This window comes from Ectobacillus funiculus (assembly GCF_004138295.1).
Taxonomy (GTDB): Bacteria; Bacillota; Bacilli; order Bacillales; family Bacillaceae_G; genus Ectobacillus; species Ectobacillus funiculus.
In genome coordinates, this window is the sequence record NZ_SCFM01000030.1 from 1 (window position 1) to 55,796 (window position 55,796).

At 41.5% G+C, this 55,796-nt stretch carries 63 protein-coding genes (1 of these 63 running past the window's edge); 21 read left to right on the top strand and 42 right to left on the bottom strand.

All coding sequences use genetic code 11. The features are described 5' to 3' along the window. Nucleotides 1–278 precede the first annotated feature (278 nt). Nucleotides 279–959: an MgtC/SapB family protein gene (locus EP737_RS17595; RefSeq protein ID WP_129729354.1), complete on the top strand. Its 681-nt coding sequence runs from the start codon at nucleotides 279–281 to the stop codon at nucleotides 957–959. A 92-nt stretch (nucleotides 960–1,051) separates the two neighbouring features. Further along, complete coding sequence (locus EP737_RS17600) at nucleotides 1,052–2,044, top strand: potassium channel family protein (RefSeq protein WP_129729356.1); 993 nt, start codon at nucleotides 1,052–1,054, stop codon at nucleotides 2,042–2,044. On the opposite strand, the gene EP737_RS17605 is transcribed toward EP737_RS17600, so the two are convergent. The 3 genes from EP737_RS17605 to EP737_RS17615 form a co-directional block, all read right to left on the bottom strand. Further along, entirely contained in the window at nucleotides 2,034–2,444 is a 411-nt protein-coding gene (locus EP737_RS17605; protein ID WP_129729533.1) for a YugN-like family protein, read from the bottom strand. The two genes, EP737_RS17600 and EP737_RS17605, sit on opposite strands and share 11 nt — an antisense overlap. A 366-nt stretch (nucleotides 2,445–2,810) precedes the next feature. Next, a complete protein-coding gene (locus tag EP737_RS17610) occupies nucleotides 2,811–4,160 on the bottom strand; it encodes a glucose-6-phosphate isomerase (protein ID WP_129729358.1) in 1,350 nt (449 codons plus the stop codon). Between the two features lie 248 nt (nucleotides 4,161–4,408). Further along, nucleotides 4,409–5,572: an iron-containing alcohol dehydrogenase gene (locus tag EP737_RS17615; protein WP_129729360.1), complete on the bottom strand. Its 1,164-nt coding sequence runs from the start codon at nucleotides 5,570–5,572 to the stop codon at nucleotides 4,409–4,411. Between the two features lie 376 nt (nucleotides 5,573–5,948). Here EP737_RS17615 and EP737_RS17620 point away from each other — a divergent pair, with 376 nt between their 5' ends. Then, a complete protein-coding gene (locus EP737_RS17620) occupies nucleotides 5,949–6,182 on the top strand; it encodes a DUF378 domain-containing protein (RefSeq protein WP_129729362.1) in 234 nt (77 codons plus the stop codon). A 111-nt stretch (nucleotides 6,183–6,293) separates the two neighbouring features. Here the strand turns inward: EP737_RS17620 and yugI are convergent, their stop codons facing one another. The 3 genes from yugI to EP737_RS17635 form a co-directional block, all read right to left on the bottom strand. Beyond that, nucleotides 6,294–6,662: a S1 domain-containing post-transcriptional regulator GSP13 gene (yugI, locus tag EP737_RS17625; RefSeq protein WP_129729364.1), complete on the bottom strand. Its 369-nt coding sequence runs from the start codon at nucleotides 6,660–6,662 to the stop codon at nucleotides 6,294–6,296. Nucleotides 6,663–6,803: 141 nt separating this feature from the next. Continuing rightward, on the bottom strand, nucleotides 6,804–8,006 hold the full coding sequence (locus tag EP737_RS17630) for an aminotransferase (RefSeq protein WP_129729366.1): 1,203 nt from the start codon (nucleotides 8,004–8,006) through the stop codon (nucleotides 6,804–6,806). Then, nucleotides 8,003–8,500: an Lrp/AsnC family transcriptional regulator gene (locus EP737_RS17635; protein WP_129729368.1), complete on the bottom strand. Its 498-nt coding sequence runs from the start codon at nucleotides 8,498–8,500 to the stop codon at nucleotides 8,003–8,005. The genes EP737_RS17630 and EP737_RS17635 overlap by 4 nt, the downstream gene beginning before the upstream one ends. A gap of 526 nt (nucleotides 8,501–9,026) precedes the next feature. Here EP737_RS17635 and EP737_RS17640 point away from each other — a divergent pair. Then, nucleotides 9,027–9,878, top strand: a complete 852-nt coding sequence (locus tag EP737_RS17640) for an alpha/beta fold hydrolase (protein WP_129729370.1) — start codon at nucleotides 9,027–9,029, stop codon at nucleotides 9,876–9,878. Nucleotides 9,879–10,089: 211 nt separating this feature from the next. Here the strand turns inward: EP737_RS17640 and EP737_RS17645 are convergent, their stop codons facing one another. Next, nucleotides 10,090–10,341: a DUF1871 family protein gene (locus EP737_RS17645; protein WP_246040299.1), complete on the bottom strand. Its 252-nt coding sequence runs from the start codon at nucleotides 10,339–10,341 to the stop codon at nucleotides 10,090–10,092. 99 nt (nucleotides 10,342–10,440) lie between these two features. Here EP737_RS17645 and EP737_RS17650 point away from each other — a divergent pair, with 99 nt between their 5' ends. After that, nucleotides 10,441–11,610, top strand: coding sequence for a MalY/PatB family protein (locus tag EP737_RS17650; RefSeq protein ID WP_129729371.1), 1,170 nt, complete (start codon nucleotides 10,441–10,443; stop codon nucleotides 11,608–11,610). A 28-nt stretch (nucleotides 11,611–11,638) separates the two neighbouring features. On the opposite strand, the gene EP737_RS17655 is transcribed toward EP737_RS17650, so the two are convergent. Both EP737_RS17655 and EP737_RS17660 read right to left on the bottom strand, forming a co-directional pair. Continuing rightward, nucleotides 11,639–12,175 (bottom strand): superoxide dismutase family protein, encoded by a 537-nt coding sequence (locus tag EP737_RS17655; RefSeq protein WP_129729373.1) that lies wholly within the window; start codon nucleotides 12,173–12,175, stop codon nucleotides 11,639–11,641. Between the two features lie 208 nt (nucleotides 12,176–12,383). After that, nucleotides 12,384–12,584, bottom strand: a complete 201-nt coding sequence (locus EP737_RS17660; protein ID WP_129729375.1) for a hypothetical protein — start codon at nucleotides 12,582–12,584, stop codon at nucleotides 12,384–12,386. A 135-nt stretch (nucleotides 12,585–12,719) separates the two neighbouring features. Here EP737_RS17660 and kapB point away from each other — a divergent pair, with 135 nt between their 5' ends. After that, nucleotides 12,720–13,103, top strand: coding sequence for a kinase-associated lipoprotein KapB (gene kapB / locus EP737_RS17665; protein ID WP_129729377.1), 384 nt, complete (start codon nucleotides 12,720–12,722; stop codon nucleotides 13,101–13,103). Nucleotides 13,104–13,293: 190 nt separating this feature from the next. Here kapB and kapD read toward each other — a convergent pair whose 3' ends face one another. Beyond that, nucleotides 13,294–13,917: a 3'-5' exonuclease KapD gene (gene kapD, locus EP737_RS17670; protein WP_129729379.1), complete on the bottom strand. Its 624-nt coding sequence runs from the start codon at nucleotides 13,915–13,917 to the stop codon at nucleotides 13,294–13,296. A 331-nt stretch (nucleotides 13,918–14,248) separates the two neighbouring features. Then, complete coding sequence (locus EP737_RS17675; RefSeq protein WP_129729381.1) at nucleotides 14,249–14,710, bottom strand: hypothetical protein; 462 nt, start codon at nucleotides 14,708–14,710, stop codon at nucleotides 14,249–14,251. Nucleotides 14,711–14,836: 126 nt separating this feature from the next. Between EP737_RS17675 and EP737_RS17680 the strand changes: the two genes are divergently transcribed. The 4 genes from EP737_RS17680 (at nucleotide 14,837) to EP737_RS17690 (ending at nucleotide 18,873) form a co-directional block, all read left to right on the top strand. After that, on the top strand, nucleotides 14,837–15,526 hold the full coding sequence (locus tag EP737_RS17680; RefSeq protein ID WP_129729383.1) for a DNA alkylation repair protein: 690 nt from the start codon (nucleotides 14,837–14,839) through the stop codon (nucleotides 15,524–15,526). A 437-nt stretch (nucleotides 15,527–15,963) separates the two neighbouring features. Then, a complete protein-coding gene (locus tag EP737_RS17685) occupies nucleotides 15,964–17,340 on the top strand; it encodes a glycine--tRNA ligase (RefSeq protein ID WP_129729385.1) in 1,377 nt (458 codons plus the stop codon). A gap of 116 nt (nucleotides 17,341–17,456) precedes the next feature. Next, nucleotides 17,457–17,615, top strand: coding sequence for a hypothetical protein (locus tag EP737_RS25710; protein ID WP_165350848.1), 159 nt, complete (start codon nucleotides 17,457–17,459; stop codon nucleotides 17,613–17,615). Nucleotides 17,616–17,874: 259 nt separating this feature from the next. Next, nucleotides 17,875–18,873, top strand: a complete 999-nt coding sequence (locus tag EP737_RS17690) for a ketoacyl-ACP synthase III (RefSeq protein ID WP_129729387.1) — start codon at nucleotides 17,875–17,877, stop codon at nucleotides 18,871–18,873. 103 nt (nucleotides 18,874–18,976) lie between these two features. Here EP737_RS17690 and EP737_RS17695 read toward each other — a convergent pair whose 3' ends face one another. Both EP737_RS17695 and EP737_RS17700 read right to left on the bottom strand, forming a co-directional pair. Continuing rightward, the gene (locus EP737_RS17695; protein ID WP_129729389.1) at nucleotides 18,977–19,273 is read right to left on the bottom strand and encodes a hypothetical protein; all 297 of its coding nucleotides are present in this window, start codon (nucleotides 19,271–19,273) and stop codon (nucleotides 18,977–18,979) included. 267 nt (nucleotides 19,274–19,540) lie between these two features. Continuing rightward, nucleotides 19,541–19,921, bottom strand: a complete 381-nt coding sequence (locus tag EP737_RS17700) for a hotdog fold thioesterase (RefSeq protein ID WP_129729391.1) — start codon at nucleotides 19,919–19,921, stop codon at nucleotides 19,541–19,543. Nucleotides 19,922–20,031: 110 nt separating this feature from the next. Here EP737_RS17700 and EP737_RS17705 point away from each other — a divergent pair, with 110 nt between their 5' ends. Next, entirely contained in the window at nucleotides 20,032–20,784 is a 753-nt protein-coding gene (locus tag EP737_RS17705; protein WP_129729394.1) for a DUF3298 and DUF4163 domain-containing protein, read from the top strand. 54 nt (nucleotides 20,785–20,838) lie between these two features. Continuing rightward, entirely contained in the window at nucleotides 20,839–21,417 is a 579-nt protein-coding gene (locus EP737_RS17710; protein WP_129729396.1) for a biotin transporter BioY, read from the top strand. Nucleotides 21,418–21,604: 187 nt separating this feature from the next. Here the strand turns inward: EP737_RS17710 and EP737_RS17715 are convergent, their stop codons facing one another. Together EP737_RS17715 and EP737_RS17720 are read right to left on the bottom strand one after the other, a co-directional pair. Then, nucleotides 21,605–23,095, bottom strand: a complete 1,491-nt coding sequence (locus EP737_RS17715) for a leucyl aminopeptidase (protein ID WP_129729398.1) — start codon at nucleotides 23,093–23,095, stop codon at nucleotides 21,605–21,607. A 68-nt stretch (nucleotides 23,096–23,163) separates the two neighbouring features. After that, nucleotides 23,164–23,544: a DUF309 domain-containing protein gene (locus EP737_RS17720; protein ID WP_129729400.1), complete on the bottom strand. Its 381-nt coding sequence runs from the start codon at nucleotides 23,542–23,544 to the stop codon at nucleotides 23,164–23,166. A 210-nt stretch (nucleotides 23,545–23,754) separates the two neighbouring features. Here EP737_RS17720 and EP737_RS17725 point away from each other — a divergent pair, with 210 nt between their 5' ends. Further along, nucleotides 23,755–23,943, top strand: a complete 189-nt coding sequence (locus EP737_RS17725; RefSeq protein WP_129729402.1) for an aspartyl-phosphate phosphatase Spo0E family protein — start codon at nucleotides 23,755–23,757, stop codon at nucleotides 23,941–23,943. Nucleotides 23,944–24,132: 189 nt separating this feature from the next. On the opposite strand, the gene EP737_RS17730 is transcribed toward EP737_RS17725, so the two are convergent. The 3 genes from EP737_RS17730 to EP737_RS17740 form a co-directional block, all read right to left on the bottom strand. Next, nucleotides 24,133–24,816 (bottom strand): 3D domain-containing protein, encoded by a 684-nt coding sequence (locus EP737_RS17730; protein WP_425455929.1) that lies wholly within the window; start codon nucleotides 24,814–24,816, stop codon nucleotides 24,133–24,135. Between the two features lie 250 nt (nucleotides 24,817–25,066). Next, nucleotides 25,067–25,384 carry a YuiB family protein gene (locus EP737_RS17735; protein ID WP_129729404.1) on the bottom strand — a complete coding sequence of 106 codons (318 nt, stop codon included), beginning with the start codon at nucleotides 25,382–25,384 and terminating at the stop codon, nucleotides 25,067–25,069. A 123-nt stretch (nucleotides 25,385–25,507) separates the two neighbouring features. Beyond that, on the bottom strand, nucleotides 25,508–26,716 hold the full coding sequence (locus EP737_RS17740; protein ID WP_129729406.1) for an NAD(P)/FAD-dependent oxidoreductase: 1,209 nt from the start codon (nucleotides 26,714–26,716) through the stop codon (nucleotides 25,508–25,510). Between the two features lie 423 nt (nucleotides 26,717–27,139). Between EP737_RS17740 and EP737_RS17745 the strand changes: the two genes are divergently transcribed. Further along, a complete protein-coding gene (locus EP737_RS17745; RefSeq protein WP_129729408.1) occupies nucleotides 27,140–28,129 on the top strand; it encodes an NAD(P)/FAD-dependent oxidoreductase in 990 nt (329 codons plus the stop codon). 290 nt (nucleotides 28,130–28,419) lie between these two features. Continuing rightward, complete coding sequence (locus EP737_RS17750; RefSeq protein ID WP_129729410.1) at nucleotides 28,420–29,673, top strand: MFS transporter; 1,254 nt, start codon at nucleotides 28,420–28,422, stop codon at nucleotides 29,671–29,673. A gap of 92 nt (nucleotides 29,674–29,765) precedes the next feature. On the opposite strand, the gene EP737_RS17755 is transcribed toward EP737_RS17750, so the two are convergent. From EP737_RS17755 to EP737_RS17780, 6 genes are all read right to left on the bottom strand, one after another. Continuing rightward, nucleotides 29,766–30,140: a hypothetical protein gene (locus tag EP737_RS17755; RefSeq protein ID WP_129729411.1), complete on the bottom strand. Its 375-nt coding sequence runs from the start codon at nucleotides 30,138–30,140 to the stop codon at nucleotides 29,766–29,768. A gap of 312 nt (nucleotides 30,141–30,452) precedes the next feature. Next, a complete protein-coding gene (locus tag EP737_RS17760; RefSeq protein ID WP_129729413.1) occupies nucleotides 30,453–30,656 on the bottom strand; it encodes a YjcZ family sporulation protein in 204 nt (67 codons plus the stop codon). 378 nt (nucleotides 30,657–31,034) lie between these two features. Further along, nucleotides 31,035–31,262, bottom strand: a complete 228-nt coding sequence (locus EP737_RS17765) for a helix-turn-helix domain-containing protein (protein WP_205650969.1) — start codon at nucleotides 31,260–31,262, stop codon at nucleotides 31,035–31,037. Between the two features lie 1,149 nt (nucleotides 31,263–32,411). Next, nucleotides 32,412–32,765 (bottom strand): HesB/IscA family protein, encoded by a 354-nt coding sequence (locus EP737_RS17770; RefSeq protein WP_129729417.1) that lies wholly within the window; start codon nucleotides 32,763–32,765, stop codon nucleotides 32,412–32,414. An 85-nt stretch (nucleotides 32,766–32,850) separates the two neighbouring features. Continuing rightward, nucleotides 32,851–33,705 carry a diaminopimelate epimerase gene (gene dapF, locus EP737_RS17775; RefSeq protein ID WP_129729419.1) on the bottom strand — a complete coding sequence of 285 codons (855 nt, stop codon included), beginning with the start codon at nucleotides 33,703–33,705 and terminating at the stop codon, nucleotides 32,851–32,853. 251 nt (nucleotides 33,706–33,956) lie between these two features. Further along, the gene (locus EP737_RS17780; RefSeq protein WP_129729421.1) at nucleotides 33,957–34,196 is read right to left on the bottom strand and encodes a YuzB family protein; all 240 of its coding nucleotides are present in this window, start codon (nucleotides 34,194–34,196) and stop codon (nucleotides 33,957–33,959) included. 198 nt (nucleotides 34,197–34,394) lie between these two features. Between EP737_RS17780 and EP737_RS17785 the strand changes: the two genes are divergently transcribed. Further along, nucleotides 34,395–35,462, top strand: a complete 1,068-nt coding sequence (locus EP737_RS17785) for an NAD(P)/FAD-dependent oxidoreductase (RefSeq protein ID WP_129729423.1) — start codon at nucleotides 34,395–34,397, stop codon at nucleotides 35,460–35,462. A gap of 79 nt (nucleotides 35,463–35,541) precedes the next feature. Here EP737_RS17785 and EP737_RS17790 read toward each other — a convergent pair whose 3' ends face one another. Beyond that, nucleotides 35,542–35,844: a YuzD family protein gene (locus tag EP737_RS17790; RefSeq protein WP_129729425.1), complete on the bottom strand. Its 303-nt coding sequence runs from the start codon at nucleotides 35,842–35,844 to the stop codon at nucleotides 35,542–35,544. Between the two features lie 150 nt (nucleotides 35,845–35,994). Here EP737_RS17790 and EP737_RS17795 point away from each other — a divergent pair, with 150 nt between their 5' ends. After that, nucleotides 35,995–36,231, top strand: a complete 237-nt coding sequence (locus tag EP737_RS17795; protein ID WP_129729427.1) for a NifU family protein — start codon at nucleotides 35,995–35,997, stop codon at nucleotides 36,229–36,231. A 497-nt stretch (nucleotides 36,232–36,728) separates the two neighbouring features. Here the strand turns inward: EP737_RS17795 and yutH are convergent, their stop codons facing one another. Continuing rightward, nucleotides 36,729–37,739: a spore coat putative kinase YutH gene (gene yutH, locus EP737_RS17800; protein ID WP_129729429.1), complete on the bottom strand. Its 1,011-nt coding sequence runs from the start codon at nucleotides 37,737–37,739 to the stop codon at nucleotides 36,729–36,731. A gap of 133 nt (nucleotides 37,740–37,872) precedes the next feature. Between yutH and EP737_RS17805 the strand changes: the two genes are divergently transcribed. After that, nucleotides 37,873–38,364: a phosphatidylglycerophosphatase A family protein gene (locus EP737_RS17805; protein ID WP_129729431.1), complete on the top strand. Its 492-nt coding sequence runs from the start codon at nucleotides 37,873–37,875 to the stop codon at nucleotides 38,362–38,364. A 267-nt stretch (nucleotides 38,365–38,631) separates the two neighbouring features. Here the strand turns inward: EP737_RS17805 and EP737_RS17810 are convergent, their stop codons facing one another. The 3 genes from EP737_RS17810 to EP737_RS17820 all read right to left on the bottom strand — a co-directional run bounded on the left by EP737_RS17810 (nucleotide 38,632) and on the right by EP737_RS17820 (nucleotide 40,914). Continuing rightward, complete coding sequence (locus tag EP737_RS17810) at nucleotides 38,632–39,411, bottom strand: Cof-type HAD-IIB family hydrolase (RefSeq protein ID WP_129729433.1); 780 nt, start codon at nucleotides 39,409–39,411, stop codon at nucleotides 38,632–38,634. 118 nt (nucleotides 39,412–39,529) lie between these two features. Further along, nucleotides 39,530–40,300, bottom strand: a complete 771-nt coding sequence (locus tag EP737_RS17815) for a TIGR01457 family HAD-type hydrolase (RefSeq protein ID WP_129729435.1) — start codon at nucleotides 40,298–40,300, stop codon at nucleotides 39,530–39,532. A 173-nt stretch (nucleotides 40,301–40,473) separates the two neighbouring features. Further along, nucleotides 40,474–40,914: a DUF86 domain-containing protein gene (locus EP737_RS17820; protein WP_129729437.1), complete on the bottom strand. Its 441-nt coding sequence runs from the start codon at nucleotides 40,912–40,914 to the stop codon at nucleotides 40,474–40,476. 382 nt (nucleotides 40,915–41,296) lie between these two features. On the opposite strand from EP737_RS17820, the gene EP737_RS17825 reads away from it, so the two are divergent. Next, nucleotides 41,297–41,566 (top strand): DUF3055 domain-containing protein, encoded by a 270-nt coding sequence (locus EP737_RS17825; protein ID WP_129729439.1) that lies wholly within the window; start codon nucleotides 41,297–41,299, stop codon nucleotides 41,564–41,566. Nucleotides 41,567–41,878: 312 nt separating this feature from the next. Here the strand turns inward: EP737_RS17825 and EP737_RS17830 are convergent, their stop codons facing one another. Continuing rightward, nucleotides 41,879–42,181, bottom strand: a complete 303-nt coding sequence (locus EP737_RS17830; protein ID WP_129729441.1) for a YutD family protein — start codon at nucleotides 42,179–42,181, stop codon at nucleotides 41,879–41,881. 120 nt (nucleotides 42,182–42,301) lie between these two features. Between EP737_RS17830 and EP737_RS17835 the strand changes: the two genes are divergently transcribed. Next, nucleotides 42,302–42,928 carry a YhcN/YlaJ family sporulation lipoprotein gene (locus EP737_RS17835; RefSeq protein WP_129729443.1) on the top strand — a complete coding sequence of 209 codons (627 nt, stop codon included), beginning with the start codon at nucleotides 42,302–42,304 and terminating at the stop codon, nucleotides 42,926–42,928. A 51-nt stretch (nucleotides 42,929–42,979) separates the two neighbouring features. Here the strand turns inward: EP737_RS17835 and lipA are convergent, their stop codons facing one another. Beyond that, on the bottom strand, nucleotides 42,980–43,876 hold the full coding sequence (gene lipA / locus EP737_RS17840) for a lipoyl synthase (RefSeq protein WP_129729445.1): 897 nt from the start codon (nucleotides 43,874–43,876) through the stop codon (nucleotides 42,980–42,982). 190 nt (nucleotides 43,877–44,066) lie between these two features. Between lipA and EP737_RS17845 the strand changes: the two genes are divergently transcribed. Then, the gene (locus EP737_RS17845) at nucleotides 44,067–45,041 is read left to right on the top strand and encodes a M23 family metallopeptidase (protein WP_425455930.1); all 975 of its coding nucleotides are present in this window, start codon (nucleotides 44,067–44,069) and stop codon (nucleotides 45,039–45,041) included. Nucleotides 45,042–45,130: 89 nt separating this feature from the next. Here EP737_RS17845 and yunB read toward each other — a convergent pair whose 3' ends face one another. The 11 genes from yunB to EP737_RS17900 form a co-directional block, all read right to left on the bottom strand. After that, nucleotides 45,131–45,907, bottom strand: coding sequence for a sporulation protein YunB (gene yunB / locus EP737_RS17850; protein WP_129729449.1), 777 nt, complete (start codon nucleotides 45,905–45,907; stop codon nucleotides 45,131–45,133). A 54-nt stretch (nucleotides 45,908–45,961) separates the two neighbouring features. Further along, entirely contained in the window at nucleotides 45,962–46,264 is a 303-nt protein-coding gene (locus EP737_RS17855) for a YunC family protein (RefSeq protein WP_129729451.1), read from the bottom strand. 50 nt (nucleotides 46,265–46,314) lie between these two features. After that, the gene (locus EP737_RS17860; RefSeq protein ID WP_129729453.1) at nucleotides 46,315–47,742 is read right to left on the bottom strand and encodes a bifunctional metallophosphatase/5'-nucleotidase; all 1,428 of its coding nucleotides are present in this window, start codon (nucleotides 47,740–47,742) and stop codon (nucleotides 46,315–46,317) included. 332 nt (nucleotides 47,743–48,074) lie between these two features. Continuing rightward, nucleotides 48,075–49,472, bottom strand: coding sequence for a Fe-S cluster assembly protein SufB (gene sufB / locus EP737_RS17865; RefSeq protein WP_129729455.1), 1,398 nt, complete (start codon nucleotides 49,470–49,472; stop codon nucleotides 48,075–48,077). 30 nt (nucleotides 49,473–49,502) lie between these two features. Beyond that, nucleotides 49,503–49,937 (bottom strand): Fe-S cluster assembly sulfur transfer protein SufU, encoded by a 435-nt coding sequence (gene sufU / locus EP737_RS17870; protein ID WP_129729457.1) that lies wholly within the window; start codon nucleotides 49,935–49,937, stop codon nucleotides 49,503–49,505. Further along, nucleotides 49,927–51,147, bottom strand: a complete 1,221-nt coding sequence (locus tag EP737_RS17875) for a cysteine desulfurase (protein WP_129729459.1) — start codon at nucleotides 51,145–51,147, stop codon at nucleotides 49,927–49,929. Before EP737_RS17875 ends, sufU begins: the two co-directional genes overlap by 11 nt. Further along, nucleotides 51,147–52,439, bottom strand: coding sequence for a Fe-S cluster assembly protein SufD (sufD, locus tag EP737_RS17880; RefSeq protein WP_129729461.1), 1,293 nt, complete (start codon nucleotides 52,437–52,439; stop codon nucleotides 51,147–51,149). The genes EP737_RS17875 and sufD overlap by 1 nt, the downstream gene beginning before the upstream one ends. A gap of 18 nt (nucleotides 52,440–52,457) precedes the next feature. Continuing rightward, nucleotides 52,458–53,240 (bottom strand): Fe-S cluster assembly ATPase SufC, encoded by a 783-nt coding sequence (gene sufC / locus EP737_RS17885; RefSeq protein WP_129729463.1) that lies wholly within the window; start codon nucleotides 53,238–53,240, stop codon nucleotides 52,458–52,460. A gap of 646 nt (nucleotides 53,241–53,886) precedes the next feature. Next, a complete protein-coding gene (locus EP737_RS17890) occupies nucleotides 53,887–54,714 on the bottom strand; it encodes a MetQ/NlpA family ABC transporter substrate-binding protein (RefSeq protein WP_129729465.1) in 828 nt (275 codons plus the stop codon). Nucleotides 54,715–54,731: 17 nt separating this feature from the next. Then, on the bottom strand, nucleotides 54,732–55,400 hold the full coding sequence (locus EP737_RS17895; RefSeq protein ID WP_129729467.1) for a methionine ABC transporter permease: 669 nt from the start codon (nucleotides 55,398–55,400) through the stop codon (nucleotides 54,732–54,734). After that, nucleotides 55,390–55,796, bottom strand: the 3' portion of a protein-coding gene (locus tag EP737_RS17900; RefSeq protein WP_129729469.1) for a methionine ABC transporter ATP-binding protein. 622 nt of this gene lie beyond the right edge of the window; 407 of the gene's 1,029 nt are visible here — the last part of the coding sequence; its start codon lies beyond the right edge, outside the window; the stop codon is at nucleotides 55,390–55,392. The genes EP737_RS17895 and EP737_RS17900 overlap by 11 nt, the downstream gene beginning before the upstream one ends.

Below are 55,796 nucleotides of genomic sequence, written 5' to 3' on the forward strand. Positions count from 1 at the left end.
TTTTGTGTTTTGTTCAGTTTTCAAAGAACTTGTCCGTCGCTCAAAGGCGACTTTCTTATATTAACATCACCGAATTTAGATGTCAACATTTTTTAATGATGTCCGCTTTATATTTTTTCGTATCAGCGACGTTTATTAATATACCATTGGCTTTAATGAAATACAATACCTTTTTTATTATTTTTACATCATAAAGTGAACTTCTCTTCCTTTCCCCATATAAATTAAAATACAAACACTTTTGGCATACTACCTATTAGGATAGAGGGGGAAAAAAAATGGATTATGCTGATGCTCTTCTAAAGCTTGGACTTTCGGCTTTTCTCGGCTTTATTATCGGATTGGAGCGGGAGTTAAGAAGAAAGCCCCTTGGCTTAAAAACGTGTCTTGTCATTTCAATCATTAGTTGTCTCCTTACAATCGTTTCCATTCAAGTAGCCTATCGGCTGCCCAGTCCCGACCACATTCGAATGGATCCGTTGCGCCTCGCAGCACAAATCATTTCCGGTATCGGCTTTTTAGGAGGCGGCGTAATTCTCCGAAGAGAGAATGACAGCATTGCCGGCCTTACAACAGCGGCAATGATTTGGGGCGCGGCCGGTATTGGCATTACAGTTGGTGCAGGTTTTTATATCGAATCTATCGCTGGAATGCTGTTTCTTATTATAAGTGTGGAATTCATTCCTTTAATGATGAACACATTCGGACCTCGACCGCTTCGTCAACGTGAAATTGGTCTAAAAGTAATAGTGAACGATTTGCAAAACGTCCCAACAGTTATGGAAGAAATTCAAGGTATGGGTATTAAAGTAAACAATATGAAGCTAAAAGCACTGGACACAGGGGAGCATTTTCTACAATTAAAGCTGTCAGTTGACCAAAAACTCCGTACGCCAGACCTTTATTTCGCTATCCAAAACATTACAAATGTGCGTGGCACGGAGGTTGAGAGCCTCTAAACCTGCCTCTTCGAGTTGGCTTCCAGCTAGAAATTTATACTTTCTTACAGTGTAGCGTATCCGGCTTCTCAATTCTTAGGAGGGAACAACTTTTGAGTTCAAATGATTCAATTGTACAAACATCTCGATTGTCCATTCTTTGGCGCCTAGTTGTTATTATGGGTAGTCTGATTTTATCATTCGGTATTATCGCTCATTTCCTGGAGCCCCAAACCTTCCACACCTTCTTTGACGGAGTTTGGTGGGCTATTGTAACAACCTTTACCATAGGCTATGGAGACTTTGTTCCCCAAACATATGCAGGGCGCACAGTTGCTATCATTTTAATTTTGCTCGGAACAGCATTTGGTTCCTACTACATGGTATCATTTGCAACAGAAATGCTGAGCAGACAATATCTGAGACAAAAAGGGAAGTCTACTGTCTCATTTCAAAACCACATTATCATCGTAGGCTGGAACGAACGTGTAAAGCAGCTTTTACAGCAATTCGAAACACTTTACCCTAAAACACATCTTGTACTCATTGATGAAACATTACCTATATTGCCCAAAAAATTTGCCCATTTATTTTTTGTGAAAGGATGTCCCTATCACGATGACACCTTAAAACGAGCAAATATCATAGGTGCCCGAACGATTGTAATTACTGCCGACCAGGAAAAGGATGAGAGCAGCGCTGATACTCTGTCCGTGTTAACGATCCTCGCAGCAAAAGGATTGAATCCGTCTCTGTATTGTATCGTTGAAATATTGACAGCGCAGCAGGTAGATAATGCAAATCGCGCAGGAGCAAATGAAGTCTTGCAAACAAATAAGCTAATAGGTCATATTCTGACCTCTTCGCTCTTATTCCCAAGCGTCTCGCAAACATTCATTTCCTTCTGCAACCATTCGTCAGAAGCAGGCATTCGCCTCATTCCCCATAATAGCGAAGCAGAGGAGACGTTTCGATCCTGCAGCATACATTTCCTAGAAAAAGATACTCTGCTGCTCGGAGTGAAACGGGACGGCAAGGATTATATTAATCCTCTCCATCCCTTTCCACTTTACCCAGATGATCTGTTGATTGTACTTATGAGGTAAGAATCTTTTCCTCTGCCTCTCTCACAAGGGCCTCCCCAGTATCTACATATTTTTGATCAACTGGACCGTCTGGATTTTTCGGTTCAGAAAACTGATCGAGTGATGTTAACGCTGAGGTAAAGGTGTTCACACGATCGTCAAGTTCTTCCTCGTACACATGAGATAGCAAATAAGGAGTACCAATTCTGACAACCACCCCTCTGGCATCAAGCTCACCATTTACAGCCTCAAATGGAATACGTAAAAATTGATAGCCGTTGTTATCCGCAAGCTTATAATCAAAAGAACCTCTTTCGTACTCCCAGCCGCCGCCTATTACATAGCCGAGCGGCTTTAAAAGCTGCTCAAGCTTGTATAACTGAAATACTTGTCCTTCCAGTTTAGATGAAATAGGGATCATATCCTTCTTCCTTTCCATAACATATTCTGCATATAGCTTGCCCAAACACGCTCTCTTCCATTTACAACCAATGAATTAAGAAAAGCGGACAAGGCCCGCCTTTTATGGCAGCGTAGGTTCAGCCCGAAGTCTGCCATTTTGAGCCTTGGGAGCTAGACATCACTCCGAAAAGTTATACTTTCTGATCTTGCAAAAGAAAACTCGCTGATTGGCGAGCCGCTATGCGAAGACAGAAGCGTAGTTGCACTTATACTGCATCCCTAAAATTTCTAAATACGCCAAATCCACTTCCAGCTGGAAATTTATACGTTCCTACAGTGTAAAAAATAAAAAGGACCTTAGCAAAAGCTAAAGTCCTTTTTTGTCTTATTTCAAACGTTGTTCTAATTGCGCTTTTAATTCTTCAAATCCAGGTTTGCCAAGAAGCGCAAACATATTCTTCTTATACGCTTCTACTCCTGGTTGATCAAATGGATTTACTCCTAGAAGATAACCGCTCATTGCGCAAGCTTTTTCAAAGAAGTAAACAAGGTAACCAAATGTATACTCGTCCAATGTAGGAATGTTTACAATTAGGTTTGGCACGCCGCCATCTGTATGAGCAAGCAAAGTGCCTTCAAATGCCTTTTTATTGACGAAGTCTACTGTTCTTCCTGCTAAATAGTTTAGGCCGTCTAGATCAGTTTCTTCCGCTTCAATTTCCAACTCATAGCGAGGCTTCTCAACATTTAATACCGTTTCAAATAGATCACGGCGTCCCTCTTGAACATATTGTCCTAAAGAGTGCAAATCTGTTGAGAAGTTTGCAGATGATGGATAGATTCCTTTTTGGTCTTTTCCTTCACTCTCACCAAACAGCTGCTTCCACCATTCTGCGAAGTATTGTAATGCTGGCTCATAGTTAATGAGCATTTCAATCGTTTTTCCCTTATTATATAACGCATTGCGCACAACCGCATATTGATAAGCTGGGTTTGCCTCCAATTCGGATGTCCCGAAATCTTCATAGCCTTGTGCTGCGCCCTTCATCATCTCTTCAATATTTAAACCGCTTACCGCAATTGGAAGCAATCCAACAGCTGTTAATACAGAGTAGCGTCCGCCTACGTCATCAGGGATTACGAATGTTTCATAGCCCTCTTCGTCCGCGAAAGTTTTTAACGCACCGCGTGCTTTATCTGTTGTTGCAAAAATACGTGTGCGCGCTTCTTCTTTTCCATATTTTTCTTCCAACAATTTACGGAAGATACGGAAAGCAAGAGCAGGCTCTGTTGTTGTACCAGATTTGGAAATTACGTTAATGGAGAAGTCTTTTCCCTCTAGTACATCCATTAAATCCTTCATGTATGTAGAGCTGATATTTTGACCCACAAATATAACCTGTGGTGTACGACGCTGTTCCTTCGTTAACGTACCGTAGAAGGAATGGCTCAATGCTTCAATTGCAGCACGCGCTCCTAGGTACGAACCACCAATACCAATGACAAGCAAAATATCAGAGTCAGATTTAATTTTCTCAGCTGATTTTTGAATACGTGCAAATTCTTCCTTGTCATACGCAACAGGAAGCTCGATCCAACCTAAAAAGTCATTTCCAGTTCCTGTTTTTTCATGAAGCGCATGGTGTGATACCTTTACTGCGTCGCGTAAGTATGTAATTTCATGCTCACCGAAGAACGATAATGCTTTGGAATAATCAAATTTCACGTGTGTCATATTTCTCCCTCCAAATGTAAAAATTACGTGCCTCTTTCACTTTAACTAAACAGCGCTTGTAAATCAAGCAGACCTTTAGGTGTAAGCGTATCCAAAATAAAAGTATCCAGAAAATTCGCCAATTGGCGAGGATAGAGGTCCCAGTTACACTTTTTCCGAAAATCTCCTTCCGCATCGAATTAGCTTTCAGCTGAAAATTTATATTTTTTCACAGTGCAAAAAAGGCAGTCTTAGCTGCCTTTTTGCATTTATAGAGATGCGCGATAAATTTCCATGACATCTTCCTTCGTTAACTTCTTAAAGTTGCCGAACGATCCATTTATGACTGTTTTGTCCGCCATAAGCTCAATATGTTCATCGCCAATTTTGTAATCCGCAAGACGCGCAGGAGCACCAATTGATGTCCAGAAGCTGCGTAGCGCTTCAATACCTTCAAGCGCAACTTCACGATCAGATTTTCCTTCTATTTGTATATCAAATACACCTACAGCAAATTGCTTAAAGCGTAATACATTTTCATCAAGCACATGCTTCATCCAATTCGGGAATAATATTGCAAGACCTCCGCCATGCGGAATATCGTATACGGCCGAAACAGCATGTTCAATATTATGAGTCGCCCAATCACCACGTACCCCCATTTGCAGTATTCCATTTAACGCCATTGTTCCGCAGTACAGAATTGTTTCACGAAGCTCATAATTTTCCAAATCGTTTACCAATTTGGGAGCTGTTTTAATTACCGTTTTTAGCAAGGATTCACAGTAACGATCCTGAAGGAGGGTATTGGTTCCCTGATGGAAATATTGTTCGATAACATGCGACATAATATCGACCATACCATAAACCGTTTGATCCTGCGGCACAGTGAATGTATATACAGGATCCAAAATAGAAAACCGCGGAAAGGTAAATGGACTGCTCCATCCATACTTTTCATTCGTCTCCCAGTTGGTAATAACAGAGCCTGAATTCATTTCAGATCCTGTCGCTGCAAGTGTCAACACCGTACCAAAGGGGAGTGCTCCATTTGCTGCCACCTTGCGCGTAATAATATCCCATACATTCCCCTCATATTTCGCTCCTACTGCAATAGCCTTCGTGCAATCAATCACACTTCCGCCGCCAACAGCTAAGAGCACGTCAACATTATGCTCTTTACAGATATCTACACCTTTTTGAACAGTCGTTAAGCGAGGATTTGGCTCTACCCCACTCAATTCATGTACCTCTGTCCCAAGCTCGTTTAATATATCCATCACCTGATCATATAGACCGCTTCTCTTAATGCTTCCGCCGCCATATACAACCAATACCCTTTGACCATAGTTTGGTACCTCTACCTTCAGTTGTTCTAGCTGCCCCTTGCCGAAAATAAGCTTTGTTGGGTTATAAAACGTAAAATTCTGCATGTGTATTCCTCCTTTTTAGTAAGATGACTTTCTCTTAAAGGGAATATCCGATTAATACTTATATGAAATAAGAATGGATAACTGAAAAGTCCCTGTTTATCGGTTCACCAAATAGATTCACCGTTTCTCCACGAGACAACACCCTAAAGCATTAAAGCAAAGAAAACTCGCCGACTGGCGAGCCCTGCTCCTGGGCGAAGACAGAGGCGTAGTTGCACTTATAAATTTCCTGTTACGTTGAATTCGCTACAGGCTAGAGATTTAGCCTTGCTTAAAGTGTACCAAAAAATATCTGTTTCCTAAAAAAATATGCATAAGGAGATTGTACGAAATACATTCTATATAAGGAAGCAATAAAACAAGGAGGAATTCTTATATGAGCACTTTACAACGTATTGCTTTAGTGTTAACGATAATCGGTGCATTAAACTGGGGACTCATCGGCTTCTTCCAATTTGATTTAGTAGCCGCTATTTTCGGCGGACAAGATGCAGCACTATCACGCATTGTATATGGTCTTGTAGGACTTTCTGGCCTCATCAACCTTGGCTTACTATTTAAACCTTCTGAAGAGCTCGGCACACGCCGAGAAGCCCGGGAAGTACGTTAAGTTAACCAGAAAATAAAAAAGAAGGCTATTTGCCTTCTTTTTTATTTTCTGGTTCCCTCATCCTTTTCGAGAAGCATTGTCCCCGATCGCATAACAGACGGCGAAGGCTTTTCACTTTACCGCATTATGTTCTTGTGACTGCTCAATCCATTCTGTCAGCTTGTCACGCAGCGTATTAAAACCTGCGGCATCCGGCTTTGGAACGCACAGCACTGTCTGTCTCTTTGATAAAGATGGCTCTTGAATCGCCTTGAGTGATAAGCTAATTTTCCCGCTTTCTTCATCTACAGACAGCACCTTAACTTGTACCTCATCTCCGACTTTTAAAAAATCACGAATGTCTTTTACGTATCCATTTGTAATTTCCGAGATGTGGACCAAGCCTTGTGTAGATTCATCCAAAGCAACAAACGCACCGTATCCTTGAATGCCTGTAACCTTTCCTTTCACAACTGTCCCACGATGATATTTGTCCAGCATAGAAACACTCCTATAAATTTACCTTTTCTTCATATTAGTAAATTATACCACGTGCTCCTATTTCATTCAAAATTACGAAAAATTTTTCTATCATCACGTATAAATTGTAAAAATACGGATACAATACTAACACATGGCTTTCTAGTATTCCCCCCCTTTTTGGGACAAAACATTCATCGTTTTGTCTCTTTTTTTGTCTACAAAACGTTTGATGCGCTTAACTGCCTCCATCAATTGCTCCATAGAGGTCGCATACGAACAGCGAATATAACCGTTGCCGCTTTCCCCAAATACAGATCCCGGCACAACTGCAACCTTCTCCTCAAGCAATAGCTCCTCAGCAAATTGCTCCGATGTCATGCCTGTGGAACGAATAGACGGAAACGCATAAAATGCGCCTCCTGGCATATGACATGTTAAACCCATTTCATTAAATGATTTCACGATAAAATTTCTTCTCTGCTTGTAGCTTTTCCGCATCGCAATTACATCCCGGTCGCCTGCCCGCAGCGCCTCAATCGCCGCAAACTGCGCCATCGTCGGTGCACACATAAGCATATATTGATGAATTTTCAGCATATGCTCAAGGAAAAAGACCGGAGCTGCCACCATTCCAAGGCGCCAGCCTGTCATTGCAAAGCCTTTAGAAAAACCGGAAATTAAAATGGTATGGTCGCGCATGCCCTCAATGCTGGCAAAGCTTGTATATGATTCGTCATACATCAGCTCTGCATAAATTTCATCAGACAATACAATCAGATTATAACGTTCTACAACATCAGCAATCGCTTCTAGCTCATCCTTATTTAATGAAGTACCTGTTGGATTGCTTGGTGAACAAAGAAGCATCGCTTTCGTATGCTCTGTAATAGCTGCCTCTAGCTCCTCCGGCTGCAGCTTAAATCCGTTTTCAGGACTCGTAGAAACAGAGATTGGAATTCCTCCTGCAAGCGTAACAAGCGGTGCATATGCAACAAAGCATGGCTCAATAACAAGCACCTCATCACCAGGATTGATAATGGTTCGTAATGCGATATCAATTGCTTCGCTTGCCCCTACTGTAATGAGGATTTCTGACGCATCATACGAAACATCGAATTTTCGTTTAAAATAACTAGATGCCTCCTGACGCAGCTCCAACAGTCCAGCATTTGCTGTATAAGCTGTATAGCCCTCCTCTAGAGAACGAATAGCTGCTTCGCGCACATTCCATGGTGTTACAAAATCTGGTTCCCCAACACCAAGTGAAATTACGCCTTCCATTCCTGACGCAAGATCAAAAAATTTGCGGATGCCAGATGGCTTCAGCGATGTTGCTGTTTCAGACAAAGTGAACGTCTTCATGGCGTCACCATCATCCGCTTATCATTATTGTCCCCTTGCTCATACACAATCCCATCATGCTTATACTTCTTCAAAATGAAATGCGTTGTTGTAGATAAAACAGAATCCAGCGTAGAAAGCTTTTGTGCCACAAAGCTAGCTACCTCTGACATTGTTTTCCCTTCTAAGACAATAGACAAATCATATGCGCCGGACATTAAATAAACAGATTTCACTTCTGGATATCGGTAAATTTTCTCTGCGATTTCATCAAAGCCAACATCACGCTTTGGCGTAACCTTCACATCAATCATCGCCGTCAAGCCTTCCTTCTCTGTCACCTTCGTCCAGTCAACAAGCGTCACATAATTGACGATTACTTTACTTTCTTCGAATTTCTTCATCATCGTCTGTACTTCTTCGACATCAATATCAAGCATTTTTGCCAATGTATCGACTGGCAGACGGCTGTTCTTTTCTAGACATTCTAACAATTCCAGTTCTTTTTCAGTCATCGTCTTGAACTCCTTATCCATGTATTTTCACTAAAAGTATACAGGTTATCTAAACCTTTGAAAAATTCTCTTTTTTTTAGTGAGAGGAAGATACGTTTGCAGCCGCAAGCATCTCTCTATATTATGCCACAATTATCGACTTCGAGGAGACGAAAATATAAAAGACTGTACGAGTTCCCCTAACAGTTCTATCTTTTCCCGAGCATAGAACATAACGGAATGGGGATGATAGATAAAGAAAACTCGTCGATTGGCAAGCCCTGCCTTTGAGCGAAGACAGAGGCGTAGTTGCACTTATACTGTATTCCTAAAATTTCCCGCTACGTCGAATTCACTTCTAGCTGGAAATTTATCCTTTCCTACAGTGTAAAGAAAACTCGTCGATTGGCAAGCCCTGCCTTTGGACGAAGACAGAGACGTAGTTGCACTTGTGCTGTATTCCTAAAACTTCCGACTACGTCAAACTAGCTTCCAGCTAGAAATTGATATTTTCTTACAGTGTAAAAAACTAATGGGGTGATAAAAGATGAAGCAACAGGAGCAGTTCCCTCTCCCTCCATTCTCTATCTACGGTATGACAGTCCATTACGAGCTATATAATTATGAGCCAAATTCAAACAAAACAACGTTCGTATTAATTCATGGCTTTTTATCCTCTACCTTCAGCTACCGTCGCCTGATTCCGCTGCTCGCACAGCACGGGGCCGTTGTCGCTCTCGACTTACCACCGTTTGGAAAGAGTGACAAATCAAAAGATTTTACATATTCGTATCGGAATATGGCAAATATCGTTGTTTCTCTTGTTGAGCATTTACACCTTTCAAATATCATTCTTGTTGGACATTCTATGGGTGGACAAATTGCATTGTACATTAGCAAACAACGTCCTGATCTTGTGGATAAAACAGTACTCATTTGCAGCTCGGGATATTTACCAAAATCACACTTTTCCCTTGTCTACTCCTCGTACTTGCCATTTTTTTATTTGTACATTAAAAACTGGCTTGTGCGAAGCGGCGTACTGAAAAATTTGCTCAATGTTATTCATGATCGTTCACTGATTGATGACGAAATGATGCAAGGCTATGCTGCACCATTTTTTGATGAACGTATCTTCCATGCTTTAACACGCATGATTCGCGACCGGGAAGGAGACTTACCATCCTGTGAACTGCAGCAAATTGAAATACCATCTCTCCTTATTTGGGGAGAAGAAGATAAGGTCGTTCCTATCTCTGTAGGAAAACGCCTGCATAGTGATTTAAAAAACTCACGATTTATTTCCTATGAAAAAGCAGGCCATCTGCTTCCGGAAGAAAAGCCGCAGCATGTATATGAGAATATTGTGGAATTTGCCGGCATCTCCGAAGCACAATAAATAGCTCCCGTTTATTTTTCTGAATCCATTACGAGCAAATCACGAAAGAAGACGGCCTCGGCATGGAGAGGCACAGCTGCACTTACACTTTGCTCCTAAAATTTCCTGCGTCGAATGTGCTGCTGGCTGGAGATTTATACTCTTAAAGTGCAGTAAAAAGATGAGTCCACACAAGACTCATCTTTTTCATTCCCTATGACCAAACCGAGCTCTATCTGCAGCTTCCTGCATTTTTAATGCTCAACAGTCTCTCTGCAAGCTGCTTGCATTTTTCTATCGCAACGACTTCTTCAAAGGACATAAAATAAACATGCTGAATTTTTCTGGAAATGTAGTCAGCATCATCAAATGAATCAGCAATTTGCACGACATCGACAGCTTCGGTTTCGTAAAAGTCAGAACCATAGCTAAACGGATCCCATTCCTTTACTATCTCAACCATCTGTGCGTACACGTTGTCCATAAATTTACTCCTTTTTTTTACAAGATTGACTTCTTTCTTTATTGTAACACATACGCTATGCTGAAAAAAAAGGGTATCAACAAGGGAGGATGAACATTTGTGAAAGAATTTGATAAAACGATCCATCGACGCGGAACCAATTCTGTGAAATGGGATTTACATAAGGACGATGACTTGCTGCATTTATGGGTGGCAGATATGGATTTCGCTGCACCACAAGCGATTCAGGACGCTCTGCGGCAACGAGTAGAGCATGGGGTTTTCGGATATACATTTGGCAGCGAGGATTTATACCGCGCCATTATCCATTGGACAAAGGAACGTTATGCATGGAGTATCGAGAAAAGCTCCATTGTGCTTACACCTGGTGTCGTGCCTGCGTTAGGTGTCGCCGTTCAAGCCTTCACAGCTCCAAGTGACAAGGTACTTGTTCAATCCCCCGTATATGCGCCATTTTTTGATATGGTGACGAAAAACGGACGAGAGGTAGTAATAAATCCCCTCATTATCCAAAATGGTCAATATGAAATGGATTGGGAAGACCTAGAGGCCAAATTCAAGCAAGGAATTCGCCTTATGATTTTGTGCAGTCCCCATAATCCTGTTGGACGTGTATGGACGAAGGAGGAGCTGCAGCGACTAGGTAAGCTGTGTATAGAGTATGATGTAATCATCGTATCAGATGACATTCATGCCGATATTATTTTCAGCGGACATGTTCATACACCGCTCGCTTCTCTGTCGGACGACCTTGCTTCACGTACTATTACCTGTATGGCTCCAAGTAAAACATTCAATATTGCCGGCTTACAAGCATCGGCTTCTATTATTCCAAACGAGGTGCTTCGAAAGCAATTTACAAAGATCTTACACCGACAAGGCTTCTACTCCTTGAATCTGTTCGCTTCAACAGCAATGGAGACAGCTTATACAAGCTGCGAGGAGTGGCTAGATAATCTACTAGTGTATTTAGAAGAAAATGCTCAGTTTGCATATAAATATATTCAAACTGAAATACCAGAGCTAAAACCATATCAACCTGAAGGAACATACTTGCTTTGGGTGGATTGTTCAAAGCTGGGACTATCAAAGGAAGCTCGTCTCAATCTTCTGCAAAAGAAGGGAAAAATCGTTGTCGAACCAGGCGAGAAATTCGGTCCCGGCGGCGAAGGATTTATCCGTCTCAATCTCGGTTGTCCAAGATCTATTTTGCAGGAAGCGTTGATTCGTTTGCGAGATGCAGTAAAGAACTCCACGCAAAATGTATAAAAGCAGTCCCACAGTACGTGGGACTGCTTTATTTTTTTGCGTCCGCTGATCTCTTCACAATCACTCCGCAGGCTAAACGCTTGCCAGACTTTCCTGTCGGCTGCGTCATGCCATCATCCGCATTTTCTGTAATAATAAGAGAGGCTCCATCTTTACGACGCAGCGTACTCTTCCCTTCCTTCAAAGATGCGTTCGGTGCCATAATTTCTGCTTTAATTTCTCCCTTATCATCCGCAATTAAATTTGGTAGATCACCGTTTTCCGCTCCATTCTGGTTCAGCAAACCATGCTCTTTTCCCCCAGGGTTAAAATGATTGCCCGAAGAAGAAAAATCAGGTGCCTTGCATACCCCTACTTCATGGATATGAAAGCCATGCGGACCAGGTTTAAAGCCTTTTGCTTCAATTTTAATCTGCAAGCCGCCCGGCTGGTCAGAAAGGGTTGCCTTCCCCACTTCGTCTCCAGATTCATTTTGCAGCTTCACTTCTACTTCCTTCGGCTCACCTTGATCACAGCCTGCAAGAAGAGCCAGCACAAAACACGCATCTAACAGTTTTCGTTGCATACAATCCCCCTCTACATTCATTCTTTCCTTATCTTCCCCCTCTCAGAATAAAACATACTAAAGAGAACTCGCCGATTGGCGAGCCCTGCCCTTGGGCGAAGACAGAGGCGTAGCCCTACTTATACTTTCTCACTACATCGAATTGTCTTCTAGCTAGAACTTTATATTTTCTTAAAATAAAAAAAGCCCGCCTCAGAGGCAAGCCCACTTATTTTGATGCCGGTGTATCCGATACCGCATTGTCCATTTCCTTTAAATTCTGTTCCATCTGTTCAAATTGCTGCTGCTCTCTCTTAGAGACCTTTATAAACATTCTCCATGTAAAAACCGCACCAAAAATAAACAACAAACACGTAACCGCCGCTGGAATATACTCAAGCTTGTTTTCTGGAAAATACAAAGGTAGCATGATCATTCCACTCCTTTACAGACGAGCATGGTTATTCTTTTTTACATTATATAGAATTACACTCAAAAAATATAGCAAGGACTTTTGACAGGCATCTTGCAAATTCGGTACGATGGAAAAAAAGGAGGTTAAAAGATGGAGGACTCACTTAAAATTGGTGATATTGTAACAGGTATATATAAAACAGGGAAATATATCGGGGAAATTACTGATATAAGACCACAGCACTATCTCGTTAAAGTATTGGCTGTTTTGAAACACCCAACACAAGGGGACTTGCATAGCGTCAAACAAGCAGATGTGCCATTTTTTCATGAACGCCGTGCTTTGGCTTTTCGAGAGCAAACAAATATCCCGCAGCAAATGGTAAAACGATACGAAGATGAAATTCCAGATTACAAGGAGTCACTTCGCCAAGCTTTAGAGCGGCAAAAGAAAGATTTGCAGGAGGATGGTTCTCCTTGGGCAGAGCGTTCCCTTGAAAATCTAAGCAGCTTACGGCTTGACTACAAGCTATAACACATGCGTCAGTACATATAATATAAGCTCATACATTACTTCCAAGCTCACATGGCGAAGACAAACGCGTAATTGCACTTACACTGTATTCCTAAAAGTTCCTGATACGTCGAATTCACTTCGAGCTGAAAATTTATACTTTCTCAAAGTAAAACTAAAGACCAAATTACTACTAACAGTAATTTGGTCTTTAATTCGTACTCACCTTTTTCATTAATTTTGTAAAATCAACTAAGTCACCAATCTTCGTTGGAGCTGGCTTAAGCAAGTATTCTTTATCCTTTTCCACTAGCTTAAAAATACTGTACGTTGTCAGTGCATCATCTAACGCACGATGATGCTTACCCGTCCCTTTTTTCCCATATGATTCTATTGCCTTCCAAAGACCCGTTTGATTGCGGTCTCCAAAAAAACGTTTGTATTCCAGCGACAAGTCACGGTGCTTGCCCTTAAGAGGATAAGAAATATTTGCCAGCCCACAGTTTTGCTTTAATACCTTTACATCCATATTGCCCCATGTAACAACTGTACTTGGATATGTCGATTCGTAGTTCATCAACCGTTCAATTAGTTCAGAAAAGGAAATCCCACTATCAATAGCTTCCTGCCTAATATTCAAAAATTTTTTGCACCGTTCTGTCAAAATAGGAAACTTTTGCGGCTTTACATATGAGGAGAATGTGTCAATTACTTCATCATGAACAACCGCTACAATCCCAACCTCAATGATTTCCGGAACGAACCCGCCCGGCTGTCTCTTGTTTTCCGGCATCGTAAACTCAAAGTCTACAAATAAAAATTGCTGCTCATTCATGACATCCCTTCCTTACCTTTTCTTTCCGTCTCATGTACCTCCATTATAGCACGTATCCACTAAAAACGCGGCGCTTCTCTCTGCTGTTTCTCCATAATTTCTCATTGTGATGTATCTTATATATATGTAACAGCAAGACAAATATTTTCATAAAACAACGCTGACAAGACGAAAAATGAAAAAATTGTTCCATTTTTTGCAGAAAATACAGCATTCACTAAAGAATAGCTTGTCTTATCATTATTTTTGTATCGGATGCTACAAGGATTCAACATCTATCAGCCTAGCTTAAGGTATACAAAAGGAAGGAGCAATGCCCCTTCCTTTTCATTTAAAATCTTGGTTCGTTTTTCCGAATCAGGAAAAGATGAAGCGGGAAGAACAAGGAACCTGTTATAAGATGAATAACCGTAAATAAGACCGAATTTGTTGTATATCGCTCTAACAGCAAATACATAATCCAAATAGCAAGAATAAGAGAAACTATTGATGAAATGAAATTAACAATCGGAATGAAGTTTAAAATAAAACACGCAACGAAGACCCCCAGCACTTTCCAGCCGGTCTCTGGACGCAAGTAGTCTGGCATCTTTGACTCTACCAAATCTCCCCATGTTTTACAGTTCAAAATGGGGATGAACGCAAAATATGCATCTTCAAGACCTTGCTTTTTTGCCATCGTGTGCAACGCAAATGCCGATAATAAATAAGCAGCAATACCCCAAATGATCATAATAATAGTAAAAACGATTCCCCACGCAAGCATGTGCTCCACTAACACTTGATCTTCCATGTGCAGCCTCCCTTATGATGTTATTTTATGCTATGCACTGTTTATTCATATGCCATCCAAGGGTTGGACTATAACATGCCCTAGCCTGTATGATAACGAGAACAAGGATAAAAAGGAGATGTTTGTATGCATCCATATTCCAGAGCCTTACAAGCCTATTTCGAACGGTACCGAAACTTAGAAAAAGCGGAACCTATGGAACGTTATATGAGAAATCAATACCCGTTCCTCGGCATGCAAGCTCCGGAGCGGACACAGCTGCTTCGCGAGTTTCTCAAGGAGCATGGTATCCCCTCAAAGGAAGAACTCCCTAACATTGTACAAGACCTATGGAGCTTACCTGAAAGGGAGTTTCAAATCGTCGCTCTCAACCTGCTAGAGAGGCAGCATAAAATTGCCGACGAAACCTTTCTCCCCCTTCTAGAGAGCATCATTACAACAAAATCATGGTGGGATACCGTTGACTATATCGCCCCGCGCTTAGTTGGTCTCGTTTTTGCCAGAAAGCCGCATCTCATTCAGGATTATATCCCTAAATGGATGGCATCAGGCAATATCTGGCTGCAGCGCACCTGCCTTTTATTTCAGCTGAAGTACAAGGACAAAATGGATACAAATTTGTTATTTTCCCTGATTCAAGAGCTCAGCCATTCAAAAGAGTTTTTTATCCAAAAAGCAATCGGCTGGGTATTGCGTGAATACGCAAAAACAAGCCCGCACACCGTTTTACAGTTTGTTTCTACACACACACTTGCTCCTCTAAGCAAAAGAGAAGCACTTAAGCATATTCAGCACACAATTGGGCATACTGAATAGGGTACATATCTCGTAAAGAAAACTCGCCGAGTGGCAAGCCGATAGGCGAAGACAGAGGCGTAGTTGCACTTATACTGTATTCCTAAAATTTCCGACTACGTCGAATACACTTCGAGCTGGAAATTTATATTTAAAGTGCAAAATCACATAAGCTGCAGCTAACCTGTATTGTGATTTTTTGCGTAACGTGTTAGAATATGGACAGTAATTTTCATATTGTAGCGATGACAGACAAATAAGTACTTGCACCGCAGCGATTCAGGGATAGTGAAAGCCTGAAAAACGCAAGGAAACGGCAGTCTCGAGCCATACTTGATAAAGTGGGCATGCATCCGCATGTCAACTAGGGTGGAACCGCGTGCATACAAGCTCGTCCCTAGGCATTACGCCTAAGGATGAGCTTTTTTATGTTTTTTAATTTAAGGAGGGTGTTAACTATGGCTTCAATGGAGCAAATCGTAAACTTAGCGAAGCATCGCGGCTTCGTATTTCCAGGCTCTGAAATTTACGGCGGCTTAGCAAATACTTGGGATTATGGTCCGCTTGGTGTTGAACTGAAAAACAACGTCAAAAAAGCTTGGTGGAAAAAATTCATTCAAGAATCTCCGTACAATGTCGGTCTTGATGCAGCAATCCTCATGAACCCGCAAACTTGGGTAGCATCTGGTCACGTAGGCAACTTCAACGATCCAATGATCGACTGCAAAAATTGTAAAGCGCGTCATCGCGCTGACAAGCTGATTGAAAATGCGTTAGAGGCAAAAGGCATTGAAATGATTGTTGATGGTCTTTCTTTCGACCAAATGGCTGCATTAATCCAGGAGCATGATATCGCATGCCCAGATTGCGGCAGCAAAGACTTTACAGAAATCCGTCAATTTAACCTAATGTTTAAAACGCATCAAGGTGTAACACAGTCAAGTGCTAATGAAATTTATATGCGTCCAGAAACAGCACAAGGTATTTTTGTTAACTTTAAAAACGCACAGCGTTCCATGCGCAAAAAGCTGCCATTTGGTATCGGTCAAGTCGGAAAAAGCTTCCGCAACGAGATCACACCTGGTAACTTTACATTCCGTACACGCGAATTCGAGCAAATGGAGCTGGAGTTCTTCTGTAAGCCTGGTGAAGATTTAGAATGGTTCACATATTGGCGTGAGTATTGCAAAAATTGGCTATTAGCTCTTGGTATGAAGGAAGGCAGCATGCGCCTTCGCGATCATGGAGAAGATGAGCTGTCTCATTACTCTAATGCAACAACAGACATCGAGTTCAAATTCCCGTTTGGCTGGGGCGAACTTTGGGGTATTGCAGATCGTACAGACTTTGATCTTAAGCGTCATATGGAGCACTCTGGCGAAGACTTCAACTATGTTGATCCTGCTACAAACGAACGCTATGTTCCTTATTGTATCGAGCCATCCCTTGGCGCGGACCGCGTTACATTAGCATTTTTATGTGATGCATATGAAGAAGAGCAGCTAGAAAACGATTCACGTACTGTGCTACGCTTCCACCCGGCTCTTGCACCATTTAAAGCAGCTATTTTGCCATTATCGAAAAAGCTATCAGAAGGTGCAACTGAAGTGTATGCAGAGCTATCGAAGCACTTTATGGTAGACTTTGACGAAACAGGCTCTATCGGCAAACGCTACCGCCGCCAAGATGAAATCGGTACGCCATTCTGTATTACATTTGACTTCGATTCTGTAGAAGACAAACAAGTAACAGTACGCGATCGTGATACAATGGAGCAGCTTCGTATGCCAATTAGTGAATTGAAAAGCTTCTTAGAACAAAAAATCGTGTTTTAAACTTACTTATAAAGAGAAAAGCCGCATAAGGTCGATTATGCGGCTTTTCTCTTCTTCATATTCTTATTTTCCTTGTGCATACTAACAAGACAGACACAAGCGAAAAGGAGATAAAAATGAATCAAACACAACGAGATAAGGAAACTCGCTCCCTCGAAGCAACAGAACGAATTGCCCGCATTGAGGATCCGCAAGGCAATGAAGTGGATGATCGAATAACAGAGGACCGGAAACCGATTGACCGTGTTCGTCTTGATATGATCAATATGGACTAATACATACATATACGAGCAATATCCCCTTGCCATTAAGACTGAAAAAAGCCTAAAACTTAATCAGTCTTTCGGCTTTTTTATTATCCAAAAGAAAAAATGTCACATCTGCCTCACAAACCAGCTAACGTAGCAATAGCTGATTTCACAAACAGTTATTCAATTTCCATTTTTTTCATGATTAATTATTGACATCATTTAATACCTGGTACTAATATTAGATTATAAAACTAGATATAAAAATGGTAAAGGGGATGAACGAATGCAATCAAAAGCAAGAATTACAGCTATTGGGACCTATATACCTGAAAATAAGCTTACTAATGATGATCTAGAAAAAATGGTAGATACAAATGATGAATGGATTGTGCAAAGAACAGGCATGAGGGAAAGAAGAATTGCTGGTGATAATGAGTATGCCTCTACACTAGCTTTTAAAGCTATTAAAAACTTAGCAGAACAGTATCATAAAAATATTGCTGACGTGGATTGTATTCTAGTTTCAACAACTACGCCTGATTACGCTTTTCCAAGTGTAGCCTGCCAAATCCAAGAGCATTTTAATATTCCGCATACAGGCGCTATGGATCTTAATGCAACTTGTGCGGGCTTTACATATGGATTACACTTGGCAAATGGTTTAATTACATCTGGTCTTCATCGTAAGATTTTAGTTGTAACAACAGAAACCTTATCTAAAGTTACAGACTACACAGATCGGACGACATGTATCTTATTTGGAGACGGAGCCGCCGCTGTCTTAGTAGAAAAAGATGAAAAATTTCCGAGCTTTATAGCTACTCATATGGGAACAAATGGAGGAGGCGGCATGCATGTATATCGTACCAATTTGTCCACTACCATGTTCGGGAACCCCTTGAGCACACGTGAAAAGATGGTTCAAAACGGAAGAGAAGTATATAAATGGGCATCACGTACACTGCCAGTTGGCATCAAAGAATTATTACGTCAAGCAGAACTGCCAATGGATGAAATAAGCTGGTTTGTTCCGCACAGTGCCAATTTACGAATGATTGAATTAATATGTGAAAAATCGGGTTTCCCGCTCGATAAAACATTAACAAGTGTAGAATATATGGGGAATACCTCTTCTGTCTCCATTCCATTAGCCTTACAAATAGGGATCAATGAAGGCAAATTAAAAAATGGAGACACTCTTTTGCTTTATGGCTTTGGAGGCGGCCTTACACATGCTGGACATATCGTTAAATGGAATTTAACCAAGAAGTATGGACAATAACAGCAAAAAGGTGCATCAACTAATTGTTGATACACCTTTTTACAATTCAATCAAACAAGCTAGATACTTTTCTTTCGAAAAACGCATTGCAACCTATATTCGCCTAAGAACCGCTTACCTTACTTCCCCCAAAGCCGCTCTTTGCTTTTCCTTTCGCAATGGATGATTTTTTGCTTTTGTATTCATCGGTATCCGGGTATGCTGTATTCCCAACATAAAAATAACGATAATGACGAGAAGCTGTATCATCACACTCCCACTCGTCGTCACCATAGTCATATTCGTATTTAGAGCAATATGGATCTTCTGGCTTAGGAGGCAGTTCATCATCCCCGCATCCAGCCAATGTGCCTCCGAGTGCTGCTGTTACGCCAAGCATAATTTTTTTTGTTTTCTTCATCCATATTTCCCCTTCCCTTTGGCAAGTATGTCCAAGGACATCAAAAAGACCTTTGCCGATAGCGGCAAAGGTCTTGCAAGACATAGTTTGCATGTCAACAAAGCCGGTGAATCAAATAATTCACGTCATGACGACTTTGTTTCAGGGCATTTCCCCTGAAGCTACTCCCCTTTGAATCCTGTATGCTGTTATACGCTACATTTTATAATATATTCAGAATGATGTAAATGATATCCTTTTTAGAACGTTGTAAGGTTTTTTATGTATTTAACTCCGCTTTTCCTTCACTGCCACCGTACAACGCGATACACAAATGAGCTGTTCATCCTCATCTACAATTCTCACATCCCAAACCATCGTCGTTTTCCCCTTATGAAGCGGTGTCCCAATTGCCGTCACAGTCCCGCTTCGCTTTGAGCGTATATGGTTTGCATTAATTTCAAGACCGAAGCAAAGCTCGCGTTCCGGGTCAATTAGATGATAGGTTCCCATGCTGGCCACTGTTTCAGCAAGTACTACCGATGCACCTCCGTGTAAATACCCAAAAGGCTGATGCGTCCGTTCATCCACCGGCATTGTTGCAATCACCTTTTCCTCATTGATCTCCACCAGCTTAATTCCAAGTAAATCAATTAACGTCTGCTTCATACTCTTCCCCTTTCCATCTTAAACCTCTCAGTTGCTTATTACCAAAATATGTATAAACCATACCATTTTACTGAAAACTATCACTGTAATCAGAAAAGGAGGCAACGTCTGTGAAAAAACTATGGTACCTTGCATTAGCATTATATTTCTGTACCCATATTGTACCAAACTACGTATTCGCTTATCAGCCTGCACGCTCACAGGAAGAAAAAAATGTAGAAGTGGGAACAAAAAAACAGGAAGGGAAAACAGATTACTTTCATTACCAGCTCACTATTCCTACGTTTGATCATATCCAAAACAAAGGTTTCGAAAAAAAATTGAATTCTTATTATGAAACAAACATCCTTTCCTTTAAGAAGAAACTTGAAGCAGAAGCGAAGAAATATTATGATGCAGCAGAGCAAACTCCAACGGCACTGCATCCATACGTCGCTCATGTTGACTATAAGATTACGTTACGTAAGGCACCCCTTTTAAGCTTATATATTAGCTACTATCAGTATACTGGCGGAGCACACGGGATGTACGAATGGAAAGCAAATACCTTTGATATAGATAAAAAGAAAGAACTCTCACTCACAGATTTATTTCAGCAGGACAGCAAATTTATCGACATCATCAAACAAGAAATAAAAAGGCAAATTGACCAAGACAGCGGCAAGTTTTTCCCAGATGCAGCAGCACTCGTAGATAAAGCAACCACCTTCAAATTTTTTCTCGAACCGGAGCACATTGTTTTGTATTATCCACTCTATGAAATTGCACCGTATGCAAGCGGAATTCAAACGTTTCGAATTCCTTATACATTGCTGGAAAATGATTTAAAATCAAATTATCGAAAAATTTTGATTGACAAGTAAAACCTTTGTCGTTACGATAATGTTAACTTTAACCACTAAGGGGTTGACATTGGGATGCGTAAATTTCGTACGGTGGATTTAACATTAGCAGCCATGTTTGTTGCACTCATGGCAATTGGTGCAAATATTACATCGTGGGCTCCATTTTTACAGGTGGCAGGCGTACCTCTATCTATGGGTCCATTTTTTGCAATTTTAGCAGGCTTGTTACTGGGCAGCAGGCTCGGTGCATTTTCCCTACTTGTATACACGCTTGTTGGGGCAGCAGGCGTGCCAGTATTCGCAAAGTTTGGTGCTGGCTTTGGTGCTGTGTTTGGTCCGACAGGCGGTTTTATCTTATCTTATATCGCAGCTGCCTATGCGGCTGGCAAAATTGTAGAGCTTAAAAAATCTCCAGGCTTTGGAACATTTCTTATTGCTTCCTTAGTAGGGATTGTTCTCGTTTACTTCCTTGGAACAAATTATATGTTCTTCGTTTCCAATGGCAAGCTGGGCTATGCCGCTGCTTGGGAAATCATGACCTGGTTTATGGTAAAGGATTTTGTATTTACAATACTGGGAGCAATAATTGCCCCGCGTCTGTATCGCGCTGTATCTCGTTCAGCAGCTGTTGGACGCAAGCAATCAGCTTAATGGCCTACAAAAAGATGACGCGTCCATGAGGATGCGTCATCTTTTTACACTGTAAGTAAGTATAAATTTCCAGCTAGGAGCTAATTCGACGTAGCCGGAAATTTTAGGAATACAGTATAAGGGCAACTACGCCTCTGTCTTCGCCCAAAGGCAGGGCTCGCCAATTGGCGAGTTTTCTTTATGTCTCCTAATCCTTCTTCTGTCCAAAGCGCTCGGCAAGCATCGCCAACGTGCGAACCATCACTCCTGTTGCGCCGGCAGGACCTAGATCGTGCTCACTTTTCGTATCAGAGGTTCCCGCGATATCAAGATGTACCCAAGGCGTATTTTCGGCAAATTCACCGAGAAATGCTCCCGCCATAATCGCATGGCCATCGCGGCCAGGAGAATTATTTAAATCAGCAAACTTGCTGTTGCGAACGCGCTCCTTGTCACGTTCAAAAATCGGCAGCCTCCAAATGGTCTCATCCGTTTTGAATGCAGCTGCAAGTACCTGCCCATAAAACGCTTCATCGTTTGTCATCGCGCCTGTTGTGTGATTGCCGAGTGCGACAATCACACCGCCCGTTAAAGTCGCCACGTCCACTAAGTAGTTCGCACCTAATTGCTTTACATATGTGATACCATCGGCTAATGCAAGTCGACCTTCGGCATCCGTATTTAAGACTTCTATCGTTTTTCCGCTCAGGGAGGTAATCACATCATCAGGCTTAAAAGCGGTTCCGCTTACCATGTTATCTGTAATCGGAATGACTGCTGCAATGTTTTTCTTTGGACGCAGCTCACCGATAATTTCCATAGCACCAAGTACAGAAGCAGCTCCTCCCATGTCTCCCTTCATACCAACCATACTTTCCCGCGGCTTTAAAGAATACCCGCCCGTGTCATATGTAATCCCTTTTCCGACAAAACCAATGACGTCCGTCCACTCCTCTTTTCCTTTATAAAGGAGTGCGACCATTTTCGGAGGATTAACAGACCCCTGATTGACCGCAAGCAATGCGCCGGCTCCCATCTTCTCTAGGTCCGCTTTTTCAAGAACTTTATACTCCATATTATATTTCTTCGCCAGCTCCACAGCATAATCCGCAAGTTCTACAGCCGTCAGCTTATTTGGCGGCATATTCACCAGCGTACGTGCGGAATTTGTTGCACGTCCATACGTATAGCCGACTGTAAGTGCAGCCTGCACTTCTTCGCGTTCTTCCTTTGTAATCACGGTAAGCGCATCAAGAGCTTTCTGTGCTGCTTGCTTTGTTTTATACGTTTCAATATGATATGTACCAAGGCAGTATGCTTCCGCCAAAATGTGTGCCGCATGAAGCGCTGTAATATCTCCAGCTACAAATGAATCTAGCAGCACAGACAAATTCTTTAGGTTCACGCTTTTCAACGTTTTGAATAGCCTGACGAAAGAATGGCGCAGCACCTCTGTCGTATACCTCTCCTTTTTGCCAAGCCCAACAAAGTAATAGCGTTTTACATTTGTTTTTCCTAGCGTATGCACCTTTGACACCGCTTTTTTCTTGGCGGAGATTTCGCCTTCCGCTAATAAAGCTGTAATATGTCCATCTAACGAATCATCAATTTCCTTGATGAATGGGCTCATATCCTTGCCTTCGAATACAGCGACAACAACTGCTTCATAGCTGCTGAGCTGCTCCTGTGTTTGAAACATAATCCCCACCTCCATCGCAACTTCTCTTCCATTATAATCCTATTCCCCTACATATGAGAACTTCAATTTCAATGTTCCTCCATATACAAAAGCAGTTGCGGAAGCCTTGGAAGCACATGCACTTCTTCAAACGGGATACGCTCTATGCTTGTTGGCATACGCTGTAAGCAATCTTCGATAAATGGATACACCTTTTCTAAATCGAGTGACCAATGAAAGGGCCGATAGGGCTGTAAATAGTTATGCGCAGCCTGCATCATCAGTCTGGCTCCCTTTACATTTCCATAACCGTAATGATACAAAGCAACACTCATCTGCAAGAGCCCTTTTAAAAAATAATTGTCACGTTCTGTCAGCCACATTGCCTCCAACAAATCGTGACATGTATAATAATCTCCCTCATTATAAGCAATAAAAAATTCGTAATACTCCATCGGATAATCTGCCATTATCCATCCCTCCATTTACCATTTCCGCTCTTTATTTCTTCATAATTTTACCAAAAATCATGAAGAAATATCGAAAAATACGGCTTGGATAGGAATCTATCACTAATTTGTTATCGCTTGCAAAATGATACTTGCGATACACTCTTCCCTATGTTAACGTTATATCATAAAAGGACAATCCTTCACTACAGAAGAAAATGAGGGCTGTGTATGAATGGGAATTTATGCATTTTAATGGACGAAATAGAGCGCATACGTATAGAAATGCATGATGCAGCTATACAAAAGGGATTTCTGCACGCCGAAACAGTCAGAATTAGTCAAATTTTAGACAAGCTCATTATCCAGCATCAAAAACAAACCCAAGATAGAAAATACCAATATTCGTTATATCAATAAAGTAATTTTACAAATTAACGAAGACAGCAGCGTAATCGCACTTATACTGTATCCCTCAATTTCTCACTACGTCGAATTGTCAGCTAGAAATTTATACTTTCTTAAAGTATAAAACAAGCCGCTCTTGCAAGCGGCTCTTTGTTGTAAGGACATCTTCATAGAAATAATCTAGAACAAAGCTGCTCTAGACTATCTTTGCTTTCGATATTGCTGTCGAAATACTTGCATTGCCTCATTTTCATTCAAACGCTTTAACTCTTCTTCTGTTAAGGTTCCATTTCCTACCTTCACTACGTAAATCTTAAGGTTCCGTTTTCCCCACTGTTTATATACATCCTGCACAGTATCGTAATACAGATCAAGAGAATTTCCCTTTATGGCTCCACCCTTATCCGCCACTACACCATAGCCGTAGCCCGGAATAAATAAAATGGTACCAATCGGGAATACCCTTAAATCTGCAGCGATAGTAGAGTATAGATCCCTTTTAACTCGCACACCTGAATACGTAATGCCATAGGATGGATCACTTGCATCTTTCCCTGTTGATTCTACTCCTGCCGTGTAGCCCGTTGCTGTCACTGTAATTGAATGATAATTTGACCAATCAACTGCCTGTTCAAGCGGCACGGTTTGCGATTGCGTATTCAGCTCCGCTGCTGTATACGCTGGAGGCTGTGCTGCAGCAGCCTTGATCACTGTCCGATTTTCATACCATTGTTTTAGGTCAAGAATAGTAACACCTGAAAACGCTTGGAATGTAACAAAAAGAGCCGCACTAAATAAACATGTCATAACTATCCGAATGAAAAATTGTCTAAATATGGTCATGCTTGTTCTCAACACTCCTTCACGCTTAGTGTTGACCAACATGACACTACTTTATGCACACAAAAAACGGATACATTTAGGAGGCCTTCTGCAGGAGAGTAACCCGGCACAAAATGCGCAGTTCAGGCAGCGTCTTGAAAATTATGCTTTGTAAAGAAAACTCGCTGATTGGCGAAAACAAAGGCGTATTTGCACTTATACTATATTCCTAAAACTTCCGACTTCGTCAGATCGGCTTTCAACTAGAAATTTATACCTTTTAACGATGTAAAAAACCTCCACAATAGGAGGTTTAAAACATTTGGTATCCTCGTTGCCGAAGCATACGAATCGTTACACCTGATAACGCTGCACCGACTAAGCCTGTCGTTAAAATAATCATATCGGCTTGACCAAGAGCAAGTATATGTGACTTTAATGCAAGAAACGATGCGGCCGGACTTTTAAAATACTCGACCACACTTACTTTATCGATAATAAATATGCAGACAAGCGGATACACAATGACCATCACCCATGTAGCCCGTAAAATCATATTTAACAGAAATCCAATTCCAAAGAACAACACAAAAAATAACAGCATTGAAATTAGTAACACCGGTATACTCATGTCTGTCTCCCCTTCTCCCATTTCTTCTCTTTTTAGTGTACTTGACAGCTTTTGGAATCGTCAATTTCCACATTGCAAAAAAAAGAGCAAAAACAGCTCACGCCGCTTCTGCTCTTTTACATATTAAAAGAAATTCAATTTTCCTTTTTTCAATACCAACAAAGGTCCACCAAGCAAGAATAAGTAACGGTTATCGATAATTTTCTTCATAAAGGCCGCCTGCCAGCCGGTTAGTTTCTTGCCAAATACAACACCAATGCCGTCATCGTGGCCTAATGAACATACAGAACCTTTATTATCAAATGTGAATGATTCAAGCTCGCCTTTGCCACGAACAAGAACTGCTAAGTTTTTCCCAAGATTATAGCCCTCTTGAATTGCAATTTGTGCAGTTGGCGGGTATGGGCGATCATTTTCAGGGCTGAAAATAAGAGCGGCATCTCCTACGATAAATACATCATCATGACCAGGAGCACGTAAGAATTGATCTACCTTAATACGACCGCGCATTGCTTCAAAGCCAGATTCTTCTACAAGAGAGTTACCACGAACACCCGCAGCCCATACTACTGTTTCAGCTTTAATTTCCTCAATTTTGTCATCCTTACTGACAATGATGCCTGTTTCAGTTGCTTCTTTAATTGCTGTACCGATGCGGAATTCTACACCTTTTTTCTCAAGGAATTTCACCGCATATTCAACAAGCTCCGGATCGAATCCAGGAAGCGCAGTTGGTGCAGCCTCTACACACAGTATGCGCACTTTTTCACGAGGGAGGTCATATTCATGCACAAGCTCAGGTACACGGTTTGCTAATTCTGCTACGAATTCGATACCTGTAAAGCCTGCACCGCCAACAACGATTGTTAATAACTCGTCACGTTTCTCAGTTGCATAACGAGAGAACATATATTCAATATGATCGCGGATTTGACGTGCGCCATTAATGTTTGCAATAGAGAATGCATGCTCCTTCAAGCCTTTGATACCGAATGTTTCAGACTCAAAACCTAAACCAACTACAAGATAGTCATACTCAAGCTCACCATTTTTCAAAATAACACGCTTTTCTTCCCCGCGGATTTCCACTACTGTATCCAACACAAAATTTACTTTACTTGTATCAATTACATCTTTAATGTTTAAACGAGTCTTATCATGATGCAGTGTACCAGCTGCATTCTCATGCAACCATGTTGTTTGATAATGATAGCTGTTATTATTCACAAGTGTAATTTCAGCTTCATTGACCGATAACAACTTCTGTAGGCGCACAGTAGTAATCATACCACCATAGCCAGCACCCAAAACAACGATTTTTGGCTTTCTCACCCTAATCACAACCCTTTTTATATATTTATAAATGAAAAATGAAGAATCACAACATCCAATTGCCACCCTTTGTGAATTTCCTCACAAGATAAACCAAGAAGATTTAATGGAAATTTTTTATAAATATATGAACAACCAATATATCATATACTATATTAGTCTTTTTTGTGTCAATTTTCAAGCAAATCCTAATATACAATAATATTCTCTCTTTTTCCTACCATCCTCGCTCTTCTTTTTATCGAATAGTCTTGATTACAAAAGGAGAATCACAAAAGTTTTCTTTTTTTAACCAATATTTCCCACACAAAGTATGATATCATTTTCTATGGGCAGCTGGATTTTTATGTAAAGGGCGCAGTGTCTTTTGCATAAACTGTACCTAGCATCTGCTTTAAATATATGATGATGGGGGCGTAAATAATGTCAGGAACTGAAAATGTATACGATATTACTGTTATCGGCGGAGGTCCTACAGGGTTGTTCACTGCGTTTTACGGCGGCATGAGGCAAGCTAGTGTAAAAATTATTGAAAGCCTGCCACAGCTTGGCGGTCAGCTCTCTGCGCTCTATCCAGAGAAATATATCTATGACGTAGCGGGATTTCCAAAAGTTCGTGCACAGGATCTCGTCAACAATCTGAAAGAGCAGATGCGTAAATTTTCCCCAACCATTTGTCTGGATGAATCTGTACAGATATTAGAAAAACAAGAGGACGGAGTTTTCAGGCTTGTTACAAACAAAGAAGCTCACTACTCCAAAACTGTTATTATCACAGCGGGAAATGGCGCATTCCAGCCTCGCCGCTTAGAGCTTAAAAGCGCACGGCAATATGAAAAGAAAAACCTGCACTATTTTGTAGATGATATGAGCAAATTTACTGGCAAAAAGGTTGTTGTATTCGGGGGCGGCGACTCTGCAGTAGATTGGACTCTCATGCTCGAACCAATTGCAGAACAAGTAACAATCGTACACCGTCGTGATAAATTCCGTGCACATGAACACAGCGTCGAAAATCTAATAAATTCCCACGCACATGTAAAAACACCATATGTTCCTGTTGAGTTAATAGGCGATGACAACATTAAGCGGGTTGTCGTTCAACACGTACAAACAGGAGAAAGCATTACTATTGATGTAGATGATGTAATCGTGAACTATGGCTTCGTTTCCTCCTTAGGTCCCATTAAAGATTGGGGTCTCTCCATCGAAAAAAACAGCATTGTCGTAAACTCCAAAATGGAGACCAACATTCCTGGTGTTTATGCAGCCGGTGATATTTGTACATACGAAGGAAAAGTAAAATTAATTGCTTGTGGTTTCGGCGAAGCACCAACAGCAGTCAATAATGCAAAAGCATACATCGATCCAAAAGCAAAAATCCAACCGCTCCACAGCTCTAGCATGTTCTAAAGAAAACTCGCCGATTGGCGAGCCCTGCTCTTGGGCGAAGACAGAGGCGTAGTTGCACTTACACTGTATTCCTAACATTTCCGACTATGTTGAATTGTCTTCTAGCTGGAAATGTATACTTTCTTACAGTATAAAAAAAAGGCCTGTTGTACATGATGTACTTCAGGCCTTTTTATATGAAAATAGGACAAACTCTTATATTTTTCAAAATACATTGTAAAACATTTATTTTTCTGTCTACAATGGAATCTATATAGAACACTTCACCTTTTAAAAGCGAGGAAATAACTATGGAAGAATTACAGCAAAATCAAAAGCTTTCTGTTCCACTGCTTAGTGCTTCACTATTTCGGAATTCCAATTTCTTGTATTTGTGGGCAGCCACACTATTTTCCAGCTTTGCGCTTGCCTTTTTTATGTTTTCACAAACGTGGTATATCGTTAAAACGCTTGATTTAGAAGCATCTCTTGGCCTGGTCTTCCTTGCCTCAAGTGTACCGCGTCTCATCTTTATGATTGTCGGTGGTGCGGTCGCTGACAAGTTTCCAAAGAAAAACATCATGTTTTTTTCCAATCTCATTCGGGCCATTCTTATAGGGTCTATTCTTGTTTGGCTGCTTTTCGGCCATATCACCTTATATACATTCATGTTGTTTGCCTTGTTTTTCGGCTTGGCTGATGCGTTTTTTTGGTCTGCAGACGGTTCTATCTTGCCAGAGCTAGTAAAAAAGGACAAGCTCACGCAAGCTAACTCTATTACACAAATGACAAACCAGTCGTCACTTATTCTCGGCCCAATGCTGGCTGGTGTAATTATTAAAGTTGGCGACTACGAAACAATTTTCATCATTACGATCGTCATGCTCATCATCTCAGCTATTCTTGTACAATATATTCAGATGGAGGCACAAAAAGGAGAGCAGCAGCACAATAAAGATATGCTTACTTCGATTAAAGAAGGGATTTTGTATGTAAAACAGTCCCCTTTTCTGACAACTCTGTTGATTTGCAGCGCCTTCTTAAATTTCTTTCTAATTGGACCTATGCAAATCGGCTTCCCAATTTTCGTGAAAACCGTTCTGCACGGCGACTCCCTGCACTTTAGCTATTTAGAGGGTTCTGCCGGGGGCGGCATGGCAGTGGGCGCTATTCTTGTTGCTGTGTTAAACATTAGAAAACATCGCGGCTGGTTTTGTATCATCATGCTCTTTTTATCAGGTGTTTCCTTCTTTCTGCTCAATTACACTGAAACGCTCTGGCAGGCGCTGCTTGCAGCATCCATATTCGGTATAACACTTGCTATGGCAGCAATTCCACTTATGAGCGTGATTCAATCAACCGTACAGGAGGATATGATGGGACGAGTTATGAGTCTGCTTATGCTATCCTCAATGGGATTGATTCCCGTATCATATGCAGGGGCATCCCTTCTCTTAACACTTGGCCTATCCGTTTTAACAATTATGAAGCTCGGGGCCATCGCTCTTATTTTATTTGTTCTATTCGTTGCACTTCGTGTGCCCACTGTGCGGACGTTTGATTAAACTTACAGGGAAAACTGTTATACGTACAACAAAAGCATCGGCTGGCGATGCTTTTGTTGTACGTTATATATTATTTCGTTTCCATCATTCTTCTACAACGTCAGTTTTCTGCCATTCTTTTGTTTATGTTGACGCCATAATACTTTCACAATAATACTCGTACGTATAAACATATACACGTATCCGCCCACAACAAATAATGCCCAGTTTTCTCCCTTCTGCAGCGCCGTTAAAAAATTGCCGTATTCTGTACCACTTTGTCCAATGGAGTTTACGAGAAATATGATCGGAACAGACAATAAAAACATGAGATTAAACAAGTTAAACATTCTCTCCCGCGGATGATTGCTGCCTGTTAGTACATGCATAACCGTGAGTGCTAAACCAATTGCAATGCACAAGTAGTAGCAAATCCAAACCCACGGCGGCAAGGTTGGTGCAATAGCCGCATTAACTTCCTGAACCATAGCTATCCCCCTCTACATCCTGTACATATTCGAAATGCTGTTTCCAATTCCCTTTCTTACTTCAAGCTTTTTATACCCTGTGATGCAAAAGTTATAAAAAAAGACAAATTCTTGTCATAAAATTTGCCTGCCTTTCATGATAATAGTTATATCAACACTTGGCGATGCTCTCCAACACATATACTATATCCCTAAAATTTCCAACTACATTGAATTGTCTTCAAGCTGGAAATTTATACTTTCTTAAAGTGAAAAAAAGAACCCTCCCGTTCCAGAGAAGATTCCTTGTAAGCATATAATTTTTATCATTTACTAGTAGCCATAACCGTAGCCGTAACCATAGCCTCCGCCAAAGCCTCTGCCATAACCTCCGCCCCAGCTTGCACCAACAATAATCAACAGAATAAATAGAACTACGATAATCGCAAACCCAAAACCAAATCTATGACCATGACCATGGCCATGGCCACGTCCGCAGTTTCTGTCATTTGCACCTTGTACGACATTTTCACTCATCTGTCTTCCTCCTTATGTTAAAAGTCTTAGGAATCATTTCCTAAAACCAATAGACTCGATGTATACTATTCATCTGAAAGGGACATGGGATGGGCAAAAAACAAAAACAGGCTTACACCTAGAGCATGTTTTTCTCGCGCCGCCTGCACTATCGTGGCTATTGGTGAGCCGTTAGGCGAAAACAGCAGCGTAGTCGCACTTACATCTTATTCCTAAAATCCCCCGCTACATTGATCTCTCTTCTAGTTGAAAATTTATACTTCTAAAGAATAATAAAAAAAGACTGATAGCATGTGCGTATCAGTCTTTTTTACCGTCTCTCCATTCGGCTGCAGATAAACAATGGAGAAACGCGAAGGCATCTGGCGTATCCTTCGATTATACATTTAAATAATGAAAAAACTCTGTTAGGCTAATCCCTAGTGCTAAACATATTTTCCGCAGAGAAGAGATTGTTGTACTACGCTGTCCCCGTTCAATCATACCAATGAAGTTTTTATGAAGTTCAGCTCGTTCCGCAAGCTCGGCCTGGGAAAGTCCTTTTCGCAGCCTCTCACTTTTGATCGTGTTTCCAATTTGAACCAACAATTCATCCTGTCTTTCCACTTTCAATCACCAACGTATAGTATATTACAAAAAGAACCACTATGGTGTGTAAAAATGATTACAAAAGTAACTTTTATAAGAATTTTTATAAGCTTTATTTATATTGAACTACCCCCACTTACTCGCTAACGCTCCTTTCCCACAAGGGGACTTCCGTTGGTCGAAGGTGGGAGATTCCGTATCCTCTTCCTAAGAAGCGAAATACAGAGCCATTCAACAGGCTTATCATAGGGCAAATAGGGAGAGCTCACACTTTCTTGTAAGGGATAAATGTCACCGAGGCGACTTTGCCTCTTGCAAGGAGTGATAGCTGCTTCTCTTTTTTCACCCTATACGTGTTGCGATGTTCTTGCATCAATGCGCCCACCATTCTGGAGCTAGATCCTCTGGCCTTTGCGGCAAAATGGTGGTAATGCAAGAACAGATTGTGCCACTCCAAATGAAGTCAGGCTTCTGTTTCTTCTAACCAAACATGCTAGGCGATTGCCTAGCCGACATTCATCCCCCACTTACCACTGGGCTACGCCCATCACGTGCTTGAAGTGGAAGTCTTCTGTCGGAAAATGATAAAATACCCACTCTTTTCTTGTCCCTTCTTAGAGACAAACATGCAACATCCTTGCCTTGATTTCCGGACAGGCAATTCAGTGTTGTCTATACAATCCTTTGAAAATACAAAGCTCCCATAGACAGCTCCAAATCACGGCAAACAGCTTCTTGACCTGTGCATGCAGCGTGATTATTGTTCACTCCAATGATTCATACTAATCGACATACTTGACCATGTATTCCCTAACTATATCATACCCAAACTAGACAATATTGACAAGCATTTAAACGTTGCTATTTGCGTTCCTATCATTCACAATATTTCATGTTTTATCCAAAAGTTCCACTTCTTCACAATTCTATTAAACCATTACTTTCTTTGATTCAGTACTAAACAAACTAGACCCTCTCAACACACGAATTTCGCAATTCATTGTCAAGAAGGTCAACAATATGAACCGTTATAGGCACGCACTTATCAAGGCCGATTCTAAGATTGTGACCCTCTCTGTAGACGCAGCAGGATTCCCTGCCCTCTACGCATGCTTTGTTCTGCGGAAAAACTGAATTACTGCCGGTGATTTATTCAGCTTCGCAGTACTAACACTGCTCTGGCGTTCCTGCATTTGCCGCTGTACGGAACGAGGAACCGCAGCCGCATGTTGCGATAGCATTTGGATTATCAATCGTAAATCCACCGCCAAGCATAGATTGCTTATAATCGATTTTTACTCCTTGTAAAATCGGAGCATCTTGTTTATCAATAAGGAATTTCACACCGTGAAACTCGAGTATCTCATCCTGCTCATTCGCATCCTTCTCGAAGCCTAAACCGTAGGAAAGACCACTGCAGCCGCCGCCATTTACTGCAAGGCGTACATATTGCTCACCTTCCCCGGCCTCTTTAATCATTTCTTGAATTTGGTATGCTGCTTGTTCTGTTACAATAATCATCTATAACACCTTCCCTTCTTGCCCTATTATACCCTTTAGACATCTCTCTCCTCAAACAGAGAGACTTGCTTAATGTTGGTAGCCTTTAGTAATAATATATGCCGGTGCAAATCGTTTCAGCAGGACCCTTCATCAAGACAGTACCATCTTCTGTCCAGGTGATAAACAAATCGCCCCCTGCCAAATGAACAATTGTCTCCACGCCTTTTTCCATTTTATCGTTTAACACAGCCGCAACTACCGCAGCACATGCTCCTGTTCCACACGCTTGCGTTATACCAGAGCCTCGCTCCCATACGCGAAAATTCATTTCCTTCTCATTAACAATCTCAACAAATTCTACATTTACACTATCTGGGAACATTTCATGCTTTTCTAATACCGGACCAAGTGTTGTAAGCGGTGCATCTTCAATACGATCCACAAAAATCACGCCGTGCGGATTCCCCATAGAAACGGCAGTCAGCTCATAACGGCGATTTTCATATAAAAACTCTTCGATGATAAACGGTGTTTCTCCTTCTCCAAGCATCGGGATTTCGCTTCTTGTCAAGCGCGGTTGCCCCATATCAATTGTAACAAGCGTTACCTTTCCGTCCTGAACCGTCACTTCTGCGTGCACCGGTCCGGACAACGTATCAATCGAGAATACTGTATCCTCTACTAAGTTATGCTCGTACGCATACTTTGCTACGCAGCGCAAACCGTTACCACAGCTTCTCGCCTCAGAACCATCACGGTTAAAAATCCGCATTTTCACCGGTGCGTTCTCCGAAGGACAAACTAAAATCATACCGTCCGAGCCAATCCCAGTGTTTACATCTGAGACTCGACGGGCAAGTTCCGGGAGCATTGCCTCCTCTAGCTGTTCTTCAAACAGATTGACGTAAATATAATTATTACCAAGACCATGCATTTTCGTAAAGGAAAATTGATTCATCTTTTACTCCACTCCAAAAAATATATTTATCTAAGTATAAAATGAGATGTTTTTGAACACAATAGAGATATCCCCCGTTTCTCATTATAAAAGGAAAAGCCCATTAGACAGGGTTTTTTCTTTTTTTATACTTAAATAATAAAGTATCAGGGCAACTACGCCTCTGGCTACGCCCAAGAGCAGGGCTTGCCAATCGGCGAGTTTTCTTTATTTTATCCAAAAGTGGAAAAGCATCGCCTATAAGACCATGCTTAAAACATTGGATTTTCTTCCAAATATTCATATATATTTTCAATGAGCTTGTCCGGTGTCTCTCCTGTTACGACCTCTCCGTTTACTAAAGCGTAAGGGCCATCATAACAAATACCGCAATAGCCGAGACAACCATACTCAATGACATCTAGATTTGAATCCTTCTCCAGCACCGCCCGCGCCTTTTGCGAACCGTTCGCCAGATTGCTGACACAAAACTCAATAATTGGTTTTATCACTACTTTTCACCTCACTCCCCTTACTGTAATCATTTTTATTTTTTTCGTCAATATTCTTATTTTCCTTATATTTACCTATATTCATTGCTATTTTTTCATGAATTCGTTATATTTTTGTTGGGCATCATACGAAGAAAGTTTTGTCAATATGATTTCTATATGCAAAAGAACCATTCTATAGTAAAGGGGGACTCCCTCATGAAGCACCTTGTACTTGTCGGTGGCGGATACGGCGGAATGAGAGTCTTACAACGTTTTCTTCCAAACGATCTTCCAGACGATGTTCAGATTACTTTGATTGACAAAGTTCCATACCATTGCTTTAAAACAGAATACTATGCACTTGTAGCAGGCACAACCTCAGATACGCATGTTCGCATGGCATTTCCAGACCATTCTCGCTTAGAGAAGAAATACGGTGAAGTTGTTCATATTGATCTTGAAAATTGCTTCGTAGAACTGAAGAACGGGGAAAAAATTCAGTATGACGACGTTGTGATCGGACTCGGCTGTGAGGACAAATATCATAACGTACCTGGTGCCCAGGAACATACACTAAGTCTGCAATCCATTGAAAAAGCGCGACAAGCATACCAGCATCTAAACGATTTAAAACCGAATGCAGTAGTTGGCATTGTTGGCGCAGGCCTAAGCGGAGTTGAGGTTGCAAGTGAATTACGCGAAAGCCGATCAGATTTGACAATTTACTTATTTGACCGCGGCTCACGCATCCTCTCCATGTTCTCTGAGCGTCTAAGCTACTATGTGGAGGATTGGTTTATCGATCACGATGTAACAATTATCCGTAATTCTAACATTACGAAGGTAGAACCAGGCATTGTATATAACCACGACGAAGCGCTGCCATGCGATGCAATTGTCTGGACAGCAGGCATTCAGGCACACCATATTGTACAACAGCTGCCAGCCGAAAAAGATAACATGGGACGTGTTCTAACAACAAAGTACCATAACATACCAAATTTCGAGAATGCTTATGTGATTGGAGATTGTGCGCACGCCAATCATGCACCGTCCGCCCAGCTAGCTGAGGCACAGGCTGAGCAAGTTGTCAGCATCCTGCAAAAAAAATGGAAGAATGAGCCGCTTCCAGAGGAGATGCCTATCATCAAGCTCAAAGGGGTACTCGGCTCCCTCGGGAAAAAACGTGGATTTGGCTTACTAGCTAACCAAACACTCGTCGGACGTGTGCCGCGTTTATTAAAATCGGGGTTGCTTTGGATGTACAAACATCATAATGGATAAAAGAGCGAGGATCTCGCTCTTTTTTTACACTTTTAAGAAATGAAGTATAAATTTCTAACCGGAAAGGCAGTCAACGTCGTTACAAATATTTTTCAATCTCCTCATATACATCCTTCAAGCGCGGATTTCCTTCCCCCACAATACAATCATTCACAAGGACAACTGGGTAAAATAATTCTTCGTCTACAACACGCTGCGCAAACAATTGCTTACGGGGATTGTCCTGCTGTTCAAAAATATCGATATACTCAAATTGAAACAATTGCTCTGGATACTTACGTCTGATTGCCGCCTGCAACCATTCAAATGTCTCAATTGATGAAGGCATGCCAACGCAGCTAGCACAAATCACCTTTGCCCCATAAACGCTAATTTTTACCATACATCACCCTCCTGACATGCTAGCTTTAAAATGCATATACTATAAGAGAAGATTCTGTTTGTCTGATCTCATTGTGGAAAGCTAAGAGATATCAATAGATTTTTCGCTTTATAATGATTATAATAAAAGAGAAGAAAGGAGTCGATAACAATGGCAAACGAAAACATGTTTGAAGAAGTTCAGGAAGTATTAGATAAATTACGTCCATTCTTGCTTCGCGATGGCGGAGACGTAGAATTGGTTGACATTGAAGAGGGTATTGTAAAATTACGTTTGATGGGTGCTTGCGGCAGCTGCCCGAGCTCTACTATCACATTAAAAGCAGGTATTGAGCGTGCTCTTTTAGAAGAAGTTCCCGGCGTTGTAGAAGTAGAACAAGTATTCTAAAGAGAGAACGGGTCCTGTCCTTAGGCGAAGACAGAGACGTAATTGCACTTACACTTTGTTCTTACAATTTCCTGCTAGATGGAATGCGCTTCTATCTGGAAATTTATGCGTTCTTAAAGCGTAATACAAAAAGCACACTCGTCCCTTGAAAAGAGTTATACATTCTTTTCTTTTACTTTTAAAGAAAACTCGCCGATTGGCGAGCCCCGCTCTTGGGCGAAGACAGAGGCATAGTTGCCCTTATACTGTATGCCTAAAATTTCCGACTACGTCGAATTCACCTCTAGCTGGAAATTTATACTTTCTTACAGTGTAAAAAAAGCTGCTGCTTAAAAATCAGCTTTTTAGGGCAGATGCTTGTGATAGATGAAATTGAAAAGAGACCTTTTTAGAAGGTCTCTTTTTTGTCACCTTTAGAACTATCTTTAAACGTACTGCTTCATACTGGGGACTAGCCTTAGTACGGCCATCTCACAAGTTTGAAACGTCCGCTCTGTTTAACGCTGCAGCCAGTCAATTTCTCGAATACCAAGTTTTTGAATAGGAAGGTGTACCATTTTATAAAAACCGCTCAGAAAGCTCTCAAACTCACTGGAGCGTTCGACCATCTGTTGGAGGTTCTCATAGTGCATACTTCGCACCTCCTCCTTGTTGGTTAAGTAATATCCTTCAACTATTTCAAAATACTGCAACGGACAGAGGAGACGGGCAAACAGCATCCGCCATCCAAAGGAAGAGAGGGGGCTTACGCTTTCATAATCGGTGAGAAACTGCAGAATCCGTTTCTCGGCATCATCCTGCTCTTCCATGTAAGTGTGACGGATCCACTCTGCCAAATCGCGGGTTGGGTGATCGTATACCCATTCCACCGGGATCTTGATACGCTTTGTTTTTTGCCATGTTTGCGATGTGAAGCGCTGCTGGCAAATGGCAGCAGCATCAGTTAGCTTTGGATCATCGTCTAATTCGGTATCTACAACGTACTGAATTGCGTTTTCTGTTATTCCTAAGTAATATGGGAACGATTCAATAAATAGTCTCTCAAACGGATCAGCAGGATGAGTACCGACTTTTCCTTGCCAAAACTTTTCGAGTTGGTCAAGCCGCTTTTCCCAAAGGCCTTTCCATTCACCAATACGATTCAATTCTATAATTTCTTCTGGAAACAGCTTGCTGCGTTCATGGAAGGCTGCCAACTCCTTCCCTTCGCTCAGATTAGGTATCTGTCGGTCCATCTGCCGCATAGTTTTGAGCAAGCAATAGTTTTGGTTCGCGATTTCACTTACATAATAACCGTGTATAGTCGGAACAAAGGAGGCCACACTCAAATCTCCTTGCTCTGTCATATAATCACTCAATTTTTTCATCTCAACAAGCTCCTCTTCTTGAAACTTGCCGACAGGCACGAGGATGTACACCTTGTTGCGAATCCAAAAACTTTGGTACGGGCCGAATGAAGCAAGCTCGCTAACGGTGATTTGATATTGATCGAACAACTCTTGTATCATCTATTTCACCTCGTGTTTTTACTTCTATGTATATGAACGTGTTCGATTGTTTTACCTATTTTTTCATAGGTGTTGTCTCGTCACATAATAAAGCGTCTTTACGTATAGAATATTAAAAAGAAAAGGTGATATGATGACTAAAGGAAAACAAATTGGCGAAAAAGCAATGGAGCTTCTGCAACAGCGCGGCGTAACGATTGAGCATATCGCAGAGCTTGTTTATTTCCTGCAAAAAGACTACCATCCAAATCTTGCTATGGAAGACTGCCGCTATAACGTAGAACGCGTATTATCAAAACGTGAGGTACAAAATGCGCTTGTCACCGGAATACAGCTTGATGTGCTAGCAGAGAAAGGCCTACTAGAAGAACCTTTGCAAACTATTATAAAAAATGATGAAGGCTTGTATGGAATTGATGAGGTTGTCGCTTTGTCCATCGTCAATGTATATGGCTCTATTGGGTTTACAAACTTCGGGTATGTAGACAAAGTAAAGCCAGGTATTTTAAAAATGTTGAATGATAAATCCAGCGGATATGTGCATACATTTTTAGACGACATCATCGGTGCGATTGCTGCTGCAGCATCCAGCCGCCTTGCCCACCGCGCAGCACATGCAGAATAGAAAACAGCATCAGCTGATCTGCTCTTATAGTAAAACCACGCGTGTCTACAACGCGTGGTTCCATGTAAGGTATTTATAGCAGTCTTCCGTGTGTCCCCTTACCACAGAAGGCTCTTTCTTCTTTTTTACACTTTAAGAAAGTATAAATTTCTAGCAGGAAGATAATTCGACGTAGTTAGAAATTTTAGGAACAAAGTATAAGGGCAACTACGCCTTTGTCTTCGCCCAAGGGCAGGGCTCGCCAATCGGCAATTTTCTTTGGCGGCTTTATTTCAATAATCCTACCATTTCAAGCCCATGCAGGATGCCATTTTCTTGAACGTCCTTTGTAACATGCTTAGCTGCCTTTTTTACGTCATCGGGCGCATTTCCCATTGCAACACTATTTCCCACAAATTGCAGCATTTCAATATCATTTAAGCCATCACCAAAAGCATACACTCGTTCCGCCGTGAAATCGAATGCATCCATCACAGCCTGCAGCCCTCTTGCCTTAGATCCTCCCGCAGGCAAAACATCGGTTGATAGCGGATGCCAACGTACAAAACGAAACTGTTCAAACGCATCTGCATATTGTGCTTCATCTTCATTCTTACAAAATAATAAAGATTGATAGATTTCACGTTCCTCAAGATATTTCGGATTATGTGTTGGGTAACGCTCAATTTTTAACGTACTCATGCTTTCTTCCATGTAAGGATGGTTCTCAACCGTTGCCTTCATATCTTCATGATCCATATAGACTAGCGGATGGTCATTTGTCGCAGCAGCACGAGTAAGGGCTGCTAGTGTTTCGGTCGACAACGGATTTTTATAAAGAACCTTATTATTTGCGACTACATACTGTCCATTGTAGCTTACATACGTATCAATCTCTAATTCCTTGCGAAGCTCTTCAAACATAAAAGGAGCACGTCCGGTAGCAATTGCAACCTCATGTCCTTTTTCCTTTAATGCTCCAATTGCCTGCTTCGTAGCGAGCGGCAATTGTTTGTCATGATCCAAAAGCGTCCCGTCTATATCAAAGAAAATTAGTTGTTGTTTCATCGTATCTCCCGCCCCTATGAATCGTATCGTGATAAAAGTAAGTAAATTACTTTGCTTCCCTCGCTATTATATAAGAAATAGATTCCAAAATCTAGAATATCCCCTTTGGCAGGGGATACTATATTTTCTCTATCCACTCCGTTAAAGAATGGATCACATGTGTTGGCTGTGTTTCATACTCGCGCAGTTTTTCAACAGTCGTGACCCCTGTATGCACAAGCAATGTGTCCAGTCCAGCCTGAATACCTGCCATAATATCAGTGTCATAGTTGTCCCCAACCATAATTGTTTCTTCCTTTGTTGTCCCTATCACCTTTAGCGCTTGCTCCGTAATAATGGATTCAGGCTTGCCAATAAAAATAGGTTTTGTCTCCGTTGACACAGCAACAACAGAGGTAAGAGAACCATTTCCTGGCATCATACCGCGTTCTGTCGGCAACGCAATATCCCCATTTGTCGAAATAAAGGTTGCACCGTTGCGCACGGCTAGACATGCTTTTGCAAGCTTTTCATATGTAATATCGCGGTCGATACCCATTACGACAAAATCCGGGTTGGTATCATCAAAGGTAAACCCTTTCTCTACAAGCGCTGCATGCAATCCTTCTTCACCAATCATGTAAATCGTAGCAGTAGGCTTTTGTTCATAAATAAAGTTTGCCGTTGCTTGACTTGTTGTAAATACTTGCTCCGGTGCCGCTGGAATATCCAAACTCATTAGCTTGTCCGCTACCTGCTCAGGCTTACGCGATGAGTTATTTGTCACAAATAAGTATGGTATCCCTTTTTCTTGCAAAGCTTTCACAAAATCGCTTGCTTCCTCAATCTTTTCTTCCCCTTTATACATCGTTCCATCTAAATCAATCAAATAACCTTTATATGATTTCATCTTTTCCTTCTCCTTTACATATGGAACCGTTTTTATTCCGAATCAAAAAAGCGTTTACACGGCTTGGACGTAATTCTGTATACGCAGGCTTAATCTGCCATATGCACAAGAAACTGCTGTAACCGCAGTAAATGGGATAAAATACTAATACAACTTTTCTTCCTGATTCCCTCTCATAGGTTCGTAAACGCTGACACAGGACCGAGCTCTTGCTCGAGATAACGACGTACATGGGAAGGATACGCCTCAATGACAGCACGTTGTTCCTGCAAAGCTGCTATTACTTGTTCATGCTGCACGCTTATATAATCTTGTACAAGCATCTTGCGAAGACGGACAATCTCCTTTAGTCCCTCTCCCTCTTTCAACTGTACGACCTTTTCATCCACTAAAATGTCGATAATATCCTCATAACTTCCTGGATCTCTCATAATAAAGCCATCAATGATCGCATTCCCAACATCTAAAATACAATCAATCATAAGCTGTGCCATTCGTTCTAGAGCATATTGATCGATCTGCTGTACGTACTCCTCCTTAGCAGAAAAAACAGCCATTGTCTGCTCCAAACATTGCAGTGTTTGTTCAATTTTTTTCCGATCTACGAAATACATAACTGTCACCCTTTACCTTTTTACTTTAAAGAAAGCCTGCCGATTAGCGAAGACAGCGGCGTAGTTGTACTGACACTTCATTCCTAAAATTTCCGAATACATCGAAGCTGGAAATTTATACTTCCTTAAGGTGTGATAAAAAAGCGCACTCTTTTAGAAAATATTCACTTTCATTGTAGCGCTTTATACAGGAAAAATCGATATTTTTCAAATTCAACTTTCCTCCTCACTCTGTTATAGTTAAAAGAGGGTACATGTATTAAAACTGGAGACAACAAGCAGCTCGCTCCTCTGTACCAAACATTTCGTTGCAATTCAGCTCTTCATAATCTAAATTCAAAGCTATGCTCAAAGTAGAGCGGTAAAAAAGGGGGTAAAACATATGTCAGAACGTTTTTTTCTGTATGATGATACTGTAACAACGCAAACACGTTTTGTTAGCTTTATGGGGGAAAAAGAGCGTTACGATTTAGCATTGGTTATATCTGACCGTTATTACGGTAAAGTATTGGTTCTAGATATTTTGCGAAACAAGTTTGCCATTATCGGCCGAGATGATCTAGACGAACCTGGATATTTAGAACATGCATATGATCTTGATGAAGAGGGAGCAGAAGAGCTTCGTTCATTTTTATATGAAGTCATTATGTAACCGTTTTATTAAAGAAAACTCGCTGATTGGCGAGCCGCTAGGCGAAGACAGAAGCGTAGTTGCCCTTATACTGCATTCCTAGAATTCCTAAATGCGTCAAATGGGCTTCCAGCTGGAAATCCATACTTTCCCTACAGCGCAAAAAAGTGTAAGCGCCTTTTCTTAGCTTAACAGGCATACAAGGCGCTTTTTTCTTTTATTCCAAAAATTATCCTGAAGGCAGGAGCAGACCGTGGAACGGGACAATGTCCCAAGCTTCTTGCTATTTTCATCCCCCTCAAAAAAAAACGTACAGATTGTAATCCGTACGTTTCACTTTTTTATTTTCTTCAAGACGAAATACGCACAGCCAAAATTACAAAACTCATACAAGTACTCAGACAATGTGCTGATTCTCGTATCATATGTTGCGCGTTGGCTGCTGTCTTCAAAAAAACCGCGAAGCCTCAGTTGATTATAGCCCCAATCACCAACAATATAATCGTATTTATTTAAAATTTCAGCATAGCGCTCTTTAAACGCCTGTTCGTTAAAGCCCTCTCTATATTCGTCCATCAGTTCGTAGGAAATGTTGTTGATGGTGACCGTTTTCGTTATTTCTTCTTTTTGTTCCATCGCTTTGCCTTTCCTTTCTGCGCATGATTATCCTAATCCTATCATAAAGAGTGACAACCAACAATTTCTAATCTGAAAAAGGCATTACTGACAAATGATAAGTCTAAGGAGGTGAAAGTAATGAAGAGACTATTGCTAACAACCGTTGCCGCCCTTTCCCTCTTAACAGCCTGTCAGGCCAGGGATACAGCTGAAGTGGGAAAAGGGGGTGATGCGCTTCAGCAGGAAGAGGGCGGGCGTGTCCTTCTATCCAATGAGGGAAATACAAATAGCATGTACAGACATGACTCCAATACGGGCGAGATGCGATATGCCACAACAAATATGGGGTATTCACGCAGACAAAAAAATGACAGTGCAGACCGTAACCGCAATCAGGTTGCCTATATTGACAGAGAAAGACTTGCCAATATTATTACCGATCTAGAAATTAAGATGCCGGACGTAACAGATGCAGCAACGATGGTGACGGACGATGAAGTATTTGTTGTCTATCGGGCTAACACAACCAATCCAAAGCTCGTTCAAGATCAGGTCCGCAAAACCGCTCTCTCTGTCGTACCGCGCTACTATCATGTATATACCTCCACAGAGCAGAAGCTAATGACACAAATGGAGGGCTTAAAATCTGGAAAAATGAACAACACCGAATTCTCTCACACAATTGACATGTTAAAGCGGGAAATGAGCACCAACCCGCATTTGAACAATCAACGTGATGATTCGATGCAAAATACGGTGAAATAGTACAAGCAGCTGAATGTTCAGCTGCTTGTTTTCCTAGGAGAAAGGCTCGCTTTAGTTCGCTTGTGCATTATGCTCCTGTGCAGATTTTACTTGCTCATCAGCATGATAAGACGAGCGGACAAGCGGACCCGCCTCACAATGGCTGAAGCCTTTCGATAGTGCAATTTCCTTAAGTTCTGCAAATTCGGCTGGAGACCAATATTTTACAACTGGTAAATGCTTCTTAGTCGGCTGCAGGTATTGTCCAAGAGTAACAATATTAACATTGTTAGCACGTAAATCGTCCAATGCCTCCACAATTTCTTCCTTCGTTTCTCCAAGCCCAATCATAATGCTTGATTTCGTTGGAATATCTGGCTGCATTTCCTTTGCACGGCGTAAAAATTCAAGAGAGCGATCATATTTTGCACGTGCACGAACACGATCAGATAAGCGACGTACTGTCTCAATGTTATGGTTGAGAATATCAGGACGCGCATCCATTAGCATTCTTAGATTTTCCTCCACACCACCCATATCAGAAGGCAATACTTCAATAGATGTGAATGGATTTTTACGGCGTACTGCGCGAACTGTTTCCGCAAAGACTGCCGCTCCCCCATCCTTCAAATCATCGCGGGCAACTGCTGTAATTACAACGTGCTTCAAGTTCATTTGGAAGACAGAGTCTGCTACACGCTCCGGCTCCTGAAGATCTAATTCTGTTGGTAAACCTGTTTTGACCGCGCAGAAACGGCATGCACGTGTACAAATAGCCCCAAGAATCATAAAGGTTGCCGTTCTTCTTACCGCCCAGCATTCATGAATATTCGGGCATTTTGCCTCTTCACAAACCGTATGCAGGTTTTCCGAGCGCATCATTTTCTTTAGGCTCGTATAGTTTTCGTTTGTGTTTAATTTAATTTTTAACCACTCTGGCTTACGCATATGTTCCGGTTTATTTGTCATAATCATCACTCCACTTTTTTCCGCATACTTCACAGTAACATATCTATTTTAAAGGAATTTTGCAAAATGCTCAAACATTGCGTGCCATTACCATTAATTTCCCATTATGAAATATCGTGTATATCCCAAACTATAAAGAGTAACGGCTGGAAAGGAGCTTATACCCGTGTATAAAAAACTCTTCCTTCTCATGAGCATTAGTTTGCTTCTTCTTCAAGGAAAAGTATACGGAGAGGCAAATGATAAAGAGAAGATTTACAAAAAACGAATGGCATTATATAAGGAAATGGAAAGTGTAACATTTATTCCTTGGTATTACTACGCTGCAATCGATCAGTATGAGCGCAACGTTCGATCTGTACGACGCGATATTCCGAAAAAGCAAAACGGTGTGATTTCCATTTATTTCAAACCGGAAATATGGTCCGGTCCTAATAATCCAAACCAAGGAGATAGTAATCCTTACACAATTGGGTTATTTGGAGGAATGGGATTAGATGGGAATGGAGATGGCTCCGCTGACTCAAATAATGACAGAGATGCATTGTATACGATGGCTACAACACTCAGCCATTTCGGAACAGATCGTGACCATTTAAAAATTGCGCTTTGGGAGTATTATCAACGCGCCAAAACAGTTGAAATTATTTTAGGGTATGCCCGTATTTATCATCATTACGGCCGGTTACAAATTGAAGGAAATGCGTTTCCTGTACCAGTGCGAAGCAATCATAGCTACCGCAGTACCTTTGGTGATAAACGAAGCTTCGGCGGAAGGCGCATGCATGAAGGGACAGATATCTTTGCCGCTCACGGCGTTCCTGTTCGCGCAACATGCTATGGCATTATAGAATTAAAGGGCTGGAACCGTCTAGGCGGTTGGCGCATCGGGATTCGTGATCTAAACAACAACTATCATTATTACGCTCACCTAGGAGGCTTTGCAAAGAATATAGCGATTGGACAAATTGTCGAGCCAGGTACCGTAATTGGCTTCGTCGGCAACACTGGCTATGGACCGCCAGGAACAGCAGGGAAATTCCCGCCGCATCTTCACTATGGAACATATAAAGATAACGGCTATATGGAATGGGCATATGACCCGTACTATCAGCTTAGCTTTTGGGAACGCCAGGAACGGCAAGCGCTTAAGAAAAACCGGTAAATCAAGCTGGAGGTTTATACTTTCCTACAGTGTCAAAATAACGAAGAGGTATATGATCTAACATGTCATGTACCTCTTTTTACTATCAATTATGAATTCTTTTCCTTTATAGCAGGAAGTGCCGGACTTGCGCCATTTGTTCCGCCATTATGATAGTAACTCGGAACGTCTCCCTGAATAATCTTAATCATGAGCGGAATATCCGTTTTGACCGTCGTTTCCTTCGTCTCAAACGGAATAATGACCTTCAGCATCACCTCGACCTCCATAACAACCTGCACCATCGCATTATTAATCCCATACGGCTTAACTTGCTCCTTTACCTTTGCGCTTACATTTCCAACAGTTGTAAAGCTAACAGGAATTTTAGGTCCTATGTTTCCGAGAATGGCGTTCTTCGTTACCTGTCCGAGAGGTACCGTGAATAGGATGCCCTCATCAGCTAAACTTTTTGCCAAATTGACCTTTGTCGTTCCTTGAATGCCTAGCTTCTCAACATTTCCCTTTTCCGCTGCATGCAAATATTTTTCCATAGTAGTTGTCGTAGACGTCACGATGGAGCTTACCATTTGCGCATTAACATCGACAGATGATACATTGCCATCGTTATCCTTTTCCACTTTTACAAGTTTTTCTGTGTTTAATCCTTCTGACAGCCTATCCTCTACAGCCTTTGTCATAATAACAATAGCAAGCCGCTTCGTTTCTACTTCCGCATAAGACATCAGCGTCGGTTCAATACCTTTATTTACAAGCCATAGTCCTTGAACGCTCAGCACGAGAAAAAGGAAAAATGAAATCATCAGCACATACCGGAATGGGAGCGGACCGCGGCGAAGCCTGAAGCTGCGTCGTATTCTGCGCATACAAAAACCCCTCCTTCCTAACCATATGTATGCAGGAAGAAGGGACAATATCTGTCAAATCATTTTTAGCATTGCATCGCGACCAATCATGCCGACTGTAATACCGAGTCTCTCAGCCTCATACGTGACAGATTCTAAAGGTGCCTCAAGAAGCTGTTCAATCGTACGTACACCTACTGCACGCCCTGCAATAATGCCGCGATCACGCAGCTTTTCGTTCAATAAAGCAACATCAAGCGCACCACACATAATATAGCCCTTCTCGCTCATCACCGCTAGCAGATTTGTTTTTGGGAGCTTCACGCTTACCGCCAAAAAGGTATGATTGTCGATGACAATGGGCTCCAATGTAACCATTGCTTCTCACACTCCTCTCCTTTTATCTGTATGAAAGGAGAAAGCAGATGTTACAATTTCATTAAAGTGTCTTGTAATACGTCACGCAGCAGCTCCGGCAGAAAATACTTTTTCTCAGTCGCATTTGCAAGCTCAGGATAAATGTATCCAAATGTAAACATATCAAGCGTGCCCACTGAATACACCCGCTCCGGCTCAAGCTGGCGTCCATTCACCAGTACCTCTTTTAACAACAGCTTATTCCCCGGAATGTCGTCAGGAGTCACTTCGAGGCCAGAATAAATCATTTTCCCCATTACTTTGCCGCGAAAACCAAGACCCTTAATTTCTAGCTGCTCAGTCTGTGGTCTATGCGCTTTAATAATGACCTCCCGCAATGTTTTTCCTGTAATAAGCAAACGGCATGGATTAATAGGATGAGGACAAATACGGTGAATATCCCGGCGCGTAATATGTCCCTGAGGAAGTGAATCAAGCAGCACTCCTGCATTCAGCATGCCAATTTCCGCATCACACCACTCCTTTAAAGAATCTGCGAGCATTTTATTGAATGCTGTTTCTTCATACCAATGTGCGTGCAAAGTTTCTTTTAATTCAACAACAGGCTCATTCATTAGCTGTTCACTTTCTTCCTGCAGCATCCGCATGCTCTGATCCATCCCAGCATCAGTATATCCGCCAAGAAGCTTAGAGGGGATCACACGTGCCTGCTTGCTTATAAGCTTCTTCTTTGTAAATTGCAGCTTGACATGCCCCACGTACTGTCCCCATTTCCCCGTACAACAAAGAAGGGTGTCGTTCACAAGCAGTCCGGTTTCAAACAAGTGATGCGTATGCGCACCAAGAATAACATCAATATCATAATGCTCAGCGATGTATTCATCCTCATTGCGCCCAAGATGAGATAAAAGAATAACCGCATCTGCCTGATGCCGAATCTCCGCCAATACCTCCTCTAACGCCTCATATGGGTCACTAACTTTCCAGCCAAGCTGCGAATAGAACGCCTCATATGCAACTGTAAGGCCAAAAAATGCAATGACAGCTCCGTTTGGCAATGTGTACAGATCATACAGCTTCGTCCAGCTCGGACGACTTCCGTTCTCTTCAAATAAATTTGCAAGCAGCACTTGAAACTTTGCTTCTTCATACAGCTCAGCTAATTGCTTTTTAGAGAGCGTAATGCCTTCATTATTTCCGATGGTTACATAATCGTACCCTGCCCCGTTCAATAGCTTTACATTCCCCTTGCCGCCCGTTGCTTCAGAAATCACATGGAATCTATCGATATGATCACCAATGTCTAATATAAAAGCAGCTTCTCCCTGCTGCTTATGCCTTTGTTTCTCCTGCCGGACAAACCGGGAAATAGAACTCCATTCTTCAAAATGACTATGTAAATCATTGGTATGGTATAAATGAACGACTGCTTCTTGGTCTGGTTTCAGAAAACAACACTCCTCTCTCCGTTTGCCCATCTTCTTTATCGTTTTTAGCTCAGAAGACTCCCTCCTCAACTTGTGTGGAGGCGGAAGTGTTCAACTTACTTGCGTACAATATAGAAGGAAATGACAATTGTACAAGTCTCTTACTTTAAATTATGTTATTTCAACAAGAAAAATCAATAAAAAGAGCAGGTTTCTAAAAGAGATTTTTTCTTAGAAAAGCGGACATAATCCGGTTTATCGGCTAAAGGAGCTATATCCGATAAGCTGCTTTATATTCAAATCAAACAGGCTTTAGGAACGTTCCCTAAAGCCTGTTTGATTTGTTTCACTATAACATCTAATCCGTTAAGGCAATAAGAGTCTTAACCGATAGAACCTTCCATCTCGAACTTAATGAGACGGTTCATTTCAACTGCATATTCCATTGGAAGCTCACGTGTGAATGGCTCGATGAAGCCCATAACAATCATTTCTGTTGCTTCCTGCTCAGAAATACCACGGCTCATGAGATAGAATAATTGCTCTTCAGATACCTTTGATACCTTCGCTTCATGCTCAAGTGAGATATTGTCGTTCAAAATCTCATTGTATGGGATTGTATCGGATGTGGATTGGTTATCCATAATGAGCGTATCACACTCGATGTTTGAACGGGAACCTTCCGCTTTACGACCAAAGTGAACAATACCACGATATGTCACTTTTCCACCGTGCTTTGAAATAGACTTAGACACAATTGTGGAGGATGTGTTTGGCGCTAAGTGAATCATTTTCGCACCTGCATCCTGATGCTGACCTTTACCAGCAATTGCGATAGAAAGCGTCAAGCCACGTGCACCTTCTCCTTTTAGGATAACCGCAGGGTATTTCATTGTCAGCTTAGACCCGATATTACCGTCAATCCATTCCATTGTCGCATTCGCTTCACAAACTGTACGCTTCGTTACAAGATTGTAGACGTTGTTTGCCCAGTTTTGAATCGTTGTATAACGGCAGTAGCCGCCCTTTTTCACGATAATTTCTACAACGGCACTATGCAGTGAGTTTGTTGTATAAACAGGAGCTGTACAACCTTCTACATAGTGAACGTGCGCATCCTCATCAACAACAATTAATGTACGCTCAAACTGTCCCATGTTTTCAGAGTTAATACGGAAATACGCTTGCAAAGGTGTATCAACCTTAACTCCTTTTGGAACGTAGATGAAAGAGCCTCCAGACCAAACTGCAGAGTTTAATGCTGAGAATTTGTTATCAGTTGGAGGAACTACCTTTCCGAAATGCTCACGGAAAATATCCTCATTCTCTTTAAGAGCACTGTCTGTATCTTTAAATACGATTCCAAGCGCTTCAAGGTCTTCCTTCATGTTGTGATATACAACCTCAGATTCATACTGAGCGGATACACCCGCAAGGTATTTTTGCTCTGCTTCCGGAATACCTAGTTTATCAAATGTTGCTTTAATTTCATCAGGTACTTCATCCCAAGACTTTTCGGACTTCTCAGATGGCTTTACGTAATACGTGATTTCATCGAAGTTTAAGTCATTTAAGTCTCCGCCCCATTGCGGCATTGGCATGTTGTAGAAATGCTCCAGTGACTTCAAACGGAAGTCAAGCATCCACTGTGGCTCACCCTTCATGCGGGAGATTTCTTCTACGATTTCTTTTGTTAATCCGCGCTTAGAACGGAAAATTGATACGTCTTTATCTTTAAATCCATATTTATAATCGCCGATATCCGGCATTTGCTTCGCCATTTTATTTCCCTCCTTAATATCCCGAGAGCATTAATTCTGATCGTGCAGTCCCTTCTCCATCGCCTTCCATGCGAGAGTGGCACACTTAATGCGTGCCGGGAATTTCGAAACGCCCTGAAGCGCTTCGATATCTCCTAAGTCTACACTATCATCATATTCTTTTCCTTGCATCATGTTGGAAAAAATTTCAGACAGCTTCAATGCGTCTTCCACTTTTTTCCCCTTTACTGCCTGCGTCATCATTGATGCAGATGACATGGAGATAGAACATCCTTCTCCTTCAAATTTCGCATCCTGTACAATGCCGTCCTCAACCTTCATTGTCAGCTGAATGCGGTCGCCGCAGGTTGGGTTATTTAAATCTACGGTTACACTGTCATCACCTAAAACACCACGGTTGCGAGGTTTTTTATAGTGATCCATAATCACTTGTCGGTATAATGCATCGAGATTATTAGAAGACATTTGTGAAATACTCCTTCGTCTTAATTAGCCCTTCAACAAATGCGTCCACTTCTTCTTCTGTATTGTATAGATAAAAGCTTGCCCGTGCTGTTGCTGACACCTTCAGCCATCTCATAAGCGGCTGAGCGCAATGATGTCCCGCGCGAACCGCAATTCCTTCTACATCTAGCACAGTCGCAACATCATGCGGATGCACATCGTCGATATTAAATGTTACTAAACCAGCACGATGCTTTGGCCCGTAAATCGTCAAGCCATCCACTTCTGATAAGCGTTCCATTGCGTACTGTACCAATTTGTGTTCATGGGCTTCAATGTTTTCAAGACCAAGATCCTCCAGAAAGTCGATCGCCGCACCAAGTCCGATAGCACCACCGATAATTGGTGTACCTGCTTCGTGCTTCCATGGAAGCTCCTTCCATGTTGATTCGTATAAATCTACAAAATCAATCATTTCGCCGCCAAACTCTGCCGGCTCCATATTCTCCAAAATCTGCTTTTTGCCGTATAATACGCCTACGCCAGTCGGACCGCACATCTTATGGCTCGATAATACATAGAAGTCACAGTCTAAATCCTGTACATCGATCTTCATATGCGGTGTGCTTTGCGCTCCGTCTACCACCATAATCGCACCATTGCGATGCGCGATTTCAGCGATTTCCTTGACTGGGTTAATCGTGCCAAGCACATTGGAAACATACATAACAGATACGATCTTCGTATTCGATGTAACTGTTTTTTCCACATCCTCAAGAGAAATCGTACCATCCTCTTGAAGAGGGATGTATTTTAATGTTGCCCCTTTTTTCTTTGCTACCTGCTGCCATGGAATAATATTCGCGTGGTGCTCCATATACGTTATCACGATTTCATCACCAGCACCAACATGCTCCATACCGTAGCTGCTAGCAATCATATTTAACGCTGTTGTCGTTCCGCGTGTAAATACAATTTCTTGCATGGAACGGGCATTAATAAACTTCCGAACCTTCTCACGCGCTCCTTCGTACGCATCAGTTGCTTTCGTACCAAGTGTATGAACACCGCGATGTACGTTGGAATTATACTCTTTATAGTAATGATCCAGCGCCTCAATAACAGAAAGCGGCTTTTGTGAAGTTGCAGCATTATCCAAATACACAAGCTGTTTACCGTTCACCTGCTGATGAAGAATGGGAAACTGTTGGCGTATTGCTCCAATATCCATTAGCGAACTTTCCTTTCAATGACCTCAACAAGCTGTGCCTTTACTCCTTCAATTGGAAGCTCGTTCACAACTGGTCCCAAGAAGCCATGGATTACTAGGCGTTCAGCCTCTTTCTTAGGAATACCGCGGCTCATTAGATAATAGAGCTGCAACGGATCTACGCGTCCTACAGAAGCTGCGTGTCCTGCCATTACATCATCTTCATCAATTAACAAGATTGGATTTGCGTCACCGCGCGCTTTTTCGCTCAGCATCAGCACACGAGATGTCTGCTGCGCATCCGATTTGGAAGCACCATGCTCGATTTTGCCAATACCATTAAAAACAGATGTTGCTGCATCCTTCTGTACACCGTGCTTTAAGATATTACCTGCAGAGTTTTTACCAAAATGCACAACGCTTGTTGTGAAGTTTTGGATTTGCTCACCGCGGCCGACTGTTACTGTTTTTGTATCACCAACAGAGCCATCACCCATCAGGTTTGTAATATTCTCAGAAATCGTATTGCCATCGTTCATTAAGCCAAGCGCCCACTCTAAACGAGCATCACGGCCAACTGTACCACGGCGGTTTACATAAGTCGTGATCCCTTTAGAAAGGAGATCAACCGCACCAAATTTCACTAGTGCCCCTTGCTCAGCAATTACTTCAGCAATGATATTTGCAACACCTGTTGTATTTTCATTCGCTACGTAGTTTTCCACATATGTTACAGAGCTGTTTTCATCCGCCACAACAAGAACGTGGTTATATACGTTAGCTTCTTCACTATCTACAACAAATACAGCTTGAAGCGGAGTTTCAAGTACAACGTTCTTCGGAACATATACAAACGCGCCGCCGTTAATTAACGCTGCATGAAGAGCTGTTAAGCGATGCTCATCGATCTTAACACCCTTTGTCATCAAATACTTTTGCACTAAATCACTGTGCTCACGAGCTGCCGTTACGATATCTGTGAAGATAACGCCTTTTGCCTTTGCTTCTTCAGATAATACAACGAGAGCTGGTGTGCCGCTGCGCTGTACAAGTACGTTTTTCTCTTCTTCTGTGTTGAAAAGCTTTTTTACATCCTCTGGAAGCTCTTCAAGAGAACTTACAGCCTCTTGCTTTGCCGTACGTCCCGTACCGATGAAATCCCACTTGCCGATTTTCGTTTTGTCCGGCTTCGGCATTGGAAGTGCATCTGCTTTAGCAAGGGCTTGTAAGCGAAGCTCCGTCAACCATGCAGGCTCTCCGCTTGCCAATTGACGAACATAGTCTTGATCGAATGGTAGTGTACCGATTGTCATGATTATCCTCCTATCCGCTTACGCTTCTTGCTCTGCTTCGTCTTCGATGCCGAGTTCCTTTTTAATCCAGTCATATCCTTCTGCTTCTAGACGTTGTGCCAATTCTGGACCACCAGATTTTACAACGCGACCGTTCATCATAACGTGTACAAAATCAGGCGTGATGTAGTTAAGAAGACGTTGATAGTGCGTGATAATTAAGCAACCAAAGTCTTCACCACGCATTTCGTTGATTCCTTTAGAAACAACCTTTAACGCATCGATATCTAATCCAGAATCGATTTCATCTAAGATAGCAAACTTCGGCTGAAGCATCATTAATTGAAGAATTTCGTTACGCTTCTTTTCGCCCCCAGAAAAGCCTTCGTTTAAATAACGCTGTGCCATTGCGGAATCCATTTCCAAGAAGTCCATGTTTTTGTCCAATGTACGGATGAATTTCATTAGAGAAATTTCATCGCCCTCTTCACGACGTGCATTCATTGCAGAGCGAAGGAAGTCTGCGTTTGTTACGCCGTTAATTTCGCTTGGGTATTGCATTGCCAAAAATAGACCTGCGCGAGCTCTCTCGTCAACTTCCATTTCTAATACATCTTCAGCATCAAGCGTAATGCTTCCGCTTGTTACTTCATATTTCGGATGACCCATAATTGCAGAAGATAACGTTGATTTACCCGTTCCGTTCGGACCCATGATTGCATGGATTTCTCCGCCTTTTACTTCAATGTTTACGCCTTTTAAGATTTCTTTTTCATCAATGGATACATGCAGATCCTTAATTGTTAAAGTTGAACCAGCCATCACAATACCTCCAGTTTATTTCTATATAGAAGAAAAATTGTTATAGAACTTTCACATTCTCATTTTATTCTCATTCTTATTTTATATCAATTAAAATTATATATCAAACAGTTATAAAATTTTCGGAATTTTCTAACCACTAAACACCCAACTGCTTTGTACCATTTTATCATTTGTATTTTTTTGTGTTTTACGCTTCCTTCAAACGCACTGTATGTATTTTTTGAACCCTCCGCGCAACTATACGTTCTTAAAGTGTAAAATGAACTCGAGCACCATTATACTACACTATCCTCAAAAAAAATAATGTGCTTGTCTAAATTGCTTGCAAAAAAACAGGCTCTATATGCACTTGAATTAGGAAATATGTTATAGAGCTCCCGCAGCAGCATGAAGGCCCTGCTAAAGCGCCTAACTTTCACTTTTAATCTGAAGTACTACATATGGTCTCCGACTAGCAAGCCGTTAAGCGAGGACAGGGACGTAGTTGCCCTTGCACTGCATTCCTAAAATTTCCGACTGCGTCAAAATGGCTTCTAGCTGGAAATTTATACTTTCCTACAGTGGAATCAAAAGAACCCCTGCGGGAATCACAGGGGTTCTTTTCAGCCTTGAAGCCTTCAAAACCTACCGGACTTCAAATGATTTATTTACTTGCAGGGATAACAGCACCTTGATATTTTTCTTGAATGAAATCTTGAATTTCTTTAGACTGCAGTACATCTACCAATGTTTGCAGTTCTTTACGCTTTTCATCACCCTTGCGGACAACTACTAAGTTAGAAGGAACAACATCACTTCCTTCAAACGCAATGCCGTATTTTTTAATATCTACTTTCCCCTCAAGCGCATAGTTTGTGTTAATTACCACAGCATCTCCTTCCCCATTTTTAAAGGAAGTAGCGAGAAGTTTCGCCTCAATCAATGTTGAAAAGTCTAGTTTCTTTGGATTTTCTACGATATCTTCCACACGTGCATTCGCACCAACGCCCTCTTTAAGCTTGATTAACCCAGCTTTTTCAAAAATCGGAAGAATACGTCCATGGTCACTGAACGAGTTGCTCATAATAATTTTTGCACCTTCTGGAAGATCCGCTAAGCTTTTGTACTTTTTAGAATAAATTCCAATCGGCTCCTTATGAACTTCACCAATGCTCACAAAGTCATAACCTTTTTTCTCCATCTCTAAGTCTAAATACCCTGGAGTTTGGAAATAGTTTGCATCAATTTCTTTTTCCTTTAATGCAACGTTTGGTAAAACATAGTCTTGAAACACCTTAACTTCAAGATCAATTCCTTTTTTTGCAAGCAATGGCTTTGCTGCTTCTAAAATTTCAGCATGCGGAACAGCGGATGCACCGACAATTATTTTTGTTTTTCCATCAGCTGTTTTTTCCTTTGTAGTGTCTGTTCCGCCGCAAGCCGCTAAAGCAAGAACAAAAACAGCTACAATGAGACTAAGCAGTTTTTTCATTTTGCGTTCCTCCCTAATTACCTTTTATCTAACTTTTTAGTAAAATAATCTCCAGTAAACTGGATGATAAACACAAGAATTAAAATAGCCACTGTCGCAACAAATGTTAATAATGGATTGCTTCCTTGGAATCCTTCTAAATAGGCAAAGTTTCCAAGCCCTCCAGCTCCGATAACGCCGGCCATGGCCGTATAGCTAACAAGAGCGATCGCCGTAACAGTAATCCCTGAAACTAAGGCTGGCAATGCTTCTGGTATAAGCACCTTAAAAATGATTTGTCCATTAGAAGCTCCCATCGCATAAGACGCCTCTATAACACCTTTATCAATCTCGCGGAGCGCAATTTCGACCATGCGGGCATAAAACGGTGCTGCACCAATGATTAAAGCAGGCAGTGCAGCATTGGCTCCTAGAATACTTCCCACAAGTAACTTTGTAAACGGAATAAGCAGTACAATCAATATAATGAAGGGGATTGAACGAAATATGTTTACAAACAATCCAATCACCGTATTGACAGCCTTGTTTTCCCACATATTACCTTTATTAGTTAAAAACAAAAGTAATCCTAATGCTAGTCCTAGAATGAATGTAACTGTAACTGAAATAGCTGTCATATAGATGGTTTCTTGCGTTGCATCGATTAGTTTTTCCAATTTAATTAGCTCTAACCACTCATTGTTCATATTCGACCACCTCAACTTCTACCATCTTACCTCGAATAAAAGCAATGGCTCTTACAATCTCCTCATTCTTACCTTGAAGCTGAACAAACAATGTCCCATAGGAGCCTTTTTGCGTTTGGGAAATTTCTCCTTGCAAAATATTAACATCCACTTCAAAATGACGAATCAAATCCGTAATAAGGGGCTTCTCCGCAGCATCACCAACAAATGTTAATTTTACAATCTTCCCGCCTGGATACTTATGAAGCAGTTGTCCAATTGTTTCTCTTGCTTCATCTGATTCAGTAACCTGCTGCACAAACTTTTTGGTTGTTGCATGTTTGGGATGTTTGAATACTTCCAGAACTTCGCCTTGCTCCACAATGTTCCCACTCTCAATAACAGCCACACGATGGC

What these genes read in the sequence shown, in the direction of transcription:
- sufD (WP_129729461.1), bottom strand. Translation starts at nt 52,439, where the DNA reads ATGACAATCGGTACACTACCATTCGATCAAGACTATGTTCGTCAATTG.
- EP737_RS17890 (WP_129729465.1), bottom strand. Translation starts at nt 54,714, where the DNA reads ATGAAAAAACTGCTTAGTCTCATTGTAGCTGTTTTTGTTCTTGCTTTA.
- EP737_RS17720 (WP_129729400.1), bottom strand. Translation starts at nt 23,544, where the DNA reads ATGGCAGATTATCCGATGGAGTATTACGAATTTTTTATTGCTTATAAT.
- EP737_RS17755 (WP_129729411.1), bottom strand. Translation starts at nt 30,140, where the DNA reads ATGGTTCAGGAAGTTAATGCGGCTATTGCACCAACCTTGCCGCCGTGG.
- EP737_RS17790 (WP_129729425.1), bottom strand. Translation starts at nt 35,844, where the DNA reads ATGGTAAAAATTAGCGTTTATGGGGCAAAGGTGATTTGTGCTAGCTGC.
- EP737_RS17620 (WP_129729362.1), top strand. Translation starts at nt 5,949, where the DNA reads ATGAGCACTTTACAACGTATTGCTTTAGTGTTAACGATAATCGGTGCA.
- yunB (WP_129729449.1), bottom strand. Translation starts at nt 45,907, where the DNA reads ATGCGCAGAATACGACGCAGCTTCAGGCTTCGCCGCGGTCCGCTCCCA.
- EP737_RS17645 (WP_246040299.1), bottom strand. Translation starts at nt 10,341, where the DNA reads ATGGACAACGTGTACGCACAGATGGTTGAGATAGTAAAGGAATGGGAT.
- yugI (WP_129729364.1), bottom strand. Translation starts at nt 6,662, where the DNA reads ATGCTGGACAAATATCATCGTGGGACAGTTGTGAAAGGAAAGGTTACA.
- EP737_RS25710 (WP_165350848.1), top strand. Translation starts at nt 17,457, where the DNA reads ATGAATCAAACACAACGAGATAAGGAAACTCGCTCCCTCGAAGCAACA.
- EP737_RS17895 (WP_129729467.1), bottom strand. Translation starts at nt 55,400, where the DNA reads ATGAACAATGAGTGGTTAGAGCTAATTAAATTGGAAAAACTAATCGAT.
- EP737_RS17875 (WP_129729459.1), bottom strand. Translation starts at nt 51,147, where the DNA reads ATGGATATTGGAGCAATACGCCAACAGTTTCCCATTCTTCATCAGCAG.
- EP737_RS17845 (WP_425455930.1), top strand. Translation starts at nt 44,067, where the DNA reads ATGAGCATTAGTTTGCTTCTTCTTCAAGGAAAAGTATACGGAGAGGCA.
- EP737_RS17725 (WP_129729402.1), top strand. Translation starts at nt 23,755, where the DNA reads ATGAATGGGAATTTATGCATTTTAATGGACGAAATAGAGCGCATACGT.
- EP737_RS17660 (WP_129729375.1), bottom strand. Translation starts at nt 12,584, where the DNA reads ATGCTACCTTTGTATTTTCCAGAAAACAAGCTTGAGTATATTCCAGCG.
- yutH (WP_129729429.1), bottom strand. Translation starts at nt 37,739, where the DNA reads ATGATACAAGAGTTGTTCGATCAATATCAAATCACCGTTAGCGAGCTT.
- EP737_RS17715 (WP_129729398.1), bottom strand. Translation starts at nt 23,095, where the DNA reads ATGTTTCAAACACAGGAGCAGCTCAGCAGCTATGAAGCAGTTGTTGTC.
- EP737_RS17760 (WP_129729413.1), bottom strand. Translation starts at nt 30,656, where the DNA reads ATGAGTGAAAATGTCGTACAAGGTGCAAATGACAGAAACTGCGGACGT.
- kapD (WP_129729379.1), bottom strand. Translation starts at nt 13,917, where the DNA reads ATGAATGAGCAGCAATTTTTATTTGTAGACTTTGAGTTTACGATGCCG.
- EP737_RS17700 (WP_129729391.1), bottom strand. Translation starts at nt 19,921, where the DNA reads ATGAAGCAGACGTTAATTGATTTACTTGGAATTAAGCTGGTGGAGATC.
- EP737_RS17820 (WP_129729437.1), bottom strand. Translation starts at nt 40,914, where the DNA reads ATGTATTTCGTAGATCGGAAAAAAATTGAACAAACACTGCAATGTTTG.
- sufC (WP_129729463.1), bottom strand. Translation starts at nt 53,240, where the DNA reads ATGGCTGGTTCAACTTTAACAATTAAGGATCTGCATGTATCCATTGAT.
- EP737_RS17805 (WP_129729431.1), top strand. Translation starts at nt 37,873, where the DNA reads ATGACTAAAGGAAAACAAATTGGCGAAAAAGCAATGGAGCTTCTGCAA.
- EP737_RS17685 (WP_129729385.1), top strand. Translation starts at nt 15,964, where the DNA reads ATGGCTTCAATGGAGCAAATCGTAAACTTAGCGAAGCATCGCGGCTTC.
- EP737_RS17730 (WP_425455929.1), bottom strand. Translation starts at nt 24,816, where the DNA reads ATGTTGGTCAACACTAAGCGTGAAGGAGTGTTGAGAACAAGCATGACC.
- EP737_RS17810 (WP_129729433.1), bottom strand. Translation starts at nt 39,411, where the DNA reads ATGAAACAACAACTAATTTTCTTTGATATAGACGGGACGCTTTTGGAT.
- EP737_RS17640 (WP_129729370.1), top strand. Translation starts at nt 9,027, where the DNA reads ATGAAGCAACAGGAGCAGTTCCCTCTCCCTCCATTCTCTATCTACGGT.
- EP737_RS17695 (WP_129729389.1), bottom strand. Translation starts at nt 19,273, where the DNA reads ATGAAGAAAACAAAAAAAATTATGCTTGGCGTAACAGCAGCACTCGGA.
- EP737_RS17750 (WP_129729410.1), top strand. Translation starts at nt 28,420, where the DNA reads ATGGAAGAATTACAGCAAAATCAAAAGCTTTCTGTTCCACTGCTTAGT.
- EP737_RS17785 (WP_129729423.1), top strand. Translation starts at nt 34,395, where the DNA reads ATGAAGCACCTTGTACTTGTCGGTGGCGGATACGGCGGAATGAGAGTC.
- EP737_RS17770 (WP_129729417.1), bottom strand. Translation starts at nt 32,765, where the DNA reads ATGATTATTGTAACAGAACAAGCAGCATACCAAATTCAAGAAATGATT.
- EP737_RS17615 (WP_129729360.1), bottom strand. Translation starts at nt 5,572, where the DNA reads ATGCAGAATTTTACGTTTTATAACCCAACAAAGCTTATTTTCGGCAAG.
- EP737_RS17595 (WP_129729354.1), top strand. Translation starts at nt 279, where the DNA reads ATGGATTATGCTGATGCTCTTCTAAAGCTTGGACTTTCGGCTTTTCTC.
- EP737_RS17675 (WP_129729381.1), bottom strand. Translation starts at nt 14,710, where the DNA reads ATGGAAGATCAAGTGTTAGTGGAGCACATGCTTGCGTGGGGAATCGTT.
- EP737_RS17655 (WP_129729373.1), bottom strand. Translation starts at nt 12,175, where the DNA reads ATGCAACGAAAACTGTTAGATGCGTGTTTTGTGCTGGCTCTTCTTGCA.
- EP737_RS17735 (WP_129729404.1), bottom strand. Translation starts at nt 25,384, where the DNA reads ATGAGTATACCGGTGTTACTAATTTCAATGCTGTTATTTTTTGTGTTG.
- EP737_RS17710 (WP_129729396.1), top strand. Translation starts at nt 20,839, where the DNA reads ATGCGTAAATTTCGTACGGTGGATTTAACATTAGCAGCCATGTTTGTT.
- EP737_RS17835 (WP_129729443.1), top strand. Translation starts at nt 42,302, where the DNA reads ATGAAGAGACTATTGCTAACAACCGTTGCCGCCCTTTCCCTCTTAACA.
- EP737_RS17605 (WP_129729533.1), bottom strand. Translation starts at nt 2,444, where the DNA reads ATGATCCCTATTTCATCTAAACTGGAAGGACAAGTATTTCAGTTATAC.
- lipA (WP_129729445.1), bottom strand. Translation starts at nt 43,876, where the DNA reads ATGACAAATAAACCGGAACATATGCGTAAGCCAGAGTGGTTAAAAATT.
- EP737_RS17610 (WP_129729358.1), bottom strand. Translation starts at nt 4,160, where the DNA reads ATGACACACGTGAAATTTGATTATTCCAAAGCATTATCGTTCTTCGGT.
- EP737_RS17635 (WP_129729368.1), bottom strand. Translation starts at nt 8,500, where the DNA reads ATGACTGAAAAAGAACTGGAATTGTTAGAATGTCTAGAAAAGAACAGC.
- EP737_RS17690 (WP_129729387.1), top strand. Translation starts at nt 17,875, where the DNA reads ATGCAATCAAAAGCAAGAATTACAGCTATTGGGACCTATATACCTGAA.
- EP737_RS17860 (WP_129729453.1), bottom strand. Translation starts at nt 47,742, where the DNA reads ATGGGCAAACGGAGAGAGGAGTGTTGTTTTCTGAAACCAGACCAAGAA.
- sufU (WP_129729457.1), bottom strand. Translation starts at nt 49,937, where the DNA reads ATGTCTTCTAATAATCTCGATGCATTATACCGACAAGTGATTATGGAT.
- EP737_RS17630 (WP_129729366.1), bottom strand. Translation starts at nt 8,006, where the DNA reads ATGAAGACGTTCACTTTGTCTGAAACAGCAACATCGCTGAAGCCATCT.
- dapF (WP_129729419.1), bottom strand. Translation starts at nt 33,705, where the DNA reads ATGAATCAATTTTCCTTTACGAAAATGCATGGTCTTGGTAATAATTAT.
- EP737_RS17745 (WP_129729408.1), top strand. Translation starts at nt 27,140, where the DNA reads ATGTCAGGAACTGAAAATGTATACGATATTACTGTTATCGGCGGAGGT.
- EP737_RS17815 (WP_129729435.1), bottom strand. Translation starts at nt 40,300, where the DNA reads ATGAAATCATATAAAGGTTATTTGATTGATTTAGATGGAACGATGTAT.
- EP737_RS17795 (WP_129729427.1), top strand. Translation starts at nt 35,995, where the DNA reads ATGGCAAACGAAAACATGTTTGAAGAAGTTCAGGAAGTATTAGATAAA.
- EP737_RS17830 (WP_129729441.1), bottom strand. Translation starts at nt 42,181, where the DNA reads ATGGAACAAAAAGAAGAAATAACGAAAACGGTCACCATCAACAACATT.
- EP737_RS17680 (WP_129729383.1), top strand. Translation starts at nt 14,837, where the DNA reads ATGCATCCATATTCCAGAGCCTTACAAGCCTATTTCGAACGGTACCGA.
- kapB (WP_129729377.1), top strand. Translation starts at nt 12,720, where the DNA reads ATGGAGGACTCACTTAAAATTGGTGATATTGTAACAGGTATATATAAA.
- EP737_RS17825 (WP_129729439.1), top strand. Translation starts at nt 41,297, where the DNA reads ATGTCAGAACGTTTTTTTCTGTATGATGATACTGTAACAACGCAAACA.
- sufB (WP_129729455.1), bottom strand. Translation starts at nt 49,472, where the DNA reads ATGGCGAAGCAAATGCCGGATATCGGCGATTATAAATATGGATTTAAA.
- EP737_RS17855 (WP_129729451.1), bottom strand. Translation starts at nt 46,264, where the DNA reads ATGGTTACATTGGAGCCCATTGTCATCGACAATCATACCTTTTTGGCG.